This window comes from Pontiella sulfatireligans, from assembly GCF_900890705.1.
Classification (GTDB): Bacteria; Verrucomicrobiota; Kiritimatiellia; order Kiritimatiellales; family Pontiellaceae; genus Pontiella; species Pontiella sulfatireligans.
This window is the reverse complement of record NZ_CAAHFH010000001.1, coordinates 3,112,980-3,170,650: the sequence shown is the minus strand read 5'-3', so window position 1 is coordinate 3,170,650 and position 57,671 is coordinate 3,112,980. Positions and strand designations below refer to the sequence as shown.

The window sequence follows — 57,671 nt, the reverse complement described above, 5'->3', positions numbered from 1 at the left end:
GATGGGACTCAATTTGAACCGGCAGGAAGGCGACTATTGGTATTCTTCGGCACGCATGGCGCAGCTGGCTGGCAACGGCATTCTGCAGTTTACTCATAGCGGACCAAAATTCGACGAATTGCTGCCGCTGGAATCGGCCGTCTATTTCGACGATCAGGATGATCTGCTTGCAAAAATCCGCGAGTTCCATAACGACGATGCCAAGCGTCAGGCTTGGGCCGCGCGGGCCCGCGATTTTTTCCACCGCGAAATGAACCATACGTTGAACGCGCAGTATATTTTGGAGGCTTCGATGCTGAAGCCGTTCAGCCATGCTTATGTGTGGGCGCAGGACATCAATCTGGACGGATCGACGATATGAAGTTGATGCAAATTTTGCTGTCGCAGTCCGAGGCGGGGGCTGAAACCTATTTTGAAAAGGTGGCGGTCGCGTTTGCTAAAGACAAGTCCATCAATCAGCGTTTGGTGATTGAAGCGCAGCCGTCGCGCGAAAGCCGGCTGACGAGCGCCGGTGTGGCTTTCGGCACATTGCCGATGGGGCCGGTGGGGAAGGTGCTGCTCTACAACCCTTGCCTGAAACGGGAAATCGCCAAGTTCAAACCCGACCTGATCCTTACTTGGGTGAACCGCGCCTCACGCAAATGTTCGCTAACGGATGCGGTGGTGGTAGGGCGTCTGGGTGGCTACTACGACGTCGGCAACTATACCAAGTGCGACCATCTGATCGTCAATACGCCGGACCTCGTGCGCCACGTCGTCTCGAACGGCTGGCCGGAAGACAAGGTCAGCATGATTTCCAATTTTGGCGAACTGCCGGAGGAGCTGGAGGTGACCGAAGCGCTCCCTCCGATCCCCGATGGGCACAAGGTGCTGCTGACGCTCGGGCGCCTGCACGACAAGAAAGCCCTGGACACCCTCATCAAGGCGATGCCGCTGATCCCGGATGCGACGTTGCTGATTGCGGGCACCGGCGAGCTGCAGGCCAAGCTTGAAGTGTTGGCCGCCGATCTTGGCGTGGCCGACCGGGTGTTTTTTCTCGGGCTTCGCAAGGATATCCGCGGGCTGTTCAATTTGGCCGACGTTTGCGTGTTCCCGTCGCGTTTTGAGCCGTTGGGCAACGTGGTGCTGGAAGCCTGGTCCACGGGTACGCCGGTCGTCGCCGCCGCGAGCACCGGGCCGACCTGGCTGATCGACCACGAAAAGAGCGGGCTGCTGTTCGCAATCGACGACGCCGAACAGTGCGCTAGTGAGGTTAACCGCGTGCTGGCCAATCCCGAACTGGGGACCGCCTTGGCCGAGAGCGGCCGCGCCGAGTTCAACCAGCGCTTTTCCATGGACGTCATCATGGATCAGTACAAGGCGCTTTTTAGAAGGCTTATCGCCGAGAAGAAGCAGGGCTAGGTCATATGAAAAAAGATGAAGTCAACCCTCCCATATTGCCGGGCGTCTATAAACGCTTGCTGGTTTTCGTCCGCCCCTATACGGCGCGGCTAACCGTCGGCATCATCTGTGGCGCCTTTTACGGTGCTGCCACCTTCGGCATGCTGATTGCGCTTCAGTGGGCGCTCGGCGGCATTTCCGGGGAGAGCATGGACTTTAAGGGGATTCCCGGCTTGAGTGAAAGCGAGGGCAACGCCAGCGACATCGGCCTGACGCGCCTCATACTCACCGTGTTGATTCTGCCGCTGGTGACGATCATTCAGGGCGCCCTGTTTTTTGCCGGAAAATATTTGGTGGAATGGGTGGGCAACCGCGTGGTGGCCGATCTGCGCCTGCATCTCTTTGAGCACATTCACGTTTTGCCGATGCAGTTTTTCTCAGAAAACCGGGTGGGCGACCTGATCTCGCGCATCACGAACGACACCAATCTGCTCACGCAGCTGGTCTCCAACGTGATTGGCAATGTCATCCGTGAGCCGTTCACGCTGATCGGCTGCATTGTGGCGATGGTGGTGCTGGACTGGCGTTTGTCGGTGATTGCATTAGTCGTCTTCCCTGTCGTTATTCTACCCGTTGCGCTGCTGGGACGCCGGATCCGCAAGGCCTCGAAGACGGGGCAGGAGAGCCGGGCCGACATGCTTTCGGTGGTGCAGGAGTCGGTTGGCGGCGCGCTCGTTGTGAAGGCCTTCCAAATGGAACAGGAGGAAGCCTCGCGCTTCAATCAGTTTAACAGGCGCGTATTCAAGAGCCAAATGCGCCAGACGCGTGCGCGCTCCATGGGCGACCCGATTGTGATCTTCCTGTCGTCCATTGGCCTCTCCGGCGTGGTGCTGTATGCCTTCTTCAACGATATTTCGCTGGCGTTGCTGATCGCGTTTGCCGCCGCCATGATCCAAATGTACAAGCCGGCCAAAAAGCTGAGTCAAATCCATATGCGCGTGCAGAAGGCGACGCCGGGCATTGAGCGTGTTTTTGAAGTGCTGGACATCGTCAACAAGGTCGATGATGCGCCCGACGCGGTTCAACTTGCTGATTCCGTTCAGACCGTATCGTTCCGACACGTTTCGTTTGCCTACGACGAAAAGAAGATTCTAGACGATATCAATCTGGATGTGAAATCGGGCCAGTGCATTGCCTTTGTGGGCAGCTCCGGCGCGGGCAAGACGACGCTCGTCAATCTGCTCCCTCGCTTTTTCGATGTCACTGAAGGTGCGCTCATGCTGAACGGAAAAGATGTGCGCAACTACACCGTCCATTCGCTGCGCGCGCAAATTGGAGTGGTTACGCAGGACACGGTGCTGTTCAACCGCAGCGTGGCGGACAATATTTCCTACGGTTTCGGCGACGCCTCCCGCGAGCTGATCGAAGATGCTGCGCGACGCGCCAATGCGCATGATTTCATTCTGGAGCTCGAAAACGGCTACGACACCGTCATCGGCGAACGCGGTTCGCTGCTTTCCGGCGGCATGGCCCAGCGCGTGGCGATTGCCCGCGCACTGCTGAAAAACCCGCCGATCCTAATTCTGGACGAGGCGACCAGCGCGCTCGACACCGAGTCGGAACGGCTGGTGCAGGGCGCGCTCGACGAGCTGATGAAGGACCGCACGGTGTTTGTGATTGCGCACCGCCTTTCGACCATCGCCCACGCCGACGCCATTATAGTGATGGACCAGGGCAAGATTGTGGAGCGGGGCACGCACGACGAGCTGCTCAAGCAGGACGGGCGCTACAAATATTTGTACGACATCCAGTTCAGCGCCGCAACGGCCTAGGGCAATCTGCGCATCAGTAGTCTTGAGCACGGAGGCACTGAGGCACAGAGAATCTGAATATAATAAAATTCCGTGCCTCTGTGTCTCTGGGGTTAAAATCCCTGTCGTTTAGGTAATTTATTAGAGCAGTCCGGACATGGCTTGCTGAAGCAGGGGGCCGAGGTCGATCTTTTTGTCTGCGCTTCCGAGTGTGCCGTCGAAGACGTGTACGGCATCGCGGTTTTCCAACCCTTGGATCAGCTCTTCAAACTTGTTCGGGGTTTTTAGCTGGCGGTTCATCAATACTTCAACTTTCGCGGCGCCGAAGCTGGCGCATTCGCTGACCATCGAGGCGGAGTCGCTGGTGACGACCAGGCGGTCGCAAAGCTGGATGAAGGCGGGCACTGGATTGTAGGGGTCTCGCGAATTGATCAGCTTATAGTCGAAGGGCAGGGCATCGATCACGGTCTCGACGTCCGGCGGCGTACGGCGCGAGGTGGTGACCCAGCGCTCCATGCCGTCGGTGAGTTTAAAAACCTTTTCCAGTTGTCCGCGCAACGCCTCCGCATCGATTTCGGAGATGGCGTTGGGGCCGCCGATGATGATTCCGACGGCCGGCTTTTGCTGCGCATGGCGGGTTTGGAATTCGTCGGCTTTTTCGTCAAAAAAGGTTGGTTCGGCTGCGCACAGGTTGAGCGGTAGTTCGGTAATGTTGGCCCGTTTGGGCGGATGGTCGTAGGCGGGGCAGAGGACGCGGGTAAAGTCGAGCCGGTAGCCTTTCGGGTGGAGGATGGCAATGTTGGGGATCGAGAGGTTCCGGGCCAGCAGCTTGTTGGCGTAGTAGGTGGCCGAACCGGTGGAGACGATCAGGTCGAAGCAGGCGGCGTGGCGCTTGAAACGGGCTTTAAATAAATTTTCTGTATAATGCCCGAAGCGGTCGAAGAGGTAGGAGCGGGCTTTGTGTTGTTTGCTCTTAAAGGCGGCTTCGACCACTTCGTAGTCCAGCCCGAGCGTGGTGCAAAAGGCGATGGACTGGTTGAAGTGCCCCGGCTTGCCGTCGCTGATGATCAATGCTCGTTTCATCGCAGCGCCTTAGATTCCCCAGCGGTTGTGCATCCAGAACCACTGCTCGGGGTGGATGCGGATGGCATCTTCGATCAGCTTTTGATGGATTTGCGTGAGTTCAATCACCTGCTCCTCCATCGGCTTGCCGTTGTCGGTCCAAGCCACCGACTCGCCGAAGGTCATGCGGTATTTCATGGGGGAGGTCTTAATCATGAAGACCGGGATAACGTCGATGCCGTAGCGGATCTGCAGCAGGGCCGGCGTTCCAGTGGTGCCCGTGGTTCGCCCGAAAAAGTTGCAGGGAACGCCTTGGCGCAGGTTGAGGCGCTGGTCGATCAGCAGGCCGGTGGTTTCATGTCTTTTCACGGCCTTGAGGATGCGCATCATGGCGTTTTTCTTGTAGAATACCGTCACGCCGAACCGTTCGCGAAGGGGGCGGACCACGCGGTCTTCCATGAGCGTGTTGTTGGATTTGCGAGCGATGACATGCACCGGTTTTTTGCGGCGCAAGGCCACGTATTGCGGCATCAACTCCCAGTTGCCCAGATGGCCGGAGATGAATAAAACGCCTTTGCCTTCCTCGTTGTCCAAGGCGGCTTCAAAGCGTTCCCACCCTTCGGTTTCAACACAGTCCAGCAACCGCTTGTTAGAGATACGGCCGCTGGTGATCAGCGTGTTGAGCGTCATGGAGTCGGCCAAATGGACAAAGGCTTGTTTGACGAGGCTTTTGCGTTCCGCATCCGTTTTTTCCGGAAAGGCGATCTCCATGTTTTGCAGCGCCATTCGCCGGCGGGAGCCGAGCAGGGCGTGCATCAGCTTGGCCAGCGAGGTGAACAGGCTGTGGATCAGCCGCTCGGGGAGCAGGCGGCAGAGGCCCAGAAGCGCGACGACGGCTCCGTATTCGATGTGGTTGCGTATATTCATAGGGGATGGCTCAAAAGAAGTAGCTTAAACCCGAATGCCTTAAGACATCAACACGATTGCCTCTTAACTTGCGCTCGGCTGCATTGCCCCATACATTATGCCGACAATAGGAGAGCACGCTTGGGACAATTAAACAAATATTTGGTTAAGGACTACCTGATCGCCTTTGCGACCGCGATGCTGCTGATTACCTTCGCGTTCAGCGTGGGCGCCATCTACAAGGCGATCGACATCATGGCGAAGGGGTTTTCGGTGGCGATCGTCTGGCGCTTCTTCGTGTACAACATTCCGTATTCGCTGGCCTATTCCATTCCTATCAGTGCGTTGTTCTCGACCCTGCTGCTGTTTGGCCGGCTCTCCTCGGACAGCGAAGTCAGCGCCATGAAGAGCGGCGGCTTGAGCCTGTGGCAGATTGCATCGCCGGTCATCGTGATTTCCATCGGGCTCTCGTGCGTCTGCCTATACAACAACTGCGTGATCTATCCCGCCACGACCTATGCCAACCGGCAGCTCATCAAGGGCCTCGGGGTGGAGGATCCCATCAAGCTGCTGGAAGAGGGGCGCTTTATTCGCGAGTTTCCCGGCTACATGATCTATGTCGGCAAGAAAAACAAAAACCGCGTGCGCGATCTCGTCGTCTATCAGATCGAGCAGGACACCGGCAAGATCACCCGCAGCATCCGCGCCGGCAGCGGCATCCTTTCGGCCGACTCGGCCAAAGGCCTGCTCAAGATCGACCTGTTTGATGTGCGCATCGAAGTTCCCGATCCGGCCGATCCGGGAAACTCCTCGAAAACCCGCTATGTCAGCGCACGCAGCTATCCTATCCGGATGAATTTCAACGAGCTGATGGGCAAGAAAAACGTGGCCAAGAAGCGCAAGAACATGTCGATCTTCGAACTCATCTACAAAACCCGCGACGCCGGCGGCGCGTTGGAGCTGCTATCGAAAAAAGACCGGCTTCAGGAGCGGTGCCGCGACATGGTTGAAATCAACCAACGCATTTGCCTGGCCATGTCGCCGTTCATGTTTGTACTGATCGCGATTCCGCTGGGGATCAAGTCGCACCGCAAGGAATCTTCTTTCGGAATGCTCATGAGTCTGGGCATTATGTTTCTCTACTACGCATTCATCATTGTCTCCGATATGCTCGACAGCCATCATGAGCTGCGCCCTTGGCTGATTGCCTGGGTGCCCATCGTCTGCGGGCAGTTCGCCGGCCTGTTGATGATCCGCCGCGCAAACTAGCCTGAAGAGAAAAACGAACCGCAGATGGACGCGGATAAACACGGATCTGAAAAGGGCTTGTGCAGTGGAGTCCTTTAATCGGCCCAGATGAAATGGGGTGTTTCCGCAACTTACTCCATATCCGTGTGCATCTGTGTGAATCCGTGGTTCCTCATTCCTTTGCGGATTAGCCCCGTTTCAGCTTGGTTCGGTATGAAATTGGCCTGCAAGGCTTGCCTTCGTTTTGGGGGGCTAGTATGTTCCTTCCTGCTGTGCTAGATGGGCGGTTAGCGGTCGCCTGTAGCCTGCAATCCGCTGCAGCAGGGTTGAATCCCCCTACGAGGCAGAAGGACGGGCGGCATTCCTGGCGGAGCGTGTTGAAGCAATGGTTTTTGGATGACGGGAACGGGTTGAACCCCGTCAGGGTCGGAAGGCAGCAGCGGTAAGCTTTGTTTTCCCGGGTGTCCGGAAGTCCGGAGCGGAGCGTGATCCCAGGGTTTTGCTGTCCAGCCCGATGTCGGATGGGGGTGCACAGCACTTTTTTTGAACCGCAGAATAATGAACAAGGAATTCCGAATGCAGAAGGATCACGCATCACGGATTACGCGTTAAAAATGGCATACGAAGTATTAGCACGAAAATGGCGCCCGCAGCAGTTTACTGATGTGGTGGGGCAGGAGCACGTCACCAAGACGCTGACCAACGCGATCGAAACCGACCGCGTGGCTCACGCCTATATGTTCGTGGGCTCGCGCGGCACCGGGAAAACCACCTCGGCCCGAATCCTTGCCAAGGCGCTCAACTGCGAAAAAGGGCCGACCCCCACGCCGTGCGACGTCTGCGACTCCTGCAAAGAGGTGATGGCCGGCAACAGCCTCGACGTCATCGAGATCGACGGCGCCTCCAACAACGGCGTCGACCAGGTGCGCGACCTGCGCGACAACGCCCGCTATTCGCCGGCGCGCGGCCCCTACAAGATTTATATCATTGACGAAGTGCACATGCTCTCCACCGCGGCGTTCAACGCGCTTCTTAAAACGTTGGAAGAGCCGCCTTCGCACGTAAAATTCATCTTTGCCACCACCGATGTTCACAAGGTGCTGCCCACCATCCTGTCGCGTTGCCAGCGCTTTGACCTGCGCCGCATTTCCGTGCAGGACATTGTCGACCGCCTGCGCACCGGCTGCGCCGACGAGGGCATTACGATTACCGAAGACGCGTTGCTGGCCATCGCCCGCGGCGCCGAAGGCGGGCTGCGCGACGCCGAGTCCGCGCTCGACCAGATTATTTCGTTCCGCGGCAAGGAAATCGCCGAAGAGGATGTGCTCGCCGTGTTCGGCTTGGTTTCGCGCCATGTGCTCGAAGACCTGACGATGGCCATCTTGGCCTCGGATGTGCCGAAGATCATCAATATTGTTTCCGATATGGACAAGTCCGGCAAGGACCTGCAACGCGTTTTGATGGAGTTGCTCGAAAGCTTCCGCAATCTGCTGGTGGTGCTCTACGCCGGCCAAGGCGCTGTTGCGCTGGAGCTTCCCGAGTCGCAGCTGCAGTTCTACCAGGCTCAGGCGCCCCAAACCGAGGCCGGCCGGGTGTTGCGCATCATCGACGCGCTCATCGAGGCCGACGGCCGCATGCGCTATGCGCTCTCGAAGAAAACCCTCCTCGAAACCGGACTCATACGCTGTTCCCGAGCGGCCGAAACCGCTAGTATAAACGAGCTGCTTAAACAGGTGGCCGACCTAAAAAAAAACTTTAAATCCGGCGATGCAGCAGGGCTAGTGGCTGAAACCGCCTCGGTTTCGTACGCCGCCGGCCCTCAAAAAAAAAAGATAGCTGACGCCGACGAGCTTGAAATCCTGTTCAGCCATTGGCATGCGATCGTCGATCATCTCGGCCAAGCCGATTCTCTTTCCCATCGCTATTTCCTCGATACCGCCCCGTTGCAGATTGCCGGCGACCATTTGACGGTGGGCTACGATCCGCAGTTTTCCGACGAGCGCCAGCGCTTCGAGGATCCGCGCGCCAAGCTGGCGCTGGCTCGGGCGGTGGACCGCTATTTGAACCGCATGGTCTCGATTGAGTTCGAGGCGCTCAAGTCTGACGACCGTCGTCCACTTCCGTCCGACCATTCCATTTCGAAGTCGAGCGCCGACGAGGCTCAGGAGCTGACCGGCTTGATGAAATGGTATGCAAATCCCGTAGTGAAAACCGTCGTCGAAGCTTTTAATGGGGAAATTACGGATATTAGGGAGTGACGAGTGACCATTGATGCGTGAAATTCACGGCTCACGGCTCACGGCTCACGGCTCACGGCTCACGGCTCACGGCTCACGATTATTTTAACTAGGCATTAAGCACAAAGAATGAAGGAACTATTATCATGAACATGATGAAAATGATGAAGCAGGCGGCTGATCTGCAGAAAAACATGAAGAAGAAGCAGAAAGAGCTGGCCAAGACCGAAGTCGAGTTCACCGCCGGCGGCGGCATGGTGACCGTGAAGGCCACCTGCGACATGAAGATCAAGAGCATTAAAATCAGCCCGGACGCGGTCGATCCCGACGACGTAGAAATGCTCGAAGACCTCGTGCTGGCCGCTGTTGACGGCGCCCTCAACACGGCGCAGGAAACCATGTCCAAGGAAATGGGCCAACTCACCAGCGGCATGGGCCTCCCTGCCGGAATGGATATGCCCTTCTAGGGGAAAGCTCTAAACCCTGATTTCTAAATCCTAAACCCATTCCAACGGGGTAGGTTTTGAATTTTAAAGTTTGGGTTTTTGAGATCATTTAGAATTTAGTAATTCGGATTTAGGATTTCCAAATGGAACATTTGGCACCTCTTGATAATCTTGTCGCGGCGCTGAGCCGCCTTCCCGGCATTGGACGGCGCACGGCCGAGCGCATGGCCATGGCGCTGGTGCAGGACGACAAGGGGCTGATGCGCATTTTGGCCAATGTATTGCTGGAGGCCGACGACGGCATTGTCTCGTGTGAGCGTTGCGGCAGCATTACGCTGTCCGGAGTGAATCCCTGCGAGCTGTGCCTGCGTCCCCGTCGGGATGCACATATCCTCTGCGTGGTGGAATCGCCGGCCGACATTATGAAGATCGAAGAGTCTGGAGGCTTCCAAGGGCGCTACCACGCTCTGATGGGGCGCCTCTCTCCGATGCACGGAACGGGCGCTGCTGACCTGCGCGTCGACAAGCTGCTGGAGCGGATCACCTCCGAGGGCATCGAAGAGGTCGTGATCGCGCTCGGCGCCGATGTCGAGAGCGACGCCACGGCGAGCTATCTCAGAGAGGTTTTGGCCACGCGTTCGGTCAAGGTTTCGCGCATCGGCTTCGGCCTGCCGACCGGCAGCGCGATTGAATATTCCGATGCCTCAACCCTCGCCCGCGCCATCCAGGGACGCCAGGAAATGAGCTGAACACACTGTTTCACGCGGGTGCAATTACAAGTGCTTCTTTTCCGATTAGGGGCGCCCGACAGGTGGCCAAAGACCCTTGCCCTTCTGAGCGGGATAGCCGAAGCTAATCCAAGCCCTTGATGAGTTTTTATATTGAAACAAGGGGCCCGAATAGCGGTGTTTCTTGGGTTTTAAATGGGTATCTTAATGCATAAATATTAAAACAAAATATTTATGTTGACCACGTCTTCGCAAAGAGTAGCTTGCGGGAGTTGGGAAGAGTTATTTCGGATCATCCGATTGTTTTTTAAATAACCGCCCGTCATAGCTCGTATTCCCGATGAACGGGAGGAAGCTATGAGAGCACGCAAATTTACACCAGTGCTTACTGCAACAGCGCTTCTCTTTTCTTTCTCTATTGCACCCCAGCCTTGGGGCCGCAGCATCGCCTCCCAGCAACCGGTCATCTTTGACATGGTGTGGAACTTGTATCCGGATGAGGGTTTCCTGATGGGTTCCAGCGCCTACGCAGCCGGGGCTTCCGGCTTTTGCCTAATTACAGTTCAACCAAATGAGCAACTGTCCAGATTGGGCGGAGGGAAGGCATCATGAACAAGCAACTAAATAGTATCTCCTCATATGAGGAAGCCAATATGGCCACATCAGAGACTGAACAAGTCAACTCGGTTACTGTAGATAGCATGGCGTCGGCCCATCGTCGCAGTCTATGGAGAAAACCTAAACGCAAGTTGGTTCATCCTTGCCTGACGATCTTGCTCCTCGTCTTTCATCTTTTTCAACTGCCCGTGCTTGGCGCGGTCAAGACCTGGGACGGCAGCTACAACGCGAACTGGAATGTTGGAATAAACTGGGCAGGCAACCTAGCCCCGGTAGATGACGATGACGTGGTTTTTCCTTCGGGAGCTGCCAATCTAAGCAATACAAACAACATATCCGGTTTGGATCTGAATTCGATAACCTTTACCGGAAGCGGTTACGATATCCACGGCAACGACATAACGTTGGCGGGCGGAATTGCGGGGCAGCATGTATCCGGAGCAAACGAAGTCTGGCTGAATTGCAGCTTTACGGCGAACCAGACGATCACCGTTGTAAACGGCGCCGCAACTCTGGAAGTGAACGGCGACATTGCGCTTGGCTCCTATGATCTGCGGCTTGATACAACCGGCTATCTTGAGATGGGCGGATCAATCAGTGGATCCGGCGATGTCAGGAAATACTACAATGGCAAAGTGCGGTACGATGTTGATTATGCAGGGATCCTCATCCCTCTTGTTGGCGGCCGTCCCAATACGTACACGGGTACAACCTATGTCTATGGAGGCATCCTGGAGTTGAGAAAAACGCGCGGCGTCATGATCATCGGCGGAGGCTTTACCAGGGTTTCCGATACGGCAATTGCGGGGAACCTGGTTGTCGGAAGCGGAAGTATCGGACCAGACACGGTGATCTTCGACGATTATGGAAGCCAGATTGCCGACTCCGCAGAAATCACGATTAACGCCGCTGGACACCTTGATCTAAACAACCAGTCGGAAACCATCGGACCTTTATCGATGACCGGCGGTCAGATCTCCACCGGAACAGGTACCATCACCCTGCATGAAGATGTCGATGCCGTGTATGCGTCCAGCGGGACATATTCAACGGCCACGATTTACGGGAATGTCAATTTGCCGGAAAACCGTGTGTTCACAACAACCGGCGGAGGTGCGCCGGCTCTGGTTATTGAGGCGGCAGTCTCCGGCAGCGGCAACTTGACGAAAACAGGAAGCTCAGGCTTGTACCTGGAATCCGCCAACAGCTACACCGGCATCACAACTGTGGAGCAAGGACAACTGTCGATTGCTGATTCGACAGCTCTGGGTTCCGCATTGGCAGGAACCGTGGTAAACAGCGGCGCCGGCCTGATTCTGGGAAGCGGTGTTGATGTGGGGAACGAAAGCCTCAGCCTCTCAGGTCCCGGCGTATCATCGCAGGGCGCATTATGGAGCGTTAACAGTGCAACCGCCTCATGGTCAGGTCCCATTGTCCTTGAAACCGACACCGTGATTGGGGTCGTCGGTGCTGCAGGACATCTGAGTTTGAACAAAATCATCTCGGGCAGCGGCGGCTTTACCAAAACGGGGGCCGGCACCCTGCTCCTTGCCAGCTCGATTAACAATACTTACGGCGGAACCACCTACGTCTCAGAGGGAACCCTTGAGCTGAACGATACCGCATCGGCAACAGAAATGCTCCCTGGCGATGCGGTCGTGGAAGACGGAACAACACTCCTGCTGACCGAAGGAAACCAGATTGCCAACTCTGCAACCATTACCGTTGAAGGAACAGGCCTGTTCGATCTGAACAACTGGAGCGAGACCATAGCCGGTCTGATCATGCAGGGAGGAACCGTTGACAGCGGGGCAGGCACACTGACCCTGAACGGAGATGTGGACATTCTGGCGTCAACAACATCCGCAAACATCAACGGGAACCTTGCATTCACCGGCGGACTCCGGACATTGAGCGTGGCCAACGGCAGTGTCTTTTACGACCTGAACCTGAGTGCCAACGTAAGCGATGCAGGCGGCGGTCTGCTGGTGACCCACACTACACCTGTTGGCAATTTTATTCGCTTTCTCGGGAACAACAGCTTCAGCGGTCCCCTGACCATCGAAAACGTCCGTGTTGCCGCAGAGAATCCTTATTCACTGGGCAGCGCCGTCGGCGGCACAACCGTCAAGGACAACTCCACCCTCTGGCTGTTCCAAACGAGCATTACAAATGAGGCGCTGACACTTGAAGGGGGAGCCACTCTGACCGGTCAATACGATTGTGAGTGGGCCGGCCCGATCACTCTGGATGGCGATGTAACAATCAACAACTACAGCGCCGGCAACACCTTTGAATTGTCGGGTACTATTTCAGGCAGCGGCGGATTCACCAAAGTCAATAGCGGTACGTTGGCTCTGATTGGCAGCGACGCCAACACATACAGCGGAGATACGGTGGTCGCAAGCGGCACACTGGAACTCGGACAGGGCTATAACATTACAGCCGTACCCGGCGACCTCCTGATTCACGACACCGTGCTGCTCACAGCGGACAGGCAGGTTTCGCAAGCCGGCGATATCTGGATCGGTTCCGCAGGTTTGCTCGACTGCGGCGTCAACTGGACGCGGTGCGACGAGCTGACCGGCAACGGCGAAGTGCGTTTCGGTGTCGGTGGCTTTCTGGATTTTGGCTATAACAACGGGTCCTGCTCGTTCGACGGCACCATGACCGGTGCCGGCTTTGCCGGCGGATGGGCGCTGAGCAAGTACGGCAGCGGAACAATCATCCTGACCGGAACGAATAACTTTACCGAAGGAACCACCATCCACGCCGGAACGCTGGTGGTGAACGGCAACCAGTCCGCAAACAGTTGGATTCATGTGAACACCTCGGGAACACTCGCAGGAACCGGCACGGTTTCCGAAGTGAAAGGCAGCGGAAACATCATGCCCGGAACCAGTCCCGGCATTCTCACCACCGGCAACCTCCTGATGCAGACCACCGGCAACTTCATGGTGGAACTCAATGGCCCGGCTCCCGGTACGGGCTATGACCAGTTGAATGTTCAGGGCACGAATAATCTGGCTAATGCCACGCTGACGGTGCTTCCGAATTTCACCACGCCGGTCGGCTTTGGGGCCGCCTTCACGATCATCGACAACGACGGTGCCGATCCCATCACCGGCACGTTCAACGGGTTGCCCAACGGCTCCGTATTCGACGTTGGCGGCACGGGCTTCAAGATCAATTACGACGGCGGAACGGGCAACGACGTCGTGCTGACGCTGCTGGACCAGCCGGGGTCATCGGTGTCCGTCAATGCCACGGATACGGGCTGGTATGACAGCACCGGCTATCACAGCTCCGGCAACGAGAACTACATAGCTGGGACATACATCGGAGGCTCGGGCTCACACAACAACTGGTTAGTCTTCAATGTGCCGGAGTTCAGTGGTGCGATTATCAAGGCCGAGCTGCTGATCAAGTGCTCCAATATCAACACCCCGAACGATCAGGAAACCTACGTTCTGCACCACGTCTCCACGCCCATTGGCACGTTGGTCGCGGGCGGCAGCGGCCTGACGGATATCTACAATGATCTGGGAGAGGGCGCCGTTTACGGCATTCGCAATGTTGCTGAACTGGAAGCGTATGAGCGGGCCATTGTGCCGCTGAACGTCACGCTCATCAATGACGCCACGGCGGCCATGGGTGGCCAGATCGCGCTGGGGGGCTCGATCGTTTCCCTTGAGGGCGCGCCCAGTGAATTCCTATTCGGTTCCAGTATTGGTACGGGCGACGCGGTGCAGCTGCGGCTCACCTTTGGCACATCCATCACGATCAATTCCAGCAAGACCGGGTGGTATGACACCAACGGTTATCACAATGTGCTCAATCCGAATTACATTGTGGGAGAGGCCTCCTCATTGCGATACCACAACTTCTTCGTCTTCGATTTGCCGGTCCTGTCCGGCGAACTCTTAGACGCCCAAGTGTTGGCGAACTCGTTCGCCATCAATAGCCCGACGAACTTCCTGAGCTATGCACTCCATGACGTAACGACGCCAATTGCCACCCTGACCAACGATGCAACGGGTGCCACCGGGATCTTTGCGGACTTGGCGGACGGCAGCCTGTATGGCGGGCGAGACGTGTATGTGACGGAAGCTCCCACGCGCTTAAGTATCCCGCTCAACAACGGATTTCGCGGGTCGGCCCTGGCGAACAGTGGCGGACAGATCGCGCTGGGCGGCTCGATCGCTCTCGATCCGACGCCGGACAATGAGAATATCTTTTCCCTTAGCAATCCAAACGACCCGAGCAATGTCCAGCTCTGGATGGGCTTCCTGCCGGCCTCGCTGCCAGTGGCGTCCTTCACGGCGGATTCGCCGACGCCGCTGGGAAGCGACGTGTATCAGTTAATGCTGAACGGCACGGTGGGCACGACTCAGGAGATTCAGGCTTCGATGGACCTGGAGAACTGGGACTCGCTGGGGAGCCTCTACATGAGCAGTCCCACGATGACGTTCACCCATACGAACAGCGTCTTCTCGCACAGGTTCTACCGCGCTCGGTTGCTGCAGTAGCGGCTGAAGTCGAGTTGGAACTGGGTCATGGAAGAGCCGGCCGTGGACGGCGGCCGGTTCACCGTCACAAACGCTCCGCTGCCTGCGGCTGAGTTCTATCGGCTGCTGAAGCAGTAGAGTGATAATGGTCTGAAAGGCCTGACGTGAGGGCGGCTCGTGCGAGCCGCCTTGCGTTGGCTGCGCGGGCGAACCCTTGGTTCGCCCGCCATTGCGCCGGCCGTTTCTTTTGGCGGATCAGCTGGCCGTTTTTTCGGGCGTACCGGAGTACTTCGGCGCGCAGTCCGGGCAGAGGGCGTGGCTGAATTCCATCTTGGTTTTTTTGAGCAGATAGTCGTCGATCCTCATCCACGCGCCGTCGTCGTCCTGAATCATTTTGCAGGAAGTGCAGATAGAGTGTACGCCTCCGAGTTCTTTGACTTTCCCCAGAACGGCCTGCAGGCTGGCATTGGCTTGCGCGAGAGCGTTGTCCCTTTGTTCCAACAGCCGGGTTTTCTTGCGCAGGTTGCCGAGCGCCACGGCGGCGAGAGCTTCCATTCCAATGTAGGCCGGGGAGCTGGCAAAGGAGGTGTAGCTGATGGCGATGTTGAACTGGCTGTAGATGTAAATGGTCAGGGGGGCAAGCACAACCGCTGTAGCAAGGCCGGCAAGCATGCCGTGCAGCCAGGCGACGTAGCCGATCAAGCCAATTCCAAGCAGGAAATAGGGATCGTGGCTAGGGGCGACAAAGCGCAAAAAGCACCGTACACCGTGATTGCCGCCACTGGCATGACCATTTTTACATACTTGTTCATCAACCTGCTTTTGCCTAAAGGCTTAAGGGTACTGTCCGGGAAACGCAAGTCCTGTGCCAGCATCCATCCCAAACATGAGGTTCATGTTTTGCATGGCGTTTCCCGCTTGGCCCTTCATGAGGTTGTCGATATGCGAAACAATGCGCAGCCGGTTGTTGCGGGCATCGACGTCGACGGTGAGCACGCAATAGTTGGTGCCGCGCACATCGGCGATGCTCGCGGGCGTCTGGGCGTCCTGCACGCGCACGAACAGGTTGTTTTGGTTGAACTCGCGGTAGATCTCCAGCACGTCGTCGGCGGTCTGGCCGTCGAGCGAGGCATAGAGGGTGGACATGATGCCGCGGCAGACGGGGACCACCTGCGAGGTGAAGGTGATCTGCACATCTTCGTCGGAAAGGGCGCTGAGTTCTTGTTCGACCTCGACGACGTGTTGGTGGCCAGCGAGCTTGTAGGCGTTCATATTGTCGTAGCGGTTGGGGTAGTGGAAGGCCGCGCTGGGCTTCTTCCCCGCACCGGAGACGCCGGTCTTGCAGTCGCAGATAATGCTTTTGGTGTCGATGATTCCGGCGTTGACGGCCGGTGCAAGGCCGAGGATGCAGCTGACCGCAAAGCAGCCGGGGTTGCCGACGAGCATTTGGTTGGCGTCGATTTCGTGCAGCTCGGGCAGTCCGTAGACGGTTTCCGTCAGCAGGGCGGGGGCTTTGTGCATCGGATCCAGACCGATAAAGTTGGCGTATTCGGCATACTGTTCGGTAGTGCCGAAGCGGAAGTCGCCGCTGTAGTCGATGACCTTGGCGCCGCGTTCCAGCTCATCGGCGGCGGTCTGCATGCCGACGCCGTCGGGCGTGGAATAGAAAACCACGTCGTAGTCTTCTTTGGTTTTGGGGTTTTCGGGCGAAACGATGACGTCATCGCAGAATCCGCGCAGATGCGGAAACACGTCGCTCATTTTGCGCCCGGTATCCGACAGGCTCACCAAACAGCCGATTTCTGTTTCCGGATGCTTGAGCAGCAGTTCTGTAATTCCCACACCGCCGTATCCGCCGGCGCCTACGATCTTGGCTTTAATCATCGTGTTCTCCTTGCTGAAAAATGTGCGCAAAAACTAAACCACAGCGCTAAGCGAATCGACATAAAACTTAACATATGCGACGGTGCGAAAATGAAGGTTGGCATTCTATCCGATACGCACGGCAATCTGCCTGTGGTGGAAAAAGCCGCCCGTATGCAGGAAAGGGCCGGGGTCGGCGCGGTGTTCCATTGCGGCGATATCGGGGGCAGCGATGTGCTTGCCGAACTCGCCGGCGTTTTCCATCCGTTGGGCGTTCCCGTCTATGCCGTGCTGGGCAACGTCGATGCCTATTCGAGCGATTGGAAGTTTTTCCCGTCGAACATTGGCATTCATCTGCTCGGCCGTTTTGGCGAGGTGGAGGTGGCCGGCAAACAGATTGCCCTGCTGCATAGCGACGATTCGCGCCGTTTCAGCCAAGCGGTGCACAGCGGGGAATATGATTTTGTCTTTTCCGGCCATTCGCACGAGGTGCACGATTACATGGTCGGTAAAACCCGTTGCATCAATCCAGGCACCGCCGGGCGGGGCGCGCCCAATACGTGCGCCGTGCTGGATCTTGAATCCGGCGAGCTCTCTGTATACGAAATGTAGCGGTTCGGGTTAAATTAAAACGCGCGCCCATGAATCTTTTTATGGTGTGCCGGCGACTGGTTTTTGTGGTACTCGCCGGCTTCTTTTTCGGGCGCTTCTTCTGGGGGAGTCGCTTCTTTTTTGTCTTTTCCAGTGATGAAATCCCACGCGTCGCCCGGCAGGTGGACTATGCCCTTGGCGGTGTCGCCGATCAGCCCGGAGGCGCTGGTCGCGACGGATGTGATGTGGTGGTAGAATGTGTTTCCAAGAATGCTGAAGGTATTTCTGAGCTGCAATCCTCCTTCTTCTTTCCCGATGTTGTGAAGCTCAATGTTGGGCAGGGGAATGGGCGCGGTTGGGAGCTTGGACAGCTTTGCCCGCACCGTGCCGTTTTGCACAAGCAGATGGTCGATGATGATTTTCTTTCCGGGTTTCTTTGCGACGGATCCGGGCATGGCATTTCCGGATGATGCATTGGGCTGTGTTTCTTCGCTGAGGGTTAAGATCTGCTGGATGGCGGTGTTGAACGCCTTAATGTTGTCGACTTGGAATCCGCGTTCATAGAATACCGTGGGTGAGTCGAAAAGGACGTCCGTAAAGATCAGCGTTCCGGTTAGTTTGGAGGCGGGGTCGACCTTGATTTTGAGTAGATTCAGATGGGCCAGCTTTGGGCTGGAAAATCCCTTGAGGTTGCCCAGGTAGATGTCGTGTATTTCCGTCAGCCCTTTTGTGGGCTTCGAGGTGCAGCCGGCAAAGGTCAGAAGGGTGAATGCAAAGGGATTGCAGGGGACGTAGCCGCTGCCTTGATATTTATGCAGGGGATTAATTTTCTGCAGTGAAATCATTTTTGTAATTTGGTTCCATCCATGCACGATTTTGGACTTTTCCTTGATGGTTTCAGGCAGGGCGAGCGTGACCACGCAATTGGTGATCTGCAGGTTTTCCACTGCAACATGCTTTTGTTTTTGAGGCGGCGGGCCAACCGCTGCGGGCGGGGCCGTTTTAAACAGGCTTCTGGCGGCTGCTTCCCATGTCGATAGGTTGCCTCTCTCTTCGGTCTGCTGCAAATGCATGACCGGGGAGTCTGCTTTCATCTGATTGATCACGATATGTTTGGAAAAAAGCGTGTGCGGCTCAATCTCGAGGTCGATGCTGGCCAGATGGAACAGGTTGGTGGCGGTAAAGCCTGAGGGATTGGGGAGAGCGAGGTTGGTGGCTTGAATCGTGTTGTCCATGTATTGGAGAGTCAGGTTGCCCGCGCTGACCAGCGTGCTGGTTTTTGCCGCAGCGTTAGTTGCCGAGGGATCGGTCAGGTTCAGCAGGAAATCGTTTAAGGATACGTTGTGCAGCTGAAACCTTTTCATTGAGGCCGGTTGAGATGCTTTCGCCAGCAGCTGTGCTTGATGCGTCGCCTTCCACGATTTTCTTAGCCCGACGAAGTATTTGATGATGCCGGTGAATCCTTTGACGCCTTGTGTGTTGGAGCTCGTCAGCATATGGGCGCGCGGGCTGCGGAACTGCGCGTCGAGGATGTGGAACCGGGCGGAGCGCAGCGCGTCCGGTTCGAGTGCGATGTCGAGGCCCGCCACAGAGAATAGGTTGGTGCTGGAAATCCGCTCGGGGTTGCTGAGCTGCAGTCCGGTGAAGCGCACGCTGCCATCGGCCATGCTGCCCGTTGCCTGCTCAATGTCGAGGGTGAGGTTCTGCAGCGGCTCTTCCGTGTGAGCGACCGTAATCCGCGCCGCAGTGATTTCCACGGACTGGATGGTGAACTGTTTGGCGTTCTTGCTTTTCGTCTTCTTGGAGGAGGGCTTATACGCGCGGGCGCTTTTGATGAATTCGCCGAGGTTGTAGGTGTTGGTGTTCGACTCGAAGGTGACTTGCGGGCGTTCAATCCGCACTTTTTTGATAATCACGTTTTGCGAAAGGAGGGACGGCATGTTCAGCAGGATTTCAGCGCTGGCTGCTGAAGCCGCGTTGGTGTGGGTGAAGATGCCTTGGTTGGCCAGGCTAAAACCCGAAAGCTGAATCGTGCCTCTGAATGGATTGATGCGCAGTTCGTTAATCGCAAGCGATGTGCCCAGCGCCTTGGACCCAATGCGTTGCGCAGATTGCTTCAGGGTTGGTCCCAGCCAGAATTGGATTGCGCATCCGAGCGCGATCAGGATTAAGAAGACCGCCGCAAGCGATATGCCCAATATCCTTTTCGCTTTCACTTTGTCTCTCCCATATTGAACAGAGAGACAGTATCTTTTTCTGCAAAGATTGAAACGCAGAAGTTTCGCAACTGTTCAGAAATGAAGGTTAGCGATGGATGTTGTTGATTTCCTCGAGGGCGCTTGAGCCGGGGCAAAGCTTGTCTGCGTTCAGGCTGCGCAGGGGCGCGGCGGCGGTGGTGTTCATCGCTTCGTGGATGTCCTGCGAGTCTTGGTCGATGAAGAGGATGCCGGTGAGCACTTTGTCCTCCGCCTTGAACTCCTGCATCATCGCGAGCGCGGAGCTGCGGCTGTGGATGTCGTGCTTGGATTCGAGCTTGTGGAAGGTGATGACCGAGCCGTCGTGCATGGCGACGCGTTCGTCGGTGCCTTCGTCGTAGGCGGCCGTGATTTCGGTGGCCGGGGGGACGTAGTCGACGGTGTTGGTGGAGGCCATGTGCTGGCGGATGAAGTCGTAGGACTTGGTGGAGCCGGGGGTGTTGTTGAAGGTGACGCACGGCGAGATGACGTTGATGAAGGCGAAGCCCTTGTGCGTAATGGCGGCCTGGATGATCGGGACGAGCTGGTCCTTGTCGCCGGAAAAGCTGTTGGCGACAAAGGTGGCGCCGAGCTGCAGCGCAATGGCGCAAAGGTCGATCGGCTCCAAGGCGTTGGGTTCGCCTTTCTTGCTTTTGGAGCCTTTGTCGGTCGTGGCGGAGTCCTGTCCCTTGGTAAGCCCGTAGACGCCGTTGTTTTCGCAGATGTAGACCATGTTGACGTTGCGGCGAACGGCGTGGACAAATTGCCCCATGCCGATGGAGGCGGTGTCGCCGTCGCCGGAGACGCCGATGTAGAGCAGGTCGCGGTTGGCCATGTTGGCGCCGGTGGCGACGGAGGGCATGCGTCCGTGGACCGAGTTGAAGCCGTGCGAGTTTCCGAGGAAGTAGGTCGGCGTCTTGGAGGAGCAGCCTATGCCGGAGAGCTTGGCCACCCGGTGCGGCGGAATCGACATTTCGAAGCAGGCTTCGATGATGGCGGCGCTGATGGAGTCGTGGCCGCAGCCGGCGCAGAGGGTGGAAACTGCGCCCTCGTAGTCCTTGGACGTATAGCCGAGGTCGTTCTTGGGCAGGTTTGGGTGGCGGAAAGCGGGGATGTTATAGCTCATGGTTTGCTCCTGCGTATTGCGTATTTCGTACTGCGTATCGCTTCCCGTCAGGTAAGGACGATACGTAATGCGCAGTACGCGCTAAAATCATTTTGCTCATAATCATTTTGCCTAATAAAACCGGCTGCGGCGGCGTGGGGCCGTGGTGGTTTGCAGAATCCAGTCGCGGATTTCGTGGCGGATGTAGCGGGCGGTGATGGGGCTCCCGTCGTAGTGCAGCAGCGGAACGAGCTGCTCGGGGTCAAAATTATATTCGTTGATCAGCAGCGTGCGCATTTGGGCATCGCGGTTTTGTTCGACGACGAAGACATATTCATGCTCGTCGATAAAGCGGCCGACTTCTTCGGAGAAGGGGAAGGACTTGATGCCCATGCTGTCGAGCGAGATGCCGTGCATCGCGTTAAGGTGGTGCAGGGCTTCAATCGTTGATGCTTCGGATGTGCCGTAGTAAACCACGCCGACGGTGCAGGGTTTTTCGGTTTTGCGGATAACCGGCTTCGGCACTTCTTTGCTGGCCGTTTCCCACTTGCGCATGATGCGCTCCATGTTGCCGATGTATTTTTCGCCGATCTCGGTGTAGACGGCATAATCGTCTTTCGAGGTGCCGCGGGTGAAGAATGCGCCCTTGGTGGGATGCGTTCCGGGATACGTGCGGTAGGGGATGCCGTCGCCGTCTACGTCGAGATAGCGGCCGAAGCGCTCGGTCATGTTTTCAAGATCCTCTTCACTGTACACTTTGCCCCGGTCATATTTTTTCGCATCGTCCCAATCGAAGGGTTCCGACATGTTGTCGTTCATTCCCAGATCGAGGTCGGACAGAATGAGAATGGGCGTCTGGAAGCGTTCGGCCAGATCGAAGGCCGTGGCGGTGAGCTCGAAGCATTCCTTCGGCGTGGAGGGATAGAGGCAGATGTGCTTGGTGTCGCCGTGCGAGGCATAGGCCGCCGACAGCACGTCCGACTGCTGGGTGCGCGTCGGCATGCCCGTGGACGGGCCGGCGCGCTGCACGTCGACGAGCACGGTGGGGATCTCGGCAAAGTAGGCCAATCCCAGAAACTCGTTCATCAGCGAAAGGCCGGGGCCGCTCGTGGCCGTGAAGGCGCGCGCGCCGTTCCACGAGGCGCCGATCACCATGCCGATCGCCGCCAGCTCGTCTTCCGCCTGCACGATGGCAAAGTTTTTCTGTCCGGTTTCCGGATCCATGCGGAAGCGGCGGCAGTAGCGCGCAAAGTTGTCGATGACCGAGGTGGAGGGGGTGATCGGGTACCACGCCGAAACGGTGGCGCCGCCGTAGACCGCGCCAAGCCCGCAGGCTTCGTTGCCGTCGATCAAAATCTTATTGCCCACCTTGTCGCGCGTCTCGATGCGGAAGGCGATGGGGCAGCGATGCAGTTCTTTGGCGAGGTCGTAGCCGGTTTGCAGCGCCAAGCAGTTGGCTTCGATAATTTTTTCCTTGCCCTTGAACTGTTCGGCGATGAGCTGTTTGGCGATGTCCAGCTTCATGCCGAAGAGCGCCGCCAGTGAACCCACATACATGATGTTGCGGAACAGCTGCCGCTGCCGCGGGTCTTCGTACATTTCGCGGCACTTTTCCATTAGAGGGAGGCCGATGAAGTCGATGTCGTCGCGCTTCAGTTCGGGGTTGAGCGGCTTGGTGGAGTCGTAGACGAAGTAGCCGCCTTTTTCCACCTCGGCAATATCGCGCTCCATGCTCTGGGGGTTCATGCCGACCATGACGTCGATGCCGCCGCGCCGTCCGAGGAACCCGTTTTCGTTGATGCGTACTTCGTACCACGTGGGCAGGCCTTGGATGTTCGACGGGAAAATATTCTTCGGGCTGATCGGCACGCCCATGCGGAAGACCGACTTGCTGAAGAGTTTGTTGGCGCTCGCCGAACCGGTGCCGTTTACGTTGGCGAACTTAATGACGAACAGATTGGTGACGATGTCGCGTTTCATGGATGGTTCCCTGTTAATGCGTAACGAGTAATGCGTAAATATCGGAAGCCTGATTACGCATTACGAATTACTCGTTATTTGGTGCCTAATCATTTTCCAGTTTTGCTGTGGGGGCGATGTAGAGGAATTTCTGCATGTCCCACGCGGAGGTGGGGCAGCGCTCGGCGCACAGGCCGCAGTGCAGGCAGACGTCTTCGTCCTTCACCATCACGCGGCCGGTATTGAGGTTCTCCGAAACAAACAGGTCTTGCGAAAGGTTGTGGGCCGGAACATTCAGTTTGCGCCGCACCTGCGCTTCCTCTTCATTTTTGGTGAAGGTCAGGCAGTCGACCGGGCAGATGTCGATGCAGGCGTCGCACTCGATGCACTTGTCGGCCGTGAAGACCGTTTCAACGTCGCAGTTAAGGCAGCGCTCCGCTTCCTCGAGCGCGGTTTTGGCGTCGAAGCCGAGTTCGACTTCCATCGTGTGGCTGTGGATGGCCTCGTCCAGGTCAACGTGCGGAACGATGTTGCGCTCTTCCTCGGAGACCATGCTCGCATAGCTCCATTCGTGGATGCCCATTTTCTGACTGAGCAGGTTGGTGCTCGGGTCCGGGCGCTCCTGGAGATCTTTGCCGTTTAGGAACAGATCGATCGACACCGCAGCCTGATGGCCTTGCGCCACCGCGGTAATGATGTTCTTGGGGCCGAACGCGGCGTCGCCGCCAAAGAACACCTTGGGGTGGGTGGATTGGTAGGTTACGTCATCCACTTTGGCCAAGCCGATTTCGTTGAACTCGATGCCGAGGTCGCGCTCGATCCACTTGAAGGCATTGGCTTGGCCGATGGCCAGCAGCACCAGGCCACAGCCGACAGTTTCGAATTGGCCGGTGGGGGTGAAAACTTCCCGGCCATCCTCGATGGAATATTCGATGACCTCGAACTTCATGGCCTTCAGCTGGCCGTCTTCAACAATGTATTCCAGCGGGTTGTGGTTTTCGAGGATGGGAATCCCTTCCGCCTGCGTATCCTCGATTTCCCACGGCGAGGCGACCATCGCGCTGATCGGCGTGCGGAGCAGCACCTTCACGTTTTCCGCTCCGAGGCGCAGCGCGGTGCGGCAGCAGTCCATCGCGGTGTTGCCTCCGCCAATCACGATCACGTCTTTCGGGGTTTCGGTCTGATGCCCGAAGGCCACCTGCGCAAGCCACTCCACGCCGATCTGCACATTTTTGCCGCCGTCGAGCTCGTAGCCGGGCAGCTTCAAGACGCGGCCGCTGGGTGCGCCCGATCCAACAAATACTGCGTCGTAGCCCTTTTCCAGCAACGCCTTCATGCTTTCGATGCGCGTGTTGAAGTGGGCGTTGACGCCCATGTCGAGAATATAGCCGGTCTCTTCGTCGATCACCTCGGCCGGCAAACGGAACGAGGGAATCTGTTGGCGCATGAAGCCGCCGGCTTTGCTGGTGGCTTCGAACAGATCGATTTCGTAGCCCAGCGGCATTAGGTCGCGCGCAACGGTCAAGGCCGAAGGGCCGGCGCCGATCAACGCCAGCTTGAAGCCGTTTTTTTCCTTGGGGATTTTTGGCAGGCGGGCCGTGATGTCGTCCTTCATGTCGGCGCAAACGCGCTTGAGGCGGCAGATGGCCACCGGTTTGTCTTCAACCCGCCCGCGGCGGCAGGCCGGTTCGCAGGGCCGGTCGCAGGTGCGCCCGAGAATGCCCGGGAATACGTTCGACTCCCAGTTGACCATGTAGGCGTCGGAATAGCGGCCGGCCGCGATCAGCCGGATGTATTCGGGCACGGGGGTATGCGCGGGGCACGCATACTGGCAATCAACCACTTTGTGGAAATATTCCGGGTTGTTCGTATCGGTCGGCTTCACTCTTTTCTCCGTTCTAACCTTTAAAAGGGATATAACCTGATCATGCTTTTGCGCCTCTGGTCACAGTGAGGGAAGTTAAATCACAGACGTTTGACTATTTCAGCATTAAAATACTTAAATCGTACGATTTTAATCATATATCCCGCGCTGGTTGTTTAAGCGTGCACTGGCGGGGCGCCTCGCTTCTTCCGTCGGTTGTGGTCTTATGCGCCTTCTTTATTAATGGATCGCTTATAAAACAGGCCCGAATTTAACTGAGAAAATAAAAAATAACACTTTACATCACTAAGCACAGTTCGTTTAATTCGGGCTGTCGTTAGGAGATTTGAAGAGTTTCTATATATGGTGCGTAAAAAACCACGAGTGTGGAGCCAGAAGAACTGTTTAAGTCAGGTTAGTAAATGCAATACCAAGGAGAATGGAATGAATAAAACAATTGCAGCAGTTGCAGTACTCGGAATCGCGGCTTCAGTAGCCACGGCCGAAGCTAAAGATTATAAAGATTTCGGTGGAGCAATTAGCGTCTATGACGTGAAAGTGAAGGCCGATGCCCTTAAAGTGCAGTCCGCTAAGAATAACCTTCAGGTTAATGACCAGAAGCTGAATGCCGATAAGTATTCCAAGGATTCTGTTTCTATCTCTGGACAAATCATCACATATAATGGCGGCTATGATTCTATTTTGGTCGTAGGCAAGGATGACTACGAGCAGGGCTATGCTTCTATTAACATGGCCATTCCTACCATGATTGAAACCAATGACATGTTCGACACCGGCGCTACTAAGCTTGTGCTCGAAGGTATTGTTGCATCCAATGAGTTGATGGTTGTTTCTGCTCAAGGCAGCATGGATGACTATGTTTCTTTTGATCTTGAAGACTTCGAGCTGGATGACAGCGGATTGGTTACGAAGTACAAGGTTGATCTCAAGACCAAGAAAGATGTAACGACCGAAAAGATTTCTATGTCTGCTACGGGTTCCGGCGAAGGTTATGTTCGTAACGTCTATGGCGAAGAAGAAGATGACTACGAGTGGTTCTACGCTGGCATGAAAAACATCAAAGTTAAATATAACTCAAAGGCCAGCGATGACTGGAGCGAAGTATATGAAGCCGCTCTTTCTACTTCAAACGAAGCCTATGCTGTGGCAGCTGTTGAGTACGAAGTCAACCAGGCCATCATCAAGAAGACCAAGCTTCCTGCTGATGAAGTAAGCTTCCAGCTTATGTACAACGACTAGTGGTTTTAACCATCTAGTTTGCCGAAGGGCTGGCCTTGTGCCAGCCCTTTTTTGTGCGACTCTTATGTGAACCACAAGTTCTTTGCTCAAATACGGATCACGTGGTATGAAAATGGTAAAATTATTAGGATAAAGGCTCTTTACAAAGTCGCGATTAATTATTCTAATCCGGTTTGTAGAGATGCACAGGGAATTGGGCTGGTGAATTTGTAGCCACGGGTGTGGGGCCAGAAGAATCGATTCCGAGTGCAGGCCAAGGAGAATGGAATGAAAAAAATAATCACAGCAGCTGCAGTACTCGGAATCGCGGCGTCAGTCGTCGCACGTTCCGACTATGAAGACTTCGGTGGATCGATTAGCGTCTATGACGTGAAAGTGAAGGCCGATTCTCTCAAAGTACAGTCCGCTAAGAAAAATCTTCAGGTTAATGACCAGAAGCTGAATGCTAATAAGTATTCCAAGGATTCTGTTTCTGTTTCTGGACAGATCATCGTTTATGATGGTTATGAATCTATCTTGGTCGTAGACAAGAATGGTTGGGAACAGGGCGAAGCTAGCATTAGCTTGGGCATTCCTTCCATGATTGAAACCAATGATATGTTCGACACCGGCGCTACCAAGCTTGCGCTCGAAGGAGTTGTTGCATCCAATGAATTGATGGTGGTCTCCGCTCAAGGCAGCATGGATGACTACATTGATTTTGAGCTGGAAGATTTTGAGCTGGATGACAGCGGATTGGTTACGAAATACAAGGTTGATCTCAAGACTAAGAAAGATGTAACGACCGAAAAGGTTTCCATGTCTGCTACGGGTTCTGGCGAAGGTTATGTTCGTAACGTCTATGGCGATGGAGAAGATGACTACGAGTGGTTCTACGCCGGCATGAAACAGATCAAAGTTAAATATAACTCAAAGGCCAGTGATGACTGGAGCGAAGTATATGACTCAGCTCTCTCCACCTCTAATGAAGCCTATGCTGTGGCAGCTGTTGAGTACGAAGTCAACCAGGCCATCATCAAGAAGACCAAGCTTCCTGCTGATGAAGTAAGCTTCGAGCTTGAGTACAGCAACGACGACATGTACCCCCGATAGAGTTTTCTACATTATGTAGATTGCCGAAGGGCTGGCCTTGCGCCAGCCCTTTTTGTTTGCCCGGCAAAGCCGGCAAACCCAGTCGCCTGAAAGAAGGCGATAACACCCCGTCCGAGGGGAAGTAAATCCGAATCGCAAGGGCGTTGCTGGTAACGGCGGGGTCTGAAGGAAGCGATAGGAAGTGAACGGTACATAACGGTTGTAAACCTGATTCGGCAGGCGCAGAAGGTAAGCGTGCAAAATAGCGCGAAGCCTGGTACTCGGACAGACTGCGTTTGTGATTGAGGATGGAATCGTTCACAGGGAGCCGGAGTCATAACCGGGGAAGCCCTGCATGGTTTGTGCGAGAGCGCAATAGTTTGGCTCCAAGAAGAAGTTCAAGGAGCTGGGCGAAGCGTGCAGGGTGGCAGATGAGCCCGTAGTAGTGATGAAGATCCGGCCTGTGAAAGCCCGTGAGGGTGTGGAGGGCAAAACCGGATCGACCTGCGGCTTGTTCGCCGGGACGGTCGATGGCCAAAAGCGTCGGCTGGATGCGAAGGGGTGAAGTTTACTTGAAAGCTACGTCAATTGACGGGACGCGGTTTCGGGGAGGTAAGCCGTCGCAAGGCGGGCAAGTGGTCTTGGGCGAACTCGGGAACGAGCGGACTGGAGGCAAACTGTTCCTTCGGAGTAGGTGGAGTTGAAAAGGCATATTGCCGTTGAACCGGATACAAGCCCTTGGAAGCCCGCTGAAGAATCGAACGAGATCGTGAAAACGGAAGATGGACGGAGCGAAGCACAAAGAAGCGAGGATGAACGATAGGATGCGGGTTTGGTACAGTTTATATGATCGCTTACTCCACGCTCAGGTGTTGGAAACGGCGTTCAAAAAGGTGAAGTCGAGCAATGGAGCTCCCGGAATAGACGGGCAGTCCTGCAAAGGCTTTGCGCTGAACCAGTCGGAAAATATCGCCGAACTTCTTGAGGCGTTGCGCACAAAGGCTTATCGACCCAGCCCCGTGAAACGGGTGGAGCTTGAAAAGCCGGATGGAGGTATCCGCTTGATTGGGATACCGACGGTGCGCGACCGCGTGGTGCAGCAGGCATTGAAGATGGCGATTGAGCCGATCTTTGAAGCAGGGTTTCATTCTGGAAGCTATGGCTACCGACCCAAACGAAGCGCACATGGAGCGATTGCAGAGGCAACCGCACGAATGCGCGAGGAGGGGTTGGAGCATGTGGTGGATATGGATTTGAGCAAATGCTTCGACCTGCTGGATCATGATCTGATCTTAAAAGCGGTACGGCGCAAGGTGGCTGACGGCAGTATCCTTGCGCTCATCAGAATGTTCTTGGAGAGCGGAGTCATGAACCATGGCCTGTTTGCTCGAACGGAAACCGGAAGCCCGCAGGGCGGAGTTATCAGTCCGCTTCTCGCCAATATTTATCTGGACGAATTCGACCAGCATATGGCGGGACGAGGGCATCGGGTCGTACGTTATGCGGACGACATTCTGATTTTCAAGGGTAGCCCGAAAGGCGCACAAAACGCACTTCGGGTGGCCGAGGACTACCTTGAAGGAAAGCTCGAACTCGTGGTCAACCGTCGCAAGACGCATGTGACCGAGTTGCAGGAGGGCGTCGCCTTTCTGGGAGTGGAGATCGGTTTGACCTATACGAAAATACAGGCCAAGAAAATCGCCCGAATCAAGGCCAAGCTCAAAGCCGTCACGCGCAGAAACACGCCCGTGAATCTCGCCAAAGTGATACGCGACCTCAATCCCGTCCTGCGCGGGTTCGTGAACTATTTTAAGGTTGCGAACTGCAAGACGGAGTTGAAGAAGCTGATGAGTTGGCTAAGACGGAGGTTGCGCGCCATACAAATGAAGCTGTGGAAGAAACCGCAGAAGCTCCACCGACGGCTCAGGCAACTGGGCTACAAGGGAGAGTTTAAGCGGATCAAAATGGCCTCATGGCGCAACGCCTCCTGCCAGCTCGCCCATATGGCGATGCCCAACCGCTGGTTCAACGAGATCGGGCTATACGCCGCCGATCAAGTAGAGACCGGAACGCTTTCCCCATTGAATCGGGGATAAAAGTAAACAGGAGCCGTGTACGAGGTCCGTACGCACGGTTCTGTGAGAGGAACAAGGCTGAGCTTGATCACTCAGCCTTGTCCTACTCGATTTGTGGCTCAACGCAAACCACAACGGCTTAACTCGAATACGGATCACGAGTCGAAAAAACGGTAAGATTATTTGGAGAAAAGGCCCTTTACAAAATCGCAATTAATTATTCTAATCCAGCTTATAGAGATGCACGGGAATCGGCTGGTAAATTTGTAACCGCGGGTGTGGGGCCAGAAGGATCGATTCCGAGTGCAGGCCAAGGAGAATGGAATGAAAAAAATAATCACAGCAGTTGCAGTACTCGGAATCGCGGCGTCGGTTGTTGCCAACGGTTATGATGAATTCGGTGGATCGATTAGCGTCTATGACGTGAAAGTGAAGGCCGATTCTCTCAAAGTACAGTCCGCTAAGAAAAATCTTCAGGTTAATGACCAGAAGCTGAATGCTAATAAGTATTCCAAGGATTCTGTTTCTGTCTCTGGACAGATCATCGTTTATAACGGTTATGAATCTATCTTGGTCGTAGGCAAGGATAACTACGAGCAGGGAGACGCTAGCATTAGCTTGGGCATTCCTTCCATGATTGAAACCAATAATATGTTCGACACCGGCGCTACCAAGCTTGCGCTCGAAGGCGTTGTTGCATCCAATGAGTTGATGGTGGTCTCCGCTCAAGGCAGCACGGATGACTACATTGATTTTGAGCTGGAAGATTTTGAGCTGGATGACAGCGGATTGGTTACGAAATACAAGGTTGATCTCAAGACTAAGAAAGATGTAACGACCGAAAAGGTTTCCATGTCTGCTACGGGTTCTGGCGAAGGTTATGTTCGTAACGTCTATGGCGATGGAGAAGATGACTACGAGTGGTTCTACGCTGGCATGAAACAGATCAAAGTTAAATATAACGCAAAGGCCAGCGATGACTGGAGCGAAGTATATGACTCAGCTCTCTCCACCTCTAATGAAGCCTATGCTGTGGCAGCTGTTGAGTACGAAGTCAACCAGGCCATCATCAAGAAGACCAAGCTTCCTGCTGATGAAGTAAGTTTCGATCTTACATACAGCGAAGGAAAGTATGAATAGAGTTTTCTGCATTAAGTAGATTGCCGAAGGGCTGGCTTTGAGCCAGCCCTTTTTGCGTTTGCATCAAGAGGGTGCATGTCGCTCGTATATCCGTTGCGAGTGTTCTTCCGGGGGGCAGGTTCCTGCAACTAAATATTCTTTCGGTAAGTGTATCGGGGGTAGCGTAAATTTTCCCCAAGTATTATGGGTGGGTGTGGAGAAGTCTCACCATTGTTGAAGAAAGATCGCTGATGTTCTTAATGGGGGCTTAAAACTTCTTTACATTATTGTATGCAGTGACCTTAATCGATCTCGGTAAGGGCGCAAAGCGCATGAAGTTAAATGTCCGTAGCTTGCGGAGCAAATTTAGTTCGTTTATGCCGGTGGATGAAAAAATACATAGCCATGGAGACGAGAATGAAAAAAACAATGACAGCAGTTGCAGTACTCGGAATTGCGGTTTCAGTGATCGCAGTTGAACCGTCTAAGTTCGGAGGCTCAATTAGTGTTTATGACGTAAAGATAAAGGGCAATTCTCTCAAGCTTAAGTCCGCTAAAAAGAACGTTCTGATCAATGATCAGAAGCTGAAAGCCGACAAGTATGCAGAGGATTCCGATTCTTTATCAGGTGTTATAATCTCGTATCAAGGCGCTAATTCCTTCCTTACGGTTGATGAGAAGGCTTGGGAGCAGGGCTATGCTGAGTTGACGTTCGGCATTGATGACGTTATTGCCCCCGAAGAGGTGCTGGAAACCGGCGCTGCCAAGCTGTCGGTTGAGGGGGTTGCATCTAATGGCTATGATGTTGTCTCTCAGAAAGGCCGTTCCGCTGAATACTTTCATGTCGAGTTGGAGAGCATGGAGTTTTGGGGCAACTTGTTGACCCGCTACAAGGTCGAGCTCAAAGAACAGAAGGGTGTAGTTGCTGAAAAGATTTCAATGAATGCCTCTGGCAGCGGCGACGGTGAAATTCGTGTCTACCGCGACGAAGAAGAAACAAAATGGGAATGGTTTGGCGCCGTGGGTAAAGGCGTTAAGGTTAAATACAATTCCAAGGTGAGCGACGAATGGTCTGCTAAATACGACAATGCCCTTTCTGTGTCCAACGAAGCGTATGCCGTGGCTGTTGTGAATGCATTGGTTAACAGTCAGATCAACGAGAAAACCGGCGGCAACGATGCTGCTTTTAAACTGGATTATGCCCCAGAGGGTTAGTCGTTCGCATAGTCGGTGCAAGTTTCCGGACGTGCATAACACGGAATGAACCACCCGTAGCAACAGCAGCTAATGGTCTACAGAATGCATCACTTACCGAAGGGCTGGCTCAAAGCCAGCCCTTTTTGCGTTTGCAGCAAGGGAGCTGACTTTTCTTTGCGGTAGATAGCCCGCTCACAGCGCTGGCTGTACTTTGTTTAGCCGAGCAGCCCGTCGATCAAACCTTCGGCTTTGGCCTTGCGGAGCCAGGCGGTTTCGGTGGCGCGCATTTTTTTATGCTTTTCGGGGGTGTCGTCTTCGGCGCCGGAGAGGTGGTCGAACCCGTGGGCGGTGTAGAGCGCTAGTTCGTAGTCGGCGTCGCCGCGTGCGGTGCCTTCGAGAACGGCACGGTCGACGTTGATGATGAGGTCGCCGCTCAAGGCATCGTCTTCGCCAGGAACGGGATCATAGCGAAAGCTGATGACGTCGGTGGGGCGGTTCTTTCCAAAATACTCGCGGTTGGTCTGGGTGATGCCGTCATCGTCGATGAGGACGATGCAGACTTCGCTCCAGGGTTCGGGGGCGGTTTTGGCTTCGAGTTTCTGCCCCAGCCAATCAGCTAGCTTTTGGAGCTTTTGCTGCTGAACCGGATGATTTTTCTGCTGATTGAGAATACTTGTTATCATTGTCTTTTGGGTAGGGGATGCGTCCGTGAAGCATATTGGACAGTGAAAAGATGAAGGACTGCTTAATGGTGTTGATCTGGGCCATGGTGAGGGCGGCATAGTCCATCTGTCCGTCGCGGATTTTCGTGGAAAAGATGTCGTTCATCATGTTGGCAATCTTTTGCGGCGTGGGCTTTTCGATGGAGCGCGAGGCCGCCTCGGAGGCGTCGGCCAGCGAGAGGATGGCCATTTCGGGGGTGACGGCCGGGGCGCCTCCATAGCGGAAGTCAGAGTCGTTGATGGTGTCGGGGCTGCCGTTGGAGTCGGGGCTCTGGGTTTTGGCTTTGTGGTAGAAATAGGAAATCAGGCCGTTGCCGTGGTGCTGTTCGATGGCGTCGAGGACAGGCTGGGGCAGCTTGTGGCGCTTGGCAAGGGTGAGGCCCTCCTTCACGTGGGATGAGATGACCAGCGCGCTCATATGGGGGGAAAGTTCGTCGTGCGGGTTTTCCTTGTGCTGGATGTTTTCGGTGAAGAATTCGGGTTTCGCCATTTTCCCGATGTCGTGGTAGTAGGCGCAAACGCGCACCAGCAGCGAATTGGCGCCGATGGCCTCGGCGGCGTTCTGGGCGAGCGTGGCCACCATCAGCGAGTGGTGGTAGGTGCCGGGAGCCTGGATGGCCATTTTCTGGAGCAGGGGATGCCCCATATCGGAGAGTTCGAGCAGGGTGATGTCGGTGGTGATCTTGAAGGCGCGCTCAAAGAAGGGAATGAGCAATAGCGCGAAGATGGTCGAAAGCATTCCCGAAAGGAGGGCGGCGCTGGCCTGGCCGACGAGCACGGAGGTGGCGGCCGGCGAGAGGATGGCGACGACGAGCACATAGAGCAGTTTCACGGCGCAGACCCATAGGCCGGCCCGGAAGAGGCTGGAGCGCCGGTGCACCTTGCGGGCGGTGCTGGCGGCGGTGATGGTGATCAGCATGCCCAGTGCAAAGACGGTGAATGCGTTGTCGAACAGCACGGCGGTGGCAAAGCTGGTCCAGAAGCCAAGGCAGATGGCGGCGCTGCCGCCGAGCAGGATGCCGGCGAGCAGAACGGCCAGCGCGTGGGGCACGAGGTACATCAGCATGCCGGCCGGAATCAGGGAATATTGCGCTGAAAGGTAGAGCATCAACCGAGCAAAACCCAGTGTGGTCAGCGAGAGGATCACGAGCAGCAGGATGCGGCTGGGTTGGCGGATTAAGCATGGCTCGACCACTCGCAGTATGACGGCAGAGGCAATCAAACCGGCGAGAAGAAGGAGTCCGTTGCCGACAATTTCGAGGATCTGTTCCAGAAGTTCCTGCTCTTCGATAACACGTTGTTCGTGGTGTTGAAGCAACAGCAGGGTTTGCTGCGTGGCCGTATCGCCTGCGCGCACCAGCGGCGTTCCTTCCATATACTGCTGGATGACCGGCAACACGGCGTCTGTCGCTTGCTTGCGCAGGTTTTCGGTGGCGGTCTCATCATAGGTGAGGTTGTCGACGACCAATATTGGAAGCAGGCGTTCGAGCAGCTTGCGCTGCGGCTTGCTTTCAATTTTGCTGGCGACGGCGTTGATGGCTTGCCGGGTGGATAGCGTATCTTTGAACGGGATGGTCCGTTCCGGCAGTTCCCCGCTGGTGATGGTTAGCTGGTTGTCGGGCGCATTGAGGAACCAGGTGTGGCGGTATTCCTCCGAAAGAATGCCGGTCCCCATGACAGCAGTGATGTTTTCGACGAGAATTTTCTGTGTTTGCTGGATGGTATTGGTCGGAAAAACATTGATCAGACTCGTGGTTTCAATCGATGTGCCCAATAGCAGGTCGTTCATGCTGCTGACGATCATTTGCTGCTGGTTGGTTGGCGCGATGGAAAGCTGTTTGAGGCGGTCAAAAAGGGTTTCCATCATTTTGGAGGCTCGTTGCGCCGGAAAGGGATTGATGCGAAAAACAGGGGGGACGGCTTTGGCCGCTTCGGTGCGGCTGAAGTCCGTGCTTTGAATGTTTTCGCAGTCGAAGTCGACGGCGGCCACAACGGTGGAGGGGGCTTGCTGGCCTTCGGCCAGGTCAATGTGGCGCACCATGCCGTGGCCGAAGAACAGCCAAGTGGTGAACAGCCAAAGCAGCAGGCCGAGGCCGACGGCCTTGTAGGGCACTTCCACCGAGTGCTTCGTTTCGGTTTTACGTTCGGCGATGCCTTTTTGTTTCTTTTTGAAAAGTTTGGATTTCACGGTGTGCTCCGTTGCGCGGGCTTAAACAGCTCGTCTTGCTTGATAGGCTTCAATGACTTTCTGCACGAGGGGGTGGCGCACCACATCGCGTTCGGTCAGCTCGACAAACGCCATTCCGGGAATGTTTCCAAGAATGGCGCGGGCTTCGAGCAGGCCGGATGAATTGCGGTTGGGCAGGTCGATCTGGGTCAGGTCGCCGGTGAGGGCGCATTTGGAGTCGAAACCCATGCGGGTGAGGAACATCAGCATTTGCTGCGGGGTGGTGTTTTGCGCCTCGTCGAGAATTACGAAGGCATGGTTGAGCGTGCGCCCGCGCATGTAGGCGAGGGGGGCAACTTCGATGATGCCGCGTTCGATGTGGCTTTCGATCGTCTCGGCCGGCATCATGTCGTAGAGCGCATCGTAGAGCGGGCGCAGGTAGGGGGCGACTTTCTGCTGGAAGTCGCCGGGCAGAAAGCCGAGGCTTTCGCCGGCCTCGATGGCCGGGCGCGTCAGGATGATGCGGCTGACCTCGTTTTTGAGCAGTGCGGATACCGCCATGGCCATGGCAAGATAGGTTTTTCCGGTCCCCGCCGGCCCGAGGCCGAAGGCAATCGGATTTTCGATGAGCGCATTGAGATAGATCTGCTGGCCCAGGGTTTTGGGAAAAATGGCGGGTTTGCGGGGGCTGACATCCACCCGGATGGCGGCCAGTTTTTCAAAAACGTTTTCTTCGCCGCGGTTGAAGGCATCGTAGGCATAGGCCACCGACTGCGCATTCAGGGCGTTCTTTCCCCGCGCGGCCCGCAGTTTTTCGAAAAAACTCCCAATGCGTTCCGTTGCTGCGGCAGGGCCGGTGATGGTGGCGGTGAGGTTGCGCAACACCATTTGCAGGTCATGCTCCTGCTCAATCTGAGCAACCAGCAGTTCTAGCGCCATGCCGATTTCTCGGGCTTCGCTGGCATTATCAAAATGTATTGTTGTTGTCGTCATCTCGGGGGTGCGGTCTGGCCGGTGGCCGTCGGGCTGCACAAGTCCGTGCAGCGATTTGCATGCCGTTTATTAATAGCGGATGCCTTTTTGGTTAAAATTCCATGAGCCAGAGTTAATTTGATTTGAGGGGTTCCGTCAACAGGTAAAAACCGGCCGTGAAAACGATAAAAAAACAAGGTTGGTACGAAGTTTGCTTTATATCTTCCTGTTGTTTTGAATGAAGATCACTGGAACTAGATAGGGGTATATCAAATGAATGCAAAAACCATGTTTAAAATTGCGGCCGCCACGGGCTTGGCCGCACTCTTCACCCTGTCGGGATGCGCTCCCGTAACGGTATCGAGCACTCCTCGCGGCGCCCGGGTTTACTATAAGGGAAGCGATAAGCTCGTAGGGAGCACGCCGGCGAAGGTTAATCTCTACGCCAACGCCAAGGAAATGGTGGTTCGCAAGGACGGCTATTTTTCCCAGACGGTGGTGCTCTCTCCGATCGACCCGAAAAACGTGAGCGTTGAACTGCAGCGCCGCGAAAAAGTGCTGCTGCTCAGCCATCCCAACGGCGCGCAACTCTTTGTTGAAGGCCAGGAAAAGCGCGTTGGGCTTACGCCGTTTGTTTTGAACTACGACAAGCCGTATCGCACCTTTGAGGTTCGTGCTCCGGGCTATGAAACGCAGAAATACACCATTCCGGAAGATCCGGAAGGCAACGTGGTGGTTGAGCTCGTACGGCAGGCATCGGTCATGCTGACCAGCAAGCCGAAGAATGTGGACGTGTTCGACCGTGACGGACAGAAGCTGGGCGTTACGCCGTATCCAGTGCCCGCGGTGGCGGTGGGTCAGTTCGAGTTGCGCAAAGAGGGGTACTACAACAAGGATGTTGCCGTTGGCCCCGAAACCGCAAGCCCGATGGTGGTTGAGCTGGAGCGCGAACCGATCATTATTGTCTACAGCGAGCCTGAAGATGCCATTGTGGTTCATCGCGGCGTTACACTCGGCAAGACGCCTTTCCGGCACTTGGTTAAAGAAGATATGGAGCTCGAAATCTCCGCCGACCGCTACTACACCCAAAAAGTAACGATCGCCCCCGACTCGCCGCGCAAGGTTTCCGTGGCGCTCAAGCCCAAACCTTACATCAACGTTATGAGCTCGCCGAAAGGCGCCGAGCTATACCGTTCCGGCGGCGTAGAGCTGATTGGCAAGGAGCCGGTGGAAGTGCTGGTGGAAAAAGATACGGCCTACGAAATGCATTTGCCGGGCCACGAGATCAAGCCGTTCATGCTTTCGTCTGATTCCAGCCACACCGTCATCGTGCCTCTGGTCAAGTCGGCCGTCGGCTTGGCGAAAACGGTGGTGATCGACAGCCAGCCCAGCGGCGCGTTGGTCTACCGTCCCGGCGGCGCAGAATTTATTGGAAAAACCCCCCTCGAGCAGCGTGTGGAAAGCGAACGCACCTTCGAATTGCAGCTCGAAGGCTTTATAACCAAGATTGTAACCGTTGCGCCGGATTCGGCCGACAGCGTAAAATTTGCATTGGCTAGGGATGAATCGACTGGGAATGTCACGATTAGCGACCCTCTGTTGAATACCCCTTCATCTTTCTAGCCGATGCCTTTTTCATTCCTCCCCCTGGGGAGTCCCGTTTCGGGGCTCCCCTTTTTTACGCCATGTCAGGAAAAGGAAGGCGCGCCTACATGAAAAGCAGCATGGCGGCGAGATAGAGCAGAAGCATTGCAACGGCGATGGGGAGGGTGGTCTTGCGCGATTTGGTGCGGAGCAGGGCGCCGGCAAGCAAAGTCAGCAGCACGATCAGGCCGACGCTGGTCCAGTTTTTGAAGGAGGCCTGGCGCAGCAGGCTGCGGCCGCGCAGTGCGGTATCGGCCACGAAGATGATCAGCAGGTTGAACATATTGCTGCCGAGCACGTTTCCAACAGCCATATCGAGGAACCCCATGCGGACGCTGGCGAAAGAGATGACCAGTTCCGGCAGACTGGTGGAAATGGCGAGGAAGATGGTGCCAATTATGCTGGCCTCAAGCCCGAAGCCGCCCTGTTCCGGAGGAAGCGCCATGCGCGAGCCGAGGATGGAGAGCAGGATGCCTCCGCCGATGATCAAACTGCAAAGCGCGCCGAGCACGCTGTAGAAGCGAAGCGCTGACTGTTGGGCCAGTTGTGCTTCGGAGGGCAGGTGTTCGTCTTCTTCCGCTTCGGTTTGCTGGAGGTGTTCGCGCCGAAGGATGACGGCATACATGATCGGCAGCGCTAGCACGGGCCAAGAGCATCCTAGCACGGGAATCTGCATTCCGCCGAGATTGGCGGTGGCAAAGGCAATGGAAAAAATGCCGAGCATTACGAACCCGTAGACGGTGGAGTCGGTGTGGGGATTTTCCAGTTTGGTCGGGTCAAATTTGCGTGGAAACAGCAGGGCCATCAGCGCAAGGATCAGCAGGTTGAAAACATTCGAACCGAGCATGTTGCCAACGGCTAAGTCGGCACCTTGGGCGGGGTCGGCGGACTGGATCACCGAGGTCAGCGAAACCACCAATTCCGGCAGGCTGGTGACCCCCGCCAGAAAAACCAGTCCGATCAAGCCGCTGCCGAGTCCGGTGCGGTCGCCGAGTGCATCGCCGTAAATGCTTAGGCGGATGCCTGCGAGCACCACCACTGCGGCCGTTGCCAAAAAGGCCAATACTAAGCCGGTTTGCGAACCAATCAACTGTTCAAAAAAATGCATTAGTAAATTCTACACAACTCCCGCGGTAAGAACATCATTTCTGCTCGGGTTTTTCCGTTCCGCTGTCTGTCGGAGAGGCCGGGGCCTGCGGCTGCATGTGCACGTCGAGCTGCGGGAAGGCAATAACAATGCCGGCTTCGCGGAAGGCGGCGTCCACGGCCATGTTTAGTTCGTGGGTGGCAAGCCTGAACTGATCGGCATGGGCAATGAATACGCGCAGTTCAAAGTTGAGCGAGCTCTCGCCAAAGCCGGTGAAAAAGGCGTTGGGCTCAGGATCTGCAACGGACAACCGGAAGGAGCGCGCTATGCCGAGAAGGACCGATTCCACTTTTTGGGTGTCGGACCCGTAGGCGACGCCCACCGGAATCACGATGCGCAGAATGGAGTTGGTCAGCGTCCAGTTGACCAGCTCGCCGGTGACAAACTGCTTGTTCGGAATCAGCAGCTCCTTATTGTCCCAGTCGGTAATGGTGGTGGCGCGGATCTGGATGCGGGTGACCTGGCCGCTGGTGCCGTTGACGGTGACGTAGTCGCGCACGCGGATGGGGCGCTCGAACAGCAGGATCAAGCCGGAGATAAAGTTGGCGAAGATTTCCTGCAACCCGAAGCCGAGGCCGACGGAGAGGGCGGCGGCAAGCCACTTGAATTTGCTCCAACCAATGCCAAGCATGCTTAAGCCCACGCTCACGCCTATGGCCACAACCATGTAGCGGACAACCATGGAAATGGCATAGCGCTCGCCATAGGCAATGCGGAGCTGGCGCAGCACGGCGAGTTCGAGCAAGCTGGGCAGGTGGCGCGCGCCGGCAAATGTGAGCACAAATATGATCAAGGAGGCGGCCAGATTGGCGAGCGAGACGGCGGTGGTGGCCGCTCCCCCCACATCGGTCTGGACATTCCAGAGTACGACGCGGTCGAGCAGACCCAAGGCGGGGACGGCGTCGGACCAGATGAACCACATGCCGAAGAGCATGCCGAATCCAAAAAGGATGGTCATGAGCTTTCGGGTGTTTTCGTTCAGTGTGATAAAGTTCATTTCATCGTTTTCTGCTGGGGCAGGCTCGATGGGGAGCTCGGTTTCGCCAGCCGCTTCGGCGGCGTTGCGCAGTTCCTGAAGCTCTTGGCGCTCGCGCACGCGACGGGCGAATTCCGCTTTGCGGGCGACCACTTGTATCCCGCGGATCAATAGCGCTTCGATCAGGGCAAGCACAAACACCAGCCCCAAGGTTTTTGCAAACCAATGAGACATCTGAAGCGCCGTGTAGTAGAAGCCGATCACCGTTTCAAGCATGATGATAAGCGGGATGCCGACGGCGCCGCAAAATACCAGAGCCCTAAAGCGCACGATCAGCAGGTTCGGCTCATGTTCTGTGAGATATTTCATAATGGTGGATTGCCGGCAAAAAACGCAGTAGGCGAACCGAGCGATCATGAGTTGGAGAATCATATAGCAGAGCCGTTCGAACGGCTTTGTCAGATCGGAGGCTGCCTCGGGGGCGTGATGGATTAGCGTGGTTAGCCAGAGTACGGGCAACGCGAAGACCATTAAGCGGATAAGGAGTTGCCGGAAGCGTTTAAGCGTATTTTTGTCTGCGCCAAAATGAGTTTCGACGAGTCCGGACGGACCGATGGACTGAAGCAACAGGGAACAACAGAGCGTCAATAAACCGGTCAGATAGCACGCTTGGCCGAAGGCGGATGAAAACAAGGATGTTTCGGCGGCTCCGATCCGCCACGCCAGATAAAACAGCGGCAACGGCAACGGCAGTGCTCGCAGCACCGTGTAAAACAGGGCTTCGAACGTGTAGAAAAAGCGGTCGGTACGGATTTTGGCCACTAGGCCGGCAATCGTTTTCAGCCGCCGTTTCACGCCGATTGCGGCGGCGATCAGCAAGAGTTCGGCCAGTAGCAACGCCGGCAGGAAAGGGTTGCTCGCCAGATCGATCCGCAGCACTTGGGCGAGTTCCTTCCAGTTCGAACCTTTTGCGAGGGCGGCAAAGCCCTGCACGATTAATCGAGGCGAGGTCAAGCCGAAGGCTGTATCGCTGCGGATCCATAAAATGTGCTCGGCGATGTCGTCGGCGAGCACAGCCACGCTTTCAACCACTAGGCGCTCGGCGGTGTCGAGATCGACCAGCAGGTTGAAGTAGCTGTTGTATTCAGAAATAAGGGTGTCGAGCTGGTTGCGCTGCGTGGTCAGGTATTCGGTGAGGAGCGGGGCGATATGTGCCTGATCCGGTGTTTCTCCAATTGCTTCCATGTGGAGTTTTACACTGGCGGATATGTCGCGCAGTTCCTCGCGCTGGTCGCTGAAGTCGAGCAAGGCAAGCTGGGCGAGGGCGATCTCTTTTTTACGGGCGCGGGCACGGGGCTTGTAGTGGGCGAGATCCGGCAGGTTGCTGCGTTCGCGGCTGAGCAGCTGCGCCACGGCATGCGTCAGGCCGGCCGCCTGAATCCGTTCTTCAATTTCTTTCGAGCGCTGTTGGGTGGAAAGGTTTATTTTTGTTGCCGTTTGCAGGTCGGCCGCGACGTTGCGTTGCCGGGTAGTGAGGCCGTCCTCTCCGGCGCGCAGAGCGGCCAGTTCGGCATTGTGCTTGGCAATGGCTTGGATTTCAGAATGGTGCAGCGTGGCTTCCAGCCGTGCTTGGTCTGCGCGAGCCACCTCCGCCTCGCTCTCGATGCGGCGCTGCCGGTCAACCGCCTCGCGCAGCGAAGCCGACTGGGCTTCGGCAATGCCGAGGTGACGCGTGGCCTGATCGATGCGTGCGGAGAGCAGCATTTTAAGGGTGTCGTAGTTTTTCAGCTCCATTTGGTATAGGTTGACCTGCGCTCTAGCCGACTGTAGTTCCGCAGCCGTGAGGCTTTGATGGACCTGGTCTTCCGAAGGCAGCGTTTCGTCGGTGGTTGGAGGGATCGCCGCCATTTGCTGCAGCTCGCCTTGCCGGGCGTCGGCGACGGCCAGCAGTTTAGGCAGATTGGTTTGTTCCGCGGTGAGCGTTTGGTTTTCAGCTTCGAGGCTTTTCATCCGCCGGCGGGCTTCATCCACTTTGGCTTCCACCTGAAGCTGCTGCTGCTCGAGCCCTGCCAGATTGGCGGCGTCGGTGGCCGAGATCTCCAAGGGCGGTTCCTGCATTTTGAGTTCGGTGTTGATCGCTTCAATCGTGGCGCTGGCTTGCTGCAGGTCGCGCGTCATTTTTGTGGCTTTTCCCGTCAGCTGTGCGGCTGAGTCCAAGTATGCATCCGCTTGCTCCAATTGCTTGAGCAGGGCTTGGCGGCGGACGGGTTCGATCGCGTCATTGTTTTGCACCGCGGCCACCAGTGCTTTTATCTGCTCACCGGAGACAGGCGCATTGGTTTGCGCCTTCGCGTGATTGCAGGAAAACAGCAGCAGGGCGAATAGAATTATTTGAAGTCTCATATCATCCTCACTGTTTTAATGTTGCCATAGTACGTGGTTGCCGTTGGACTGTCATTGATTCCGTGCCGAAAAATGAAGCCGTCGCTCCCGTCCTCGTTTGTTGAAATTCGAAAGAGTCAGGTAACAGTTTAGCTGATTTGCGTTTCGCCTGAACCACGGCCTGGGTGCGGTCCATCGCGTCGAGCTTTTCGCGCAAGTTGAGAATGTGGAGCTTTACCGTTGCTAAAGAAATGCCGAGTCGGTCAACGATCTGCTTGTTGCTGCACCCTTCGGCCAGCAGCGTCAAGACCTCAATCTCGCGGGGCGTCAGGCTGTCCTGCCCGCTGCGCCGCTCCAACTTCTGGGCAATGCCGGCAGGAAAGTAGGTGCCGCCGGCGGCGATTTCGTGGATGGCCTCCAGCACATCCTCCACTTCGCCGGCCTTTTTCGTGAGATAGCCCTTTACGCCGGCCTGAACGGCCAGCCAGATATCCTCTTCCGAATCTGCTAAACTGTTACCATCTGCTCAACACCTCTTGAATTTGAAAAAGCAGAGACCCTCCGGAAGCGATTGATCCCCGGCGCCCGCGAATACTGCCGGTTCGACGAGCGGGGCCGCCCGGACGAATACAAGAATCTCGACCGCCTCCACGAGCGCGTCAAGCCGCTGATGGTGCGCCGACGCAAGGCCGACGTCGAAACCGAGCTGCCCGACCGCACCGACCGCACGCTGTTCGTGCCGATGAGCCCGCTTCAAATGCAGTTCTACAAGCAGCATGAACGGCAAGTCCAAATTCTCGTTGAGCTTGCGAAAAAGCGCCCGCTCCGCAAGGAGGAACTCGACCAGCTCCAGCGCGAGCTGGCGATGATGCGGATGGAGTGCGACACGCCATACATCCTCGATCCCAAGCACAAGGTTTGCCCCAAGCTCGGCGAGATCGAAAGCCTGCTCGAAGAAGCGCTGTCCGACAAGGATGTGAAGGTCGTCGTCTTTTCCGAATGGGTCAGGATGCTCGAACTGATCCGCGAGCACTGCAAGGAGCAGGACATCGGAACCGTCTGGCACACCGGCAGCGTGCCGCAACAAAAGCGGCGCGCCGAAATCAACCGCTTCAAGAACGATCCGGATGCGCGCGTCTTCCTCAGCTCCGACTCCGGCGGCGTTGGGCTCAATCTCCAGAACGCCAGCGTCGTCATCAACTGCGACCTGCCGTGGAACCCCGCCAAGCTCGAACAGCGCATTGCCCGCGTCTGGCGCAAGCACCAAAAGCGCCCCGTCACCGTTGTGAAGCTCGTTTCCGAAAAAACCATCGAGCACCGGATGATCGAAACGCTGGCCAACAAGCAGGGACTGGCCGATGCGGTGCTCGATCGCGCCGTCGATTTTTCCGATGTAAAGATGAAGGGTAGCGGACAGAAGTTTTTCGAGCGTCTCGAACAACTCATGGAAAAGCCGACCGCTCCGAAGAAGCCCAAAGCCATCCCCGTTGCCGAACAGCCCTACGCCTTTGCCGCGCGCCTGGCCGAAGAGCTGGGCGAAACCCTGCTCGCCTGCGAAGAGCGCACGGCTGGCGGACAGTCGAAAATCGTCATCACCATCGACGGCAATCCCGCCCAGGTCAAAGAGCGCATCGACGCCATTTCCAGCGACGTGTTCGGAGAGGCGCGCGACTTCGAGATCCTCGACCGCCAGACGGCTGAAACCCTTGCGCGGCTCATCGAATCCGGTTTGCTGCAATCCGCCGGGCAGACTCGCACTTTGCATCCCGCCCCCGTGAGGCAGGAAATCCCCGAAGCGGTAAAAGCCCGGATGAACGAACTCAAATCCGAAGCCGAACGAAAGCTTTCCATGGCCAGGCTGCTCGTCGAAAACCAGTTCAACGACGGCGCAGTCCAACCCTTGCAAGACGCCATCCGGCAGCTCACGCTTTTCCAAACCGTGGAGAACGGGATGCCCGAACCAGATTTGGCGGCGATCGACTACGGCGCGTTCTGGAATCCGGGAATCGTGGAGTTCATGGCTGAACCAGATGCCGAAACTGCTCCCCTTACCCTTGAAGCGATGGAGTATGTGGTAAATCCAAAGTGACGATCGTCACTTTGGATTTACCTATAGATCTGTTCAAGTAGGAACCAGAAAGGAAAAAGAATGAAAGCTAACCAAAACAAAATTGACGAAGCCACGCTCGCTTTGCTCTATTTGGTGGTGTGGGAGCGATACGAGGATGCCGGGGCGCGGGCATGGAAAGGATTCGATTGGGATACTATGGAGAGGCTCCATGAAAAGGGCTTGATCCGTGATCCAAAGGGAAAGGCGAAATCCGTTGTTATGACCGAAGAGGGCTATCAGAAGGCCAAGGGGCTGTTCCAAAAGTTGTTTGAGGAAGAAGAGTAGGAACAGGTAATTCTGATGGGTGAAAAACATGGGAATGGTAAATCCAAAGTGACGATCGTCAGTCTGGATTTACCATGCCGATGAAATGACGGGAGAAAACGGTTATGGAAAAGGTTGAACTGACGAGTGAAATGGCGGAGGTGTTGGAGGAATATACGAAACTCCAGCAGGAGGAGCGGGAGCTACAGGAGCGCAAGCATGCACTGCAGGAAAAACTGAAGGTGCATCTGCGCGGAGAGGCGAAGCGGGTGTGGTTTCCAGAGGTGGCCGGCGAGCATTTGAAAATCAGCTACCGAAGCGTGCCGCTGGTGGAATATGACGAAGAGGTGCTTCGGTCGCGTCTTGGCGACCGCTATGAATCGATCCTCGAACCGGATATGCGCAAGCTGAAGGCGGAACTTCCAAACCTTGGAAGCGAGCTGGCGCCGCTGCTCGGGCGGATCGGCAGCCCGTCGCCCGACAAGGTGAAGGAGGCGCTTCATGAGCAGACGGTTTCGGCCGACGAGTTCAAGGGCGCGTTCACAAAGACCATGAAGGAATACATCACCGTCGCGCACGTCCCGCCGGAATAGGATGTTGTTGTAGATGAGAAAAGTAAATCCAAAGTGACGATCGTCACTTTGGATTTACCCTTCGGCTGAATGCGGAATGTTAGCCTTGGTTGTCCTTGATCCTTTTCTTGGCTTCCTTGGCCAGTATTTGATCATCCGTTTCGGCGATGCGCTGGAGGATCGGGATGGAAGGCTGCTTGAGTTTCCAATGGCCGGAAATCTCGCAGATGGCCCAGCCGGCTTCCGTGAACACTTCGGGATTGTCGAGCTGCACAGCAAGGAAGTCGAGAACCTGCGGTTCTTTGAATCGTTTGGCGCAGCTGATGATGCTTTTAATCTCGGCTGGCCGATCCGTTGTGGCGAGCGCTTTCTGGCACATGGCGAATGCCGGCTTGAAATCGGGCACTGTTCCAGCGAGGCGGATGTAGCCGCGCAGGGCAATCACGCGATGTTTATCGTCTGCTGCAGCCGTGGCCAGCTGGAGCAGCTGGCCGGCCACATCCATGCTTGGCCAGTTGGCAAGGCCGCGGATGGCGGCGTCTTGGATCTTTGGGTCGATGCTAGCCATCGCCTGCGTCAGCAGCCCTCGGGCAGCATCGCCGCCAATGCTTCCGAGCGAGCGGATGATGGCATATTTGGCTTCGCCTTTGGCTTTGTCGTAGGCTTCGATGAGCGGGAGGGCGCAGGCGGTGGTGTCGGGCAGGCGCTGGCCGGCGGTGGCGATTGATTTTTCCAGGGCCATGATTTTTTTCTTATTGTCCGTGGAAAGCATCATGTCGGCGTAGATGGAGAAATCTTTCTCCGAGACCAGACTGGCCATGCCGCTGATTGCAGAGGCACTCGTCCGGTTCCAGTCGCCTTTGGCCAACGTCACGAAAGCGGGTAGAGCGGTCTTGGCTTGGCGAGCAGTCAGGCACTCAAGCATCTTGACCTTTACCTTTTCGTTTTTGGTCGTTTCCAAGGCTTGGATTACCGCAACGTCGGTGCCGGTGGCGTTCAGCCCGCAGAGCGCGTTGTACGCATCGGCATTGTCAAGGGCGGCGTCAATCAACGGCTGGATGGATGCTGCGCCGCCCACGTGTTCCAATGCTTGGAAGGCGGCTGTTTTGATCGCGGCGTTTTCGCTTGCTGCAAGCTTCAGTACAACAGTTTCGGCTTCTGTGGCCTTGCGGTCGGAAAGTTCGCTGATCACCAGAATCTGGCTTGGAGTATCCAGTTCTTCAATTTCCTCAACGAGCTCGTCGCTCGGAAGAACGGCGAGCAGTCCAAGAGCGGTATTGCGGATGCGGGCGTTTTCTGAATTCAACTCAGCCAGCACCATATCCGCTGCTTCGTCCGCATCGGCTTTGGCGACGCCGACCAGCGCTGCGCACCGGATGTTTTCGTCGCCATCGTCCAGAAATGCTTTGTACACCTTGAGCGCGGGGTTGGACCTAAAGAAGAGAACCGAGCGCGGCTTCAACTTCTCGGCGCTTTTAATCTGCGCCATTTTCCATTCGCTGGAAAATTTCGAGTCAACCTTGGCGCCAGCCAGCGCCTTGCGCGCCTTTTTTCCGCCAATGTTGCCGAGGGCAGTGATGGCAGCACGTTGGATCTCGGCGTTTTCGCTTTCAAGGTAGGGGGCAATCGTTTTGACGGATTGCTCGGAACCTCGCTGGCCGAGCGTACCGATGATGCCAGCTGTGATTTTATTGCTGGCAGCGGGCAGCGGGGCAATCAAGGCATCGTTGGCGGAGGACGCTTTCAGGCCTTGAAGAACGCGGCGCACAAACTGCGAGAGTTCCGGATTGAGCAGTTCTTTTTCAAGAACCGGCACGCTGGCTTCGGACGCGCAGTGGCGCAACATGCGGCAGGTGTACTGCTTGCCTTCGAGCGTCGTGTCCGAGGCTTGGAATATTTCGAGCAGCGCCGCTTCGTGGGCGGCAAGCTCTTCCTGCGTGGATGCAAAGATTTTTGCTTCAACCGGGCGGCGCACGTCCTGGCCCTGTTCGGGAGTGAGCGTGCGGAGGGCGTCGAACTGCGCATAGGAAACAGCGGCCGTCAGCAACAAGCTAAATACAATGATTCGTTTCATTGGAAAGTTCCTTATTTAATTTGATCCGGCACGTTGTAGTCGCCGAGGGCGTACTGGATGCCGGCAAGGTAGTGCTGCAGGATGCGGTTGTCCCAGAAGATGTGGTGGTTGTGTCCCATCGAACAGTAGAACACGCGGCCCTTGCCTTCGGGGCGCACCCAGGTGATGCCAAAGTCGCCGTCGGTGCGTGTGACCGCTCCGGGCTTGCCGCCCTTGACGGCTTTGGTGTCGGGGTCGCTCATGTCTAGGCTGGTGATGATGCGCTGGTTTTTGCGCGAGTAGGGATCTTTGAACTGGTAGATCTCGTCCTTCACCTTGAACGATTCGCCGCAGAAGCATTCGTTGATGGGGTGGTCGGGCTCGTCGAGCTTGACCTGCACCGTGCAGCCCGCCGTCCACGGATGACCGCAGAAGAGGCCGCCCATAATCGTTGCGCCTTCTTCCCATTTGTAGAAGTTGTCGGTGGCGGCGTGAATGCCGATGATGCCTTTTCCGCCGCGGATGAACTTCAGCAGCGCGGCGCGCTGTTCCGGCGTGGGATCGAGCTTGGTGGTGCTCATGAACAGGACGGCGTCGTATTTCGCCAGATCCTTGTCGTTGAAAACATCGAGTTCCTTGGTTTCTTCGGCGGTGTAGGCTCCGGTTTTTTCGCCAAGCAGTTTTAAGGCTTCAACGCCGAGTGCAATGTTTTTATGCACATAGCCTTCGCAACGGGACACGATCAGGATCTTGCGCATTTTTTTTGGCTTGGCCGGCGCCTTGGCCGGCAGCGCCGCTTTGACTTTTTTGATGTTTTCCGGCTTCGCTGGGCCTTGCTTGTTTTTGTTGGGTGCGGCAATGGCGCAAGAGGCTAGTGCGACGATGGATAGCACGGTGATGGTTTTTTTCATGATCAAAATTCCTTCTGTTTTAAATGACCCAAGGTTCGCGCATGGAGCGGGACAGCAGCCCGTCGGCAACAGGATCGCCGATGAACTCTTCGATTTCGGGGTTCCATTTGAGCTTGCGACCGGTGTAGATCGCGATTTCGCCAAGCAGGCCGGCGCTGATGGAGCGGTGGCCGACTTCCGCCGGGCAGATCGTTTCCTTGCGGCTGCGGATGCAGTCGAGGAAGTTCTTGTGGTGGTCGCGGCTTTCGTAGAGATGGATTCCGTTGGAGGGGATCGGATCTTTCAGGATGCTTGGATGGCTGGCCACGATCTTGGTGCGGGTGACCTGGATCCAACCTTCTTCGCCCACAAACCGGACGCCGGTCTGATGTTTGTTGGAAACGTTGATGTGCTCGCCTCCGGCATACTTCAAATCAAAGTCGAATTCGGTGATGACATTGAAAAAGTCGTGGTCGGCAAACTTTCCGGTGCCCGAAACTTCTACGGGACCGGTGCGGTCGAGGCCGAGGCCCCAGTGCGAAATGTCAATATTGTGTCCCGACCAGTCGGTGATTTGTCCGCCGGAAAAATCGCGCACCCAGCGCCAGTTCCAGTGGGGGCCGCCGTTTTTAAAGTCGCGGCAAGGTTGTTCTGGAGCCGGGCCAAGCCACATGTCGTAGTCGAGTCCTTCGGGAACGGGGACCGGTTTGGCCGAACCGCCGCCATAGCCGCCGGGCAGGCCGGCTTCCGCGCGGACGACTTTCCCGATGCGGCCGTTGCGGGCCAGTTCGCAGGCCATGCGGAAACGGGAGTCGGAGCGCTGTTGGCTGCCGGTCTGCCAGATGACGCCGTTGCGCTCGACGGCATCGACGATGGCGCGTCCTTCTTTAATGGTGCGGGCGAGCGGCTTTTGGCCATAGATGTCTTTTCCGGCATTGGCGGCGGCAACGCAGATGATGCCGTGCCAGTGGTCGGGCAGGGCGTGGAAGACGGCGTCGATGTCGTCGCGGGCGAGCAGTTCGCGGTAGTCGTTGTATTCCGCGCAGTCGGTGTTGCCGTATTTGTTGTCGATGGTCTTTTTGGCTGTAGCGCGGTGCTTTTTATCGACGTCGCAGACGGCGAGCAGGCGGGTGCCGCTGGCATTCAGGAATCCTTTCAGGTTGCCCATGCCCATGGAGCCGGTGCCGATGCCGCCGATGGTGATCTGGTTGCTGGGGGCTGTTGCGCCCAGCACCGTGGAGGGCACAATCGCCGGGAAACCCGCCGCCACGCCCAAAACTGCCGAGGATTTCAGCAGGTTTCTTCTGGATGGATGAATTTTCATAACGTTCTCATTTCCTTTCAAAAAAGAAATCAGACGGATCGGTCTGATCCGCCTGATCTGAGTCGGGACTTATGGTTTTTAGTTGTCGAAGGCTTCGTCGAAGACGCGGTCCGATTTCGGGAAGTCGACCTGTTTGGTGAACGCACACGATTCGGTTGCGCCGTGAACGCGATCCATCATGGCATCTTCCCACTCAACGGAAAGCGGGCCGTCGTAGTTCTGTGCATTGAGCGTGCGGATGATGTCTTCGAAGTTGACATCGCCGCGGCCTACGCTGCGGAAATCCCATCCGCGGCCCGGCGTGCCGAAGTTCAGGTGCGAACCCAGAATGCTGCTTTCGCCGTCGAGCGTAACGGAGCAGTCCTTCATGTGGACGTGGTAGATGCGATCCGGGAACGCCTTCAGGAATTTGACCGGATCAACGCCCTGCCACTCGAGGTGGGAAGGGTCAAAGTTGAAGCCAAATGCCTTGCGGTTTTTAACGGCGGCCAGCGCGCGGCGCGCGGTGACGATGTCGAACGCGATTTCGGTCGGATGGACTTCGAGCGCGAACTTGACGCCGACTTTGTCGAACACGTCGAAAATCGGATTCCAGAGCTTCGCGAATTGCTTGAACCCATTCTCAATCATCTCCTCGGAAGCCGGCGGGAAGGAATAGATCATGTGCCAGATGGAGGAACCGGTGAACCCGTTCACGACGCTCACGCCCATGTTGGCCGCGGCTTTCGCGGTGTTCTTCATGGTTTTGACGGCCCACTTGCGCTGCCCTTCGGCGTCGCCCGCGAGTTCCGGCGGAGCAAACATGTCGGAGCGGCCGTCGTTGTTGAGGTCGCAGACGAGCTGTCCGGCGAGGTGGGCGCTGATCGCGTGGCATTGCAGCCCGTGAGAGGCCAGCAACTCGAGTTTGTCTTTACAGTATTTTTTCGATTTAGCGGCCTTTTCGACGTCCATATGGTCGCCCCAGCAGGCGAGTTCGAGGCCGTCGAAGCCCATTTCTTTGGCCAGCGGGGCCAGTTCTGCAAGCGGCATGTCCGCCCATTGTCCGGTGAAAAGTGTTACTGGTCTGCTCATAACTTTGGTCTCCTAGTTGGAAGGTTCCTAGTGCTTGGTTCTTGGCGCCCGATTGACTAAGCACCAAGAACTCATCCACTAAGCACTAAATTACAGTTTCGTCCACGCAGCGTTGTTCTTGCTGCTTTCTACTACGGCTTCGATGAATTTCATGCCGAGAACGCCTTCTTTGATGCCCGGGAAATCCTTTTCGACGTCGGTCGGTTTCTTTTTGGCATTCTTTGCGCGGATGGTGTCCGCGAAGTTGCAGTAGTTGTTTGCGAAGGCTTCGAGGAAGGCTTCCGGGTGGCCGAAGGGCAGGCGCGTGGCCCGGCCGGCGGCTTCGGACTTTTCGCCGACATAGTCGTTGCCGCGCTTCCAGATCTGGGTCGGTGCGCCGAGAGAGTCGACGTAGAGCCAGTTCGGGTGTTCCTGATGCCATTCAATGCTGCCGTCTTCGCCGTGGATCCAGATGGCGAGGTTGTTTTCCTGGCCGATCGAAACCTGGCTGGCGTGCAGCAAGCCTTTAGCGCCCTTGCTCAAACGAAGCAGGCAGCTGCCGTCGTCGTCGAGTCGGCGGCCCTTGACGAAGGTCGTCAGGTCGGCGGCGATTTCCTTGATGGCCAAGCCGGTGATGTATTCGGCGAGGTTGGCGGCGTGGGTTCCAATGTCGCCCATGCATCCGGCGGCGCCGCTCTTTTTCGGGTCGGTGCGCCATTCGGCTTGCTGGGAACCTTCTTTTTCCGCGGCGCGGGCGAGCCAGCCCTGCGGGTACTGGACGATGACCTTGCGGATCTTGCCGATGTCGCCCTGCTTGATCATGTCCTTGGCGAGCTTGACCATCGGATAGGCCGTGTAGTTGTGCATCAGGCCGAAAACCTTCTTGGATTTCTGGACAGCCACTTTCAGCTCTTCGGCTTCGGCAACGGACAGCGTCATCGGCTTTTCGCACATGACGTTGAAGCCGGCTTCCAGAAATGCCTTGGCGATCGGAAAGTGGGTGTGGTTCGGCGTGCAGACAGAAACGAAATCGATGCGTTCGTCTTCCGGCAGCGCCAGCTCCTTCTCGATCATAGTCGCAACGTCGCCATAGACGCGCTTTGGATTGATCGCTAGTTCCTGGCCCATCTGTTTTGATTTTTTCGGGTCGATATCAAAGGCGCCCGCGACGATTTCAATTTGGCCGTCGAGGCGGGCCGCTTTGCGGTGTACATCGCCGATGAAGGCGCCGGGGCCTCCACCGATCATTCCCATACGTAGTTTTCTGTCCATGGTTAACTCCTGTAGTAGTTTAAAAGGTTATTCGGCCACCGCTTCAATGGTCTGGGGCGCGGGGGTTTCCAGTGCGGTATCGGCGGGGCCTTTCACGTAGTGCAGGCCGATGGCCAGCAGGGCGAGAGCGGCGCAGGCCGGAAGCAGCAGTTTGAGGCTTTTCTGGATGGTCGAGTTGCCCGCCATGTTGCCGATCGCCTTCGGAACGATTACGCCACCAGCCAGGCCGACCGCGAAGATGATGCCGAAGAGGCTGCCGCTGCCTCCGCCAAACTTGGCGAACGTGACGCCGACGGTGGTGGGGAAGGCGGGGGCGAATATTAGCCCGGCCGCCGCCGCCAACGCGTACGCCGCCTTGGAGCTCTTCGTTCCGGTCATGATGACAATGATTACTGCGGCCAATACCGCGGCGCCCGCGATGAGCCAGCCGCCAAACTTGGTGATGCCGGAAAAGCTGGTGATCAGCCGGCCAGCCATCATCGCGATAGCGAACGCGGAGAGCAGTCGGGCGGCCGTGGCGTCCACTTTCTCGGAGTCCATGTCCGGGTTTTCGTTCGCGAGGACTTCCTTGCCGAACGGCGCGAGCCAGTTGCAGAAACTGGATTCAAGCGCGATATAACAGAACAGGATGAAGGCCGCCAGTATGGTGGCGGGTTCCTTCAGCAGACCGAACGCGTCGCCAAGGGCGAAGCCGGCTGGCGCTTCTGGATATTTGGCGATGACAGCGAACGCAAGTGGAATAAGGATTACAATGCCGAGCGCGGATACGGCTTTCTCGTAGGATACCTTGTTAAAGAGAAAGCTCACCAGAAACGGCGTGAGGAACAGGCCGAGGCCGAAAAATACGTTAACCAGATTGTTGGCCGACGCCATGTCTCCGTCGAACATCTTGCTCACTACGGCGGTACCGAGCACGTTGCCGGTTGTGTTGCACGCCATCGCTCCCACGCCCAGCAGGATGCAGGCGATCAAGCCGGGGCCGAAGCTCTTGGCCTTCGCGAGCAATAGGATGGCCGCCGCCGCCGCCACAAAGCCGGTGATCGCAACGGTCTTGTAGCCCAGCGAATCCATCATTACGCCCACAACGAGCGATGCGATTAGGCAGGCGAACATGAACGCCGAGATCATTGTGCCAAACTTAGCTTGGTCAATGTTCATGCGCGGCATCATCTTTACCGCGATTGATCCGAGAACGGCGAAACACATGCCCAATCCGAATGCACCACTTAGTCCAACCACCTGTGTCCAGATATTATAATCCATAACCTAATTCTCCCTTGTACTTAACACATCCTCAATACATGCGGAGCCTATCCGCAATAAGCCTACAAATTAATTAAATTACCGCAAACTGTCTTGTAGATGATCTGCTCATAATTGTATATTTTCGGCATAAATAGAAGGGCACGCAAAATGGACTCAGTTAGTTATAAAGCCGGCTTTCTTGCACGGATGCACAGCCCGCAGCAAATGCAGTTGTTGTTCAACCATCTGCCGGACGTTTATTTCTTTGCGAAAAACCGCGAGGGCAGGTTCGTGATGGGCAACGACCATTTTGTGCGGCAGTGCGGGGCCACCACCGAATCCGACATTATCGGAAAGACCGACTTCGACTTTTTCCCGCTGGGCCGTGCCGAAAGCTATGTGCAGGACGACAACTATGTGATGGAGACGGGGGAAAGCATTATCGACCGCGTCGAGCTGGCTCCGGATCCCGGAAACTCGATCAACTGGTTCATTACCTGCAAAGTGCCCGTCTATTCCATCGGCGGGGAGATCATTGGTCTGGCCGGTACAGCCCGCGACATCACCCGCGCCGGTCTTGCACTGCGCCCCTATACGGAGATGCGGGCGGTCCTCGAGTTTGTTCGCGACAACTATTCGCGCCCCATTGAAATCAAGGAGCTGGCAGCTCTGGTACATCTTTCGATCAGCCAGTTTGAGCGCCGGTTCCGCAAGGTGTTCCAGATTTCGCCGCTCAAGCATATTATGAACGTGCGCATCCGCGCCGCCAGCCTGCGCCTGACCGCCAGCAACGACACCATTGCAACGATTGCACTCGACTGCGGCTTTTACGACCATTCGCACTTCACGCGCAACTTCCGCAAGATCATGGGGGTCTCGCCCAAGGAATACCGCAAGCAGTATGTATCCTGAATAAAAATGCATGTAGGCGGCAACGGGCATTAGTTTAAGGGAATGAGGGATTGGCGCGGCGGCTGCGGCTCCCTATAGTGCGTTAAATTCTTGTTAGGAAATTTCCGTGATCGACTTGCATGTACATTCCATTTATTCCGACGGCACCAGCACGCCGGCGGAGCTCGTTGCGCTGGCTCAAAAGCGCGGACTTTCGGCCATGGCGCTGACCGATCACGACACCGTCGCCGGTATTCCTCCCTTGTTGGAGGCCGCCAAAGATTCAACCGTTGAAATTGTTCCAGGCATCGAGCTGAGCGCCGAATGCGCGCGCGGCACCATGCATATTCTCGGCTATTTCATCGACTACACCTGCGAAGTGCTGCTCGACAAGATCAAGACGGTTCAGGCCGGGCGCGAAAAGCGAAACGTTGAAATCCTCAAAAAGCTTAACAAGCTGGGCTATGTTCTCTTGTGGAGCGATGTGCAGCAGGAGGCCGGCGAAGACGTGGTTGGGCGCCCGCATTTTGCAGCGGCGCTGGTGGCCAAGGGGCATGTGAAGACCCGCAAGTCCGCCTTCGACCTTTTATTGGCCAAGGGGCGTCCAGGCTATGCGGAGCGCGACCGCTACAGCGCAAAAGAGTGCATTGAGCTCATCCGGGCATCCGGCGGCGTATCCGTGCTGGCGCATCCCGCTACGTTGTATTTGCCCGACGACCAGCTCAAGGGCGTGGTCGCCGGCTTGGCGGCGCACGGCCTCGGCGGCATCGAGGCCCATTACGCCGAACAGCATCCTGAAAACATCGCCAAATATGTCGCCATGGCCAAGGAGTACGGTTTGATCTGCACCGGCGGCACCGACTACCACGGCAAAAACACCCCCGACCTCCGGCTTGGCATAGGTTTCGGCCGGCTGCACATTCCCGACGTAGCGCTCGACCAGCTCAAAGCCGCGGCCGGGAAGCGGTAGCGACGGATTTCACTCCGGGGTTCTCTGCCGCCAAAGCTCCGCATCGGAATGCGACGCCGTGTTGGCTACAGCAGCGAACCCGCCAGATCGGCCAGCTCGGAACGCTCGCCTTTGGTGAGGTTGACGTGCGCGTAGAGGCGTTGCCCCTTCATCTTTTCAATCAGATAGCTCAGGCCGTTGGAGTGGCTGTCGAGGTAGGGGTGGTCGATCTGGAAGATGTCGCCGGTGAATACGATTTTGGTGCCCTCGCCGGCGCGGGTGATGATGGTTTTGATTTCGTGGGGCGTAAGGTTTTGCGCTTCATCGACGATGAAAAAGGTGTTCACGAGGCTGCGCCCGCGGATGTAGGAGAGCGGCTCGATGACCAGCTTCCGGTCTTCCACCAGCTTGGAGACTTGGTTGCGCTTGATGTCGCCCTGCGCGTGTTCAATGACGCCGAGATTGTCGAAGAGCGGCTTCATGTAGGGGTCGAGCTTCGAGTGGATGTCGCCGGGCAGGAAGCCGATGTCTTTGTTGCTTAAGGCAACGATGGGGCGGGCCATGAGAATCTGGCGGTAGCTTTTCTTGCGCTTGAGCGCGCCGGCGAGCGCAATCAGGGTTTTTCCGGTGCCGGCCTTGCCGGTCAGGCTAACCAAATGGACGTTTTCGTCGAGGATGGCGTCGAGGGCATAGGTCTGTTCTGCGTTGCGCGGTGTGATGCCAAACGCCGGCACTTTGTCGACATGCTTGATGAGGTTGAGCTCGTCGTCGTAGACGGCCAGAGCGGACTTGCGTTCACCACGCAGGATTAAATATTCATTCGGCAAAAGCGGCGGTTCGATTTTTAGTTCGCCCGACGGGAATTCGTAGGGCGGCATGTACATCTTGGTGATGAGCTCGGGGTCGACCTCTTCCACGATTCGCGTGCCGGTGTAGAGTTGCTGCACGTCGGAAACGTGGTCGTTTTTGTAGTCCTGCGCCAGCAGGCCCACAGCCTTGGCCTTCATCCGGAGGTTGACGTCTTTGGTGACCAGGCAGACGACGCGGTCGGAGAATTCCTTAGCGACTTGGTAGCCAATGTTGAGAATGTGGTGGTCCGGTTTTTCCGAGGAAAAGTTGGCGGCGATGCTTTCATCGAAGGAGGGGTCGAGCTTGATGCTGATCTTGCCGAGGCCGTGGCCGATGGCTACGCCGCCGTTGAAGAGTTTGTCGCCGCTGAGCGAGTCGAGGGTGCGGGAAAATTCCCGAGCGTGGAAGTTGAGCGAATCGTTGCCTTTCTTAAAGTTGTCCAGTTCTTCGAGGACGGTGATGGGAACGACTATGTCGTGTTCGCCAAATTGGTGGATGCAGGTGCTGTCGTGGAGGATTACGTTGGTGTCGAGGACGAAGATTTTCTTATTGCTGGAACTCATTCTGAGGCTGCCCTTTCATGGTTTTGGTTAGGTTGTAGTATTTCGCCAGTTGCAGCGCTTTTGTTCCTCCTTTCTGCACCGCGTTTTTTTGTTCAGCGCCTACCAGCTTCCATGCTCTGGAAGCGACAGCGTCTACGCGCTGAAACCAACGAGATTTTGCTTTGCGGGCGGAGTCAAGTCAACGCACAAATGGTGTGGCAGGGGGTGGAGATGCACAACATATTGTGTACAAGGGGGCTGCATTTTCATTTTTTTCCACGAATGAGGGTCATTTAAAAAAATGGCTGATGGCGAGGCGGTTTTTGGCGATGAAGCGGTAGAGTGCATCGAAGCAGGGTCGCAGCACTGGCCAGCCGGTTGGAGCGGCCAGCCAGCCCAGTCCGATTTCTTGATAGGCCTTCCGGATGACTTCCATTTGGCTGATTACCCGTCCATCCGGGAGCAGGGCATGGATTTGCTTTTCAAGTGTTTCTATTGGAACTCCGGTTGCCAGAGGCTCGAAGCCTGCTGCGCGAATGTCGGAAAAATGCAGCTTCCCATGGCGGTCCCGCCTTTTCAGGAACGTGGCTTTACGGCAGCACATGGGGCAGTTGCCATCATAGAGAATCGTTATGGAATGGTCGTTAGACACGGTTGAACCGTGCACTTTTGAACGGGAGAATGAAAGCAATATGACGGGCCGGAGCTCTTGACCATTTCTTGTAAACCCTGTAAATTATTGACAAATCAGTGGTTGGCACGGATGGGGTATGGAGGAAAAATGAATACTTTGGCTATTGTGATTGCTTGTGGAAAAGAAGAGGAAATTGGCTCGGGGACGGAAGCAGCTTTTCTTACCTTGGGCAACGGACCGGTTTTAGCCCAATCCTTGAGGACTTACGAAGAGTCCGGGATGGTCGATAGCGTGATCGTGGTGGTGAGCAAGGATCGGGTTGAATCGACCATGCAGGTGGTTAAGCGCTTTGGATGCACCAAGGTGATCGGCATTGTGGTTGGCGGGGTCAACCGGCTCAGTTCGCTACGCACCGTGTTTTCCAAACTGCCGGAACCGGCATCGACCATCATTGTTCAGGAAGCGTCGCGTCCGTTTGTTTCGCAGGCGGTGATTGAAGAGACGGTGAAGGCCGCCAAGCGCTATGGATGCGCGATTGCGGCGCACCGGTTGCCGGACGCCGTCAAGGTGGCGCCCAAAGGGCTCAAGCCCGAAGAGACACTCGACCGCAATACGGCCTGGGTGGCTCAAACGCCTCAGGTGTTCCGTTCGGAAGTGCTTGAAAAGATCGCTGATGTAAAAAACAAAGGCGTGAAACTAATCGACGACGAGTCGGAATGGGTGGTCAAGCCTTCGGAGGTACATCTGGTCGAGGCGGGATACCGGAACATGAAAATCCGTTCTTCGGACGACCTCGCAATGGCTACCGCGATTCTCGCCACGCTGCGCCGCTAGCGGCCGTCGGAAAGGCGCAAGGCATTCCGGAAGGGCAGGTTGGCCGCGCGGATCTTTTGCTGGGTGGTTTCGATGTCGTATTCCACGCGCCGGATCGTGATGCTTTGCTCTTCTAGATCGTAGATCACATAGGCCGCCTTCGGATTGCGGTCGCGCGGTTGCCCAACGCTCCCCACATTCACCAGATACTGCATGCCCGGTCGGACTTGCACTGTGTCGTAAAAGCCTTTGTCGATGGATGACGCACTCTTGATGAAGGCCAATGGTACGTGGGTGTGGCCGAAAAAGCAGACTTGGTTGAATTGGTTCCGGAAGTTGGCGTCGGCGGCCTTGCGTTTGAAAATATAGTTCCAGCGGTGCGGGTTGCTCAAAGAGCTGTGCACGATGGTGAAGTTTTCAATGTCAATGATCAGCGGAAGGTGGCGCAGGTATTTGCGGTCGAACGGGGAGAGTTGCTTGCGCGTCCATCGAATGCTCTTTTGAGCCAAGGGAGTGAACAGCTCCATGGATTCGGTTCTGGCGGCGTAATAGTCGTGGTTGCCCTGTACCGCCGTGGCTTTGAGGGTCTTGATCAACTGCAGGCAGGCCTTGGGGTCTGCATTGTATCCCACCAAGTCTCCCGTACAGGCATAGTGGGTCACGCCCTGCTCTCCGGCATCTTCCAGCACCGCCTTAAGCGCTTCTAAATTGGCGTGAATGTCTCCTAAAATGGCATACTTCATTAATACGAAATCCCAAATCCGCTAAACTCGTTCCGCGCCGGCGTCCAGCGTACTTCATCGCGGACAATGTGCCGGCCCAGATTGGAGCCCCGGATTGCATTCAAAAAATCAATCAGTTCCTCTTCGCCGCCTTCAGCAACCAGCTCGACATCGCCGTCCATCAAGTTGCGGACAAAAC

45 protein-coding genes and 1 other RNA gene (2 of these 46 cut by a window edge) are annotated in these 57,671 nt (G+C 56.2%); 22 read left to right on the top strand and 24 right to left on the bottom strand.

Features of this window, described 5'->3' with window-relative positions:
- The 3 genes in view from SCARR_RS11040 to SCARR_RS11030 are tightly spaced (at most 5 nt apart) and all read left to right on the top strand, a layout consistent with a single transcriptional unit that may run on beyond the window.
- Positions 1–361 carry the 3' end of a glycosyltransferase family protein gene (locus SCARR_RS11040; RefSeq protein ID WP_136061637.1) on the top strand. It extends 680 nt beyond the left edge of the window, so only the last 361 of its 1,041 coding nucleotides appear in the window; its start codon lies beyond the left edge, outside the window; it ends in the stop codon at positions 359–361.
- Positions 358–1,401 carry a glycosyltransferase gene (locus SCARR_RS11035; RefSeq protein WP_136061636.1) on the top strand — a complete coding sequence of 348 codons (1,044 nt, stop codon included), beginning with the start codon at positions 358–360 and terminating at the stop codon, positions 1,399–1,401. The genes SCARR_RS11040 and SCARR_RS11035 overlap by 4 nt, the downstream gene beginning before the upstream one ends.
- A 5-nt stretch (positions 1,402–1,406) precedes the next feature.
- On the top strand, positions 1,407–3,212 hold the full coding sequence (locus SCARR_RS11030; RefSeq protein WP_136061635.1) for an ABC transporter ATP-binding protein: 1,806 nt from the start codon (positions 1,407–1,409) through the stop codon (positions 3,210–3,212).
- A 120-nt stretch (positions 3,213–3,332) separates the two neighbouring features.
- Here the strand turns inward: SCARR_RS11030 and SCARR_RS11025 are convergent, their stop codons facing one another.
- Together SCARR_RS11025 and SCARR_RS11020 are read right to left on the bottom strand one after the other, a co-directional pair.
- Complete coding sequence (locus SCARR_RS11025; RefSeq protein ID WP_136061634.1) at positions 3,333–4,274, bottom strand: ELM1/GtrOC1 family putative glycosyltransferase; 942 nt, start codon at positions 4,272–4,274, stop codon at positions 3,333–3,335.
- A gap of 9 nt (positions 4,275–4,283) precedes the next feature.
- Positions 4,284–5,180, bottom strand: a complete 897-nt coding sequence (locus SCARR_RS11020; RefSeq protein WP_136061633.1) for a lysophospholipid acyltransferase family protein — start codon at positions 5,178–5,180, stop codon at positions 4,284–4,286.
- Between the two features lie 120 nt (positions 5,181–5,300).
- Between SCARR_RS11020 and SCARR_RS11015 the strand changes: the two genes are divergently transcribed.
- From SCARR_RS11015 to SCARR_RS10990, 6 genes are all read left to right on the top strand, one after another.
- On the top strand, positions 5,301–6,428 hold the full coding sequence (locus SCARR_RS11015) for an LptF/LptG family permease (RefSeq protein ID WP_136061632.1): 1,128 nt from the start codon (positions 5,301–5,303) through the stop codon (positions 6,426–6,428).
- A gap of 249 nt (positions 6,429–6,677) precedes the next feature.
- Positions 6,678–6,942: signal recognition particle sRNA large type (gene ffs, locus SCARR_RS11010), an RNA gene on the top strand.
- A 79-nt stretch (positions 6,943–7,021) separates the two neighbouring features.
- Complete coding sequence (gene dnaX / locus SCARR_RS11005; RefSeq protein ID WP_168433239.1) at positions 7,022–8,665, top strand: DNA polymerase III subunit gamma/tau; 1,644 nt, start codon at positions 7,022–7,024, stop codon at positions 8,663–8,665.
- A gap of 125 nt (positions 8,666–8,790) precedes the next feature.
- Entirely contained in the window at positions 8,791–9,111 is a 321-nt protein-coding gene (locus SCARR_RS11000; protein ID WP_136061630.1) for a YbaB/EbfC family nucleoid-associated protein, read from the top strand.
- A gap of 122 nt (positions 9,112–9,233) precedes the next feature.
- Positions 9,234–9,839 (top strand): recombination mediator RecR, encoded by a 606-nt coding sequence (gene recR / locus SCARR_RS10995; protein WP_136061629.1) that lies wholly within the window; start codon positions 9,234–9,236, stop codon positions 9,837–9,839.
- 587 nt (positions 9,840–10,426) lie between these two features.
- Positions 10,427–14,965 carry a beta strand repeat-containing protein gene (locus SCARR_RS10990; RefSeq protein WP_136061628.1) on the top strand — a complete coding sequence of 1,513 codons (4,539 nt, stop codon included), beginning with the start codon at positions 10,427–10,429 and terminating at the stop codon, positions 14,963–14,965.
- A gap of 234 nt (positions 14,966–15,199) precedes the next feature.
- Here the strand turns inward: SCARR_RS10990 and SCARR_RS10985 are convergent, their stop codons facing one another.
- Positions 15,200–15,697 carry a hypothetical protein gene (locus SCARR_RS10985; RefSeq protein ID WP_136061627.1) on the bottom strand — a complete coding sequence of 166 codons (498 nt, stop codon included), beginning with the start codon at positions 15,695–15,697 and terminating at the stop codon, positions 15,200–15,202.
- Positions 15,698–15,778: 81 nt separating this feature from the next.
- Complete coding sequence (gene argC / locus SCARR_RS10980) at positions 15,779–16,828, bottom strand: N-acetyl-gamma-glutamyl-phosphate reductase (RefSeq protein ID WP_136061626.1); 1,050 nt, start codon at positions 16,826–16,828, stop codon at positions 15,779–15,781.
- Between the two features lie 90 nt (positions 16,829–16,918).
- Here argC and SCARR_RS10975 point away from each other — a divergent pair, with 90 nt between their 5' ends.
- Complete coding sequence (locus SCARR_RS10975) at positions 16,919–17,419, top strand: metallophosphoesterase family protein (RefSeq protein WP_168433238.1); 501 nt, start codon at positions 16,919–16,921, stop codon at positions 17,417–17,419.
- A gap of 14 nt (positions 17,420–17,433) precedes the next feature.
- On the opposite strand, the gene SCARR_RS10970 is transcribed toward SCARR_RS10975, so the two are convergent.
- From SCARR_RS10970 to SCARR_RS10955, 4 genes are all read right to left on the bottom strand, one after another.
- Positions 17,434–19,614, bottom strand: a complete 2,181-nt coding sequence (locus SCARR_RS10970) for a DUF748 domain-containing protein (RefSeq protein ID WP_168433237.1) — start codon at positions 19,612–19,614, stop codon at positions 17,434–17,436.
- 88 nt (positions 19,615–19,702) lie between these two features.
- A complete protein-coding gene (locus SCARR_RS10965; protein WP_136061623.1) occupies positions 19,703–20,758 on the bottom strand; it encodes a 2-oxoacid:ferredoxin oxidoreductase subunit beta in 1,056 nt (351 codons plus the stop codon).
- Between the two features lie 111 nt (positions 20,759–20,869).
- A complete protein-coding gene (locus tag SCARR_RS10960) occupies positions 20,870–22,717 on the bottom strand; it encodes a 2-oxoacid:acceptor oxidoreductase subunit alpha (RefSeq protein WP_136061622.1) in 1,848 nt (615 codons plus the stop codon).
- 85 nt (positions 22,718–22,802) lie between these two features.
- Positions 22,803–24,581 (bottom strand): FAD-dependent oxidoreductase, encoded by a 1,779-nt coding sequence (locus SCARR_RS10955; RefSeq protein ID WP_136061621.1) that lies wholly within the window; start codon positions 24,579–24,581, stop codon positions 22,803–22,805.
- A gap of 423 nt (positions 24,582–25,004) precedes the next feature.
- On the opposite strand from SCARR_RS10955, the gene SCARR_RS10950 reads away from it, so the two are divergent.
- From SCARR_RS10950 to SCARR_RS10930, 5 genes are all read left to right on the top strand, one after another.
- On the top strand, positions 25,005–25,820 hold the full coding sequence (locus tag SCARR_RS10950; protein ID WP_136061620.1) for a hypothetical protein: 816 nt from the start codon (positions 25,005–25,007) through the stop codon (positions 25,818–25,820).
- Between the two features lie 267 nt (positions 25,821–26,087).
- Positions 26,088–26,912 (top strand): hypothetical protein, encoded by an 825-nt coding sequence (locus SCARR_RS10945; RefSeq protein ID WP_136061619.1) that lies wholly within the window; start codon positions 26,088–26,090, stop codon positions 26,910–26,912.
- A gap of 803 nt (positions 26,913–27,715) precedes the next feature.
- Positions 27,716–28,987, top strand: a complete 1,272-nt coding sequence (gene ltrA / locus SCARR_RS10940) for a group II intron reverse transcriptase/maturase (protein WP_136062162.1) — start codon at positions 27,716–27,718, stop codon at positions 28,985–28,987.
- A 303-nt stretch (positions 28,988–29,290) separates the two neighbouring features.
- Positions 29,291–30,106, top strand: a complete 816-nt coding sequence (locus SCARR_RS10935) for a hypothetical protein (RefSeq protein WP_136061618.1) — start codon at positions 29,291–29,293, stop codon at positions 30,104–30,106.
- 396 nt (positions 30,107–30,502) lie between these two features.
- Complete coding sequence (locus tag SCARR_RS10930) at positions 30,503–31,300, top strand: hypothetical protein (RefSeq protein WP_136061617.1); 798 nt, start codon at positions 30,503–30,505, stop codon at positions 31,298–31,300.
- 197 nt (positions 31,301–31,497) lie between these two features.
- Here the strand turns inward: SCARR_RS10930 and ybeY are convergent, their stop codons facing one another.
- Genes ybeY through SCARR_RS10915 form a run of 3 tightly spaced genes read right to left on the bottom strand, consistent with a single transcriptional unit; the run spans position 31,498 to position 35,164 of the window.
- Complete coding sequence (gene ybeY / locus SCARR_RS10925) at positions 31,498–31,965, bottom strand: rRNA maturation RNase YbeY (RefSeq protein WP_168433236.1); 468 nt, start codon at positions 31,963–31,965, stop codon at positions 31,498–31,500.
- Entirely contained in the window at positions 31,895–34,192 is a 2,298-nt protein-coding gene (locus SCARR_RS10920) for an HD family phosphohydrolase (RefSeq protein WP_136061615.1), read from the bottom strand. Before SCARR_RS10920 ends, ybeY begins: the two co-directional genes overlap by 71 nt.
- A gap of 21 nt (positions 34,193–34,213) precedes the next feature.
- Positions 34,214–35,164 (bottom strand): PhoH family protein, encoded by a 951-nt coding sequence (locus tag SCARR_RS10915; protein ID WP_136061614.1) that lies wholly within the window; start codon positions 35,162–35,164, stop codon positions 34,214–34,216.
- Between the two features lie 252 nt (positions 35,165–35,416).
- Between SCARR_RS10915 and SCARR_RS10910 the strand changes: the two genes are divergently transcribed.
- On the top strand, positions 35,417–36,766 hold the full coding sequence (locus SCARR_RS10910) for a PEGA domain-containing protein (protein ID WP_136061613.1): 1,350 nt from the start codon (positions 35,417–35,419) through the stop codon (positions 36,764–36,766).
- A gap of 85 nt (positions 36,767–36,851) precedes the next feature.
- Here SCARR_RS10910 and SCARR_RS10905 read toward each other — a convergent pair whose 3' ends face one another.
- From SCARR_RS10905 to SCARR_RS10895, 3 genes are read right to left on the bottom strand one after another with little or no spacing between them, the layout of a single operon-like run.
- Complete coding sequence (locus SCARR_RS10905; protein WP_136061612.1) at positions 36,852–37,895, bottom strand: sodium:calcium antiporter; 1,044 nt, start codon at positions 37,893–37,895, stop codon at positions 36,852–36,854.
- 34 nt (positions 37,896–37,929) lie between these two features.
- Positions 37,930–41,313 (bottom strand): mechanosensitive ion channel domain-containing protein, encoded by a 3,384-nt coding sequence (locus SCARR_RS10900; protein WP_136061611.1) that lies wholly within the window; start codon positions 41,311–41,313, stop codon positions 37,930–37,932.
- Between the two features lie 7 nt (positions 41,314–41,320).
- On the bottom strand, positions 41,321–41,725 hold the full coding sequence (locus tag SCARR_RS10895) for a response regulator transcription factor (protein WP_222846263.1): 405 nt from the start codon (positions 41,723–41,725) through the stop codon (positions 41,321–41,323).
- A gap of 138 nt (positions 41,726–41,863) precedes the next feature.
- Here SCARR_RS10895 and SCARR_RS10890 point away from each other — a divergent pair, with 138 nt between their 5' ends.
- The 3 genes from SCARR_RS10890 (at position 41,864) to SCARR_RS10880 (ending at position 44,259) form a co-directional block, all read left to right on the top strand.
- Positions 41,864–43,381: a DEAD/DEAH box helicase gene (locus SCARR_RS10890; RefSeq protein WP_136061609.1), complete on the top strand. Its 1,518-nt coding sequence runs from the start codon at positions 41,864–41,866 to the stop codon at positions 43,379–43,381.
- Between the two features lie 60 nt (positions 43,382–43,441).
- The gene (locus SCARR_RS10885; protein ID WP_136061608.1) at positions 43,442–43,687 is read left to right on the top strand and encodes a DUF6429 family protein; all 246 of its coding nucleotides are present in this window, start codon (positions 43,442–43,444) and stop codon (positions 43,685–43,687) included.
- Between the two features lie 104 nt (positions 43,688–43,791).
- Positions 43,792–44,259 carry a hypothetical protein gene (locus tag SCARR_RS10880; RefSeq protein WP_136061607.1) on the top strand — a complete coding sequence of 156 codons (468 nt, stop codon included), beginning with the start codon at positions 43,792–43,794 and terminating at the stop codon, positions 44,257–44,259.
- Between the two features lie 79 nt (positions 44,260–44,338).
- Here SCARR_RS10880 and SCARR_RS10875 read toward each other — a convergent pair whose 3' ends face one another.
- The 6 genes from SCARR_RS10875 to SCARR_RS10850 form a co-directional block, all read right to left on the bottom strand.
- The gene (locus SCARR_RS10875; RefSeq protein ID WP_136061606.1) at positions 44,339–46,312 is read right to left on the bottom strand and encodes a HEAT repeat domain-containing protein; all 1,974 of its coding nucleotides are present in this window, start codon (positions 46,310–46,312) and stop codon (positions 44,339–44,341) included.
- Positions 46,313–46,323: 11 nt separating this feature from the next.
- Complete coding sequence (locus SCARR_RS10870; RefSeq protein ID WP_136061605.1) at positions 46,324–47,202, bottom strand: ThuA domain-containing protein; 879 nt, start codon at positions 47,200–47,202, stop codon at positions 46,324–46,326.
- 19 nt (positions 47,203–47,221) lie between these two features.
- The gene (locus tag SCARR_RS10865) at positions 47,222–48,505 is read right to left on the bottom strand and encodes a Gfo/Idh/MocA family oxidoreductase (protein ID WP_136062161.1); all 1,284 of its coding nucleotides are present in this window, start codon (positions 48,503–48,505) and stop codon (positions 47,222–47,224) included.
- 78 nt (positions 48,506–48,583) lie between these two features.
- Positions 48,584–49,576: a sugar phosphate isomerase/epimerase family protein gene (locus SCARR_RS10860; RefSeq protein ID WP_136061604.1), complete on the bottom strand. Its 993-nt coding sequence runs from the start codon at positions 49,574–49,576 to the stop codon at positions 48,584–48,586.
- 90 nt (positions 49,577–49,666) lie between these two features.
- Positions 49,667–50,827: a Gfo/Idh/MocA family protein gene (locus SCARR_RS10855; RefSeq protein ID WP_136061603.1), complete on the bottom strand. Its 1,161-nt coding sequence runs from the start codon at positions 50,825–50,827 to the stop codon at positions 49,667–49,669.
- A 27-nt stretch (positions 50,828–50,854) separates the two neighbouring features.
- Positions 50,855–52,090, bottom strand: coding sequence for an MFS transporter (locus tag SCARR_RS10850; protein ID WP_136061602.1), 1,236 nt, complete (start codon positions 52,088–52,090; stop codon positions 50,855–50,857).
- Positions 52,091–52,240: 150 nt separating this feature from the next.
- Here SCARR_RS10850 and SCARR_RS10845 point away from each other — a divergent pair, with 150 nt between their 5' ends.
- Both SCARR_RS10845 and SCARR_RS10840 read left to right on the top strand, forming a co-directional pair.
- Complete coding sequence (locus SCARR_RS10845) at positions 52,241–52,984, top strand: AraC family transcriptional regulator (RefSeq protein ID WP_136061601.1); 744 nt, start codon at positions 52,241–52,243, stop codon at positions 52,982–52,984.
- A 106-nt stretch (positions 52,985–53,090) separates the two neighbouring features.
- Positions 53,091–53,933, top strand: a complete 843-nt coding sequence (locus SCARR_RS10840; RefSeq protein WP_168433235.1) for a PHP domain-containing protein — start codon at positions 53,091–53,093, stop codon at positions 53,931–53,933.
- A gap of 65 nt (positions 53,934–53,998) precedes the next feature.
- Here the strand turns inward: SCARR_RS10840 and SCARR_RS10835 are convergent, their stop codons facing one another.
- Positions 53,999–55,324: a PhoH family protein gene (locus SCARR_RS10835; protein WP_136061599.1), complete on the bottom strand. Its 1,326-nt coding sequence runs from the start codon at positions 55,322–55,324 to the stop codon at positions 53,999–54,001.
- Between the two features lie 268 nt (positions 55,325–55,592).
- A complete protein-coding gene (locus SCARR_RS10830) occupies positions 55,593–55,955 on the bottom strand; it encodes a thiol-disulfide oxidoreductase DCC family protein (RefSeq protein ID WP_136061598.1) in 363 nt (120 codons plus the stop codon).
- A gap of 129 nt (positions 55,956–56,084) precedes the next feature.
- On the opposite strand from SCARR_RS10830, the gene SCARR_RS10825 reads away from it, so the two are divergent.
- Positions 56,085–56,771, top strand: a complete 687-nt coding sequence (locus SCARR_RS10825; RefSeq protein ID WP_168433234.1) for an IspD/TarI family cytidylyltransferase — start codon at positions 56,085–56,087, stop codon at positions 56,769–56,771.
- Here the strand turns inward: SCARR_RS10825 and SCARR_RS10820 are convergent.
- Both SCARR_RS10820 and SCARR_RS10815 read right to left on the bottom strand, forming a co-directional pair.
- Complete coding sequence (locus tag SCARR_RS10820) at positions 56,768–57,493, bottom strand: metallophosphoesterase family protein (RefSeq protein ID WP_136061596.1); 726 nt, start codon at positions 57,491–57,493, stop codon at positions 56,768–56,770. The genes SCARR_RS10825 and SCARR_RS10820 overlap by 4 nt on opposite strands.
- Positions 57,493–57,671: the 3' portion of an acylphosphatase gene (locus SCARR_RS10815; protein WP_222846262.1), read on the bottom strand. It continues 85 nt past the right edge of the window; 179 of the gene's 264 nt are visible here — the last part of the coding sequence; its start codon lies off the right edge, out of view; the stop codon is at positions 57,493–57,495. The genes SCARR_RS10820 and SCARR_RS10815 overlap by 1 nt, the downstream gene beginning before the upstream one ends.

What these genes read in the sequence shown, in the direction of transcription:
- SCARR_RS10945 (WP_136061619.1), top strand. Translation starts at nt 26,088, where the DNA reads ATGAAAAAAATAATCACAGCAGCTGCAGTACTCGGAATCGCGGCGTCA.
- SCARR_RS10990 (WP_136061628.1), top strand. Translation starts at nt 10,427, where the DNA reads ATGAACAAGCAACTAAATAGTATCTCCTCATATGAGGAAGCCAATATG.
- SCARR_RS10930 (WP_136061617.1), top strand. Translation starts at nt 30,503, where the DNA reads ATGAAAAAAACAATGACAGCAGTTGCAGTACTCGGAATTGCGGTTTCA.
- SCARR_RS10915 (WP_136061614.1), bottom strand. Translation starts at nt 35,164, where the DNA reads ATGACGACAACAACAATACATTTTGATAATGCCAGCGAAGCCCGAGAA.
- SCARR_RS11000 (WP_136061630.1), top strand. Translation starts at nt 8,791, where the DNA reads ATGAACATGATGAAAATGATGAAGCAGGCGGCTGATCTGCAGAAAAAC.
- SCARR_RS10880 (WP_136061607.1), top strand. Translation starts at nt 43,792, where the DNA reads ATGGAAAAGGTTGAACTGACGAGTGAAATGGCGGAGGTGTTGGAGGAA.
- SCARR_RS10850 (WP_136061602.1), bottom strand. Translation starts at nt 52,090, where the DNA reads ATGGATTATAATATCTGGACACAGGTGGTTGGACTAAGTGGTGCATTC.
- recR (WP_136061629.1), top strand. Translation starts at nt 9,234, where the DNA reads ATGGAACATTTGGCACCTCTTGATAATCTTGTCGCGGCGCTGAGCCGC.
- SCARR_RS10950 (WP_136061620.1), top strand. Translation starts at nt 25,005, where the DNA reads ATGAATAAAACAATTGCAGCAGTTGCAGTACTCGGAATCGCGGCTTCA.
- SCARR_RS11020 (WP_136061633.1), bottom strand. Translation starts at nt 5,180, where the DNA reads ATGAATATACGCAACCACATCGAATACGGAGCCGTCGTCGCGCTTCTG.
- SCARR_RS10875 (WP_136061606.1), bottom strand. Translation starts at nt 46,312, where the DNA reads ATGAAACGAATCATTGTATTTAGCTTGTTGCTGACGGCCGCTGTTTCC.
- SCARR_RS11030 (WP_136061635.1), top strand. Translation starts at nt 1,407, where the DNA reads ATGAAAAAAGATGAAGTCAACCCTCCCATATTGCCGGGCGTCTATAAA.
- argC (WP_136061626.1), bottom strand. Translation starts at nt 16,828, where the DNA reads ATGATTAAAGCCAAGATCGTAGGCGCCGGCGGATACGGCGGTGTGGGA.
- SCARR_RS10870 (WP_136061605.1), bottom strand. Translation starts at nt 47,202, where the DNA reads ATGAAAAAAACCATCACCGTGCTATCCATCGTCGCACTAGCCTCTTGC.
- ybeY (WP_168433236.1), bottom strand. Translation starts at nt 31,965, where the DNA reads ATGATAACAAGTATTCTCAATCAGCAGAAAAATCATCCGGTTCAGCAG.
- SCARR_RS10905 (WP_136061612.1), bottom strand. Translation starts at nt 37,895, where the DNA reads ATGCATTTTTTTGAACAGTTGATTGGTTCGCAAACCGGCTTAGTATTG.
- SCARR_RS10965 (WP_136061623.1), bottom strand. Translation starts at nt 20,758, where the DNA reads ATGAGCTATAACATCCCCGCTTTCCGCCACCCAAACCTGCCCAAGAAC.
- SCARR_RS10910 (WP_136061613.1), top strand. Translation starts at nt 35,417, where the DNA reads ATGAATGCAAAAACCATGTTTAAAATTGCGGCCGCCACGGGCTTGGCC.
- SCARR_RS11035 (WP_136061636.1), top strand. Translation starts at nt 358, where the DNA reads ATGAAGTTGATGCAAATTTTGCTGTCGCAGTCCGAGGCGGGGGCTGAA.
- SCARR_RS10820 (WP_136061596.1), bottom strand. Translation starts at nt 57,493, where the DNA reads ATGAAGTATGCCATTTTAGGAGACATTCACGCCAATTTAGAAGCGCTT.
- SCARR_RS10855 (WP_136061603.1), bottom strand. Translation starts at nt 50,827, where the DNA reads ATGGACAGAAAACTACGTATGGGAATGATCGGTGGAGGCCCCGGCGCC.
- SCARR_RS10900 (WP_136061611.1), bottom strand. Translation starts at nt 41,313, where the DNA reads ATGAGACTTCAAATAATTCTATTCGCCCTGCTGCTGTTTTCCTGCAAT.
- SCARR_RS10845 (WP_136061601.1), top strand. Translation starts at nt 52,241, where the DNA reads ATGGACTCAGTTAGTTATAAAGCCGGCTTTCTTGCACGGATGCACAGC.
- dnaX (WP_168433239.1), top strand. Translation starts at nt 7,022, where the DNA reads ATGGCATACGAAGTATTAGCACGAAAATGGCGCCCGCAGCAGTTTACT.
- SCARR_RS10860 (WP_136061604.1), bottom strand. Translation starts at nt 49,576, where the DNA reads ATGAGCAGACCAGTAACACTTTTCACCGGACAATGGGCGGACATGCCG.
- SCARR_RS10885 (WP_136061608.1), top strand. Translation starts at nt 43,442, where the DNA reads ATGAAAGCTAACCAAAACAAAATTGACGAAGCCACGCTCGCTTTGCTC.
- SCARR_RS10825 (WP_168433234.1), top strand. Translation starts at nt 56,085, where the DNA reads ATGAATACTTTGGCTATTGTGATTGCTTGTGGAAAAGAAGAGGAAATT.
- SCARR_RS10975 (WP_168433238.1), top strand. Translation starts at nt 16,919, where the DNA reads ATGAAGGTTGGCATTCTATCCGATACGCACGGCAATCTGCCTGTGGTG.
- SCARR_RS10865 (WP_136062161.1), bottom strand. Translation starts at nt 48,505, where the DNA reads ATGAAAATTCATCCATCCAGAAGAAACCTGCTGAAATCCTCGGCAGTT.
- ltrA (WP_136062162.1), top strand. Translation starts at nt 27,716, where the DNA reads ATGCGGGTTTGGTACAGTTTATATGATCGCTTACTCCACGCTCAGGTG.
- SCARR_RS11025 (WP_136061634.1), bottom strand. Translation starts at nt 4,274, where the DNA reads ATGAAACGAGCATTGATCATCAGCGACGGCAAGCCGGGGCACTTCAAC.
- SCARR_RS10835 (WP_136061599.1), bottom strand. Translation starts at nt 55,324, where the DNA reads ATGAGTTCCAGCAATAAGAAAATCTTCGTCCTCGACACCAACGTAATC.
- SCARR_RS10935 (WP_136061618.1), top strand. Translation starts at nt 29,291, where the DNA reads ATGAAAAAAATAATCACAGCAGTTGCAGTACTCGGAATCGCGGCGTCG.
- SCARR_RS10960 (WP_136061622.1), bottom strand. Translation starts at nt 22,717, where the DNA reads ATGAAACGCGACATCGTCACCAATCTGTTCGTCATTAAGTTCGCCAAC.